Origin of the sequence: Micromonospora sp. AMSO31t, assembly GCF_008868175.1 — a bacterium.
In the GTDB taxonomy this organism is placed as follows: Bacteria; Actinomycetota; Actinomycetes; order Mycobacteriales; family Micromonosporaceae; genus Micromonospora.
Genome location: NZ_WBKT01000001.1, coordinates 1 through 57,671, shown reverse-complemented (window position 1 = coordinate 57,671; position 57,671 = coordinate 1). Strand labels below are relative to the sequence as shown.

The window sequence follows — 57,671 nt, the reverse complement described above, 5'->3', positions numbered from 1 at the left end:
CCACCACTGGCGGAAGGTCTCCGATGGCGGCTGCGGCAGGTCACGGCTGGCGGCCCAGCCGGACAGCGGTGGTGGCAGGCCGCGTCCGCGCGGGCCGGCGAGCCGGCTCAGCTTCGCGGCGCGCTGCGCGGCCGCGTACAGCGCCGGGTGGTCCATGGTGTACGCGGCCACGGCCATCGCCGCCGCCTCGGCGCGGGGGTGGGGGGCCTCGGCGCGCAGGTGGACCAGGATCGACGGGATGTCGATCATCACGGGGCAGGCGTCGTAGCAGGCGCCGCAGAGCGACGAGGCATACGGCAGGGAGGCGTTGTCGGCCACGCCGGTCAGTTGCGGGGAGAGCACCGCCCCGATCGGCCCCGGATAGACCGACCCGTACGCGTGCCCGCCGGTGCGTTCGTACACGGGGCAGACGTTCAGGCAGGCCGAGCAGCGGATACAGTGCAGCGCCTGCCGCCCCACCTCGTCGGCGAGCACCGCGCTGCGGCCGTTGTCCAGCAGCACCAGGTGGAACGTCTGCGGGCCGTCGCCCGGCGTGACGCCGGTCCACATCGAGGTGTAGGGGTTCATCCGCTCCCCGGTCGACGCCCGGGGCAGCAGTTGGAGGAAGACCTCCAGGTCCCGCCAGGTCGGGATGACCTTCTCGATGCCCATCACCGTGATCAGCGTGTCGGGCAGGGTGAGGCACATCCGCCCGTTGCCCTCCGACTCCACCACGGCCAGGGTGCCCGTCTCGGCGACGGCGAAGTTCGCCCCGGAGATCGCCACCTTCGTGCTGAGGAAGGTCCGCCGCAGATGCCGGCGGGCCGCCGCCGCCAGGGCCGCCGGCTCGTCGGTCAGCCCTGGATCGACGCCGGGCATCTCACGCAGGAAGATCTCCCGGATCTCGGCCCGGTTGCGGTGGATCGCCGGCACCAGGATGTGGCTGGGCTTGTCCCGCCCGAGCTGGACGATCAGCTCGGCCAGGTCGGTCTCCACCGGCTCGATCCCGGCCGCCTCCAGAGCCTCGTTCAGGCCGATCTCCTGCGTCGCCATCGACTTGACCTTCATCACCCGGTCGGCGCCGGCGGCCCGGACCAGGTCGGTGACGATCCGGTTCGCCTCGACCGCGTCGGCCGCCCAGTGCACCGTGCCGCCGGCCGCGGTGACCGCCGCCTCCAGCTGTTCGAGCAGCTCGGGCAGGCGGGCCATGGTGTCGGTCTTGATCGCCCGGCCGGCGGCCCGCAACTCCTGCCAGTCCGGCACCTCGCCGATCACCGCCCCCGACTTGCCGCGGATCGTCGTGGTGGCGTGCCGCAGGTTCCGGCGAAGCTGGGCGTCACCCAACGCCCGCCGGGCCGCGGCCGGGAACGGCTCGTCGCCACGCAGATGCCCCACCCCGCGCGGAGCAGGCGTCGGCATGCCCAGGAAGGTCCGGCTCACGGTCGCACCTCCAACCGGTCCCGCTCACCGGCCGTCGCCGACCGTTCCGTGCTGGCCAGGATCTCCGCCAGGTGCACCGTCCGCACCCCCGCCCGCAGGCGGGACAGCCCGCCGCCGATGTGCATCAGGCAGGAGGCGTCCCCGGCCGTGCACACGTCCGCCCTCGCAGCCAGCACGTTGCGCATCTTGTCCGCCAGCATGGCCGTCGAGGTGTCCGCGTTCTTCACCGCGAAGGTGCCGCCGAAGCCGCAGCACTGCTCCGCCTGCGGCAACTCCACCAGCTCCAGGCCCCGCACCTCGCGCAGCAGCCGCAGCGGCTTGTCCCCGACGCGGAGCATGCGCAGGGAGTGACAGGTCGGGTGGTACGTCACCCGGTGCGGAAAGTACGCTCCGACATCGGTCACCCCCAGCACGTCGACCAGCAGTTCCGACAGTTCATGCGTCCGCGCGGCCACCTCCTCCGCCCGGCTCGCCAGCCGCTCATCCCCCGCCCGGCGCGCCACCGTCGCGTGCTGATGCCGCACCGACCCGACGCACGAGCCGGACGGCGCCACCACCACGTCGTACGGGGCGAAGACCCGCACGTGCCGGCGCACCAGCCGCAGCGCCTCGTCCGGATAGCCGGTGTTGACGTGCATCTGCCCGCAGCAGGTCTGGTCCTCGGGGAAGACGACCTCGTGGCCGAGGCGTTCCAGCAGCCGTACCGTCGCTCTGGCCGCCTCCGGGAAGAGGGTGTCGGCGAGGCAGGTCACGAACAGGGCGATCCGCATCGTCAGCCACCCGTCCCGTCTTCGGCATGAGCGCGCCCGGGGTTCAGCACCTCGGCATCTGCCGGCGGGCCGGCACGCTCAGACAATGCGGCCCAGCCATTCCTCGACGCCGGCGATGTGGACCGTCGCCCACGATCGGGCCAGCTCGGGTTGCCGGGAGGCGATGGCCTCCAGGATCGCGGCGTGCTGTTCACGGGTCTTGTGGACGGCGCCCTCCTGCGTCAGTCCCCGCCAGATGCGGGCGCGGGTGGTCGGGCCGGAGAGGCTGTCGAGCAGCGAGCTGAGCAGTTTGTTGCCCGCGCAGGCCGCGATCTGCCGATGGAACTCCAGATCGTTGGCGACGAGTTCGTCGATGCTCGGATCCTCGCCGAGCGCGTCCAGCACGCTCCAGAGCTTGGCGAGTTCCTCATCACCGATCCGCTGCGCGGCGAGCGCGGTGGCGGCCGGCTCGAGAATGCGGCGTACCTCCAGGAACTGGAGGACGGTGTCGTCCCGGTGAAAGTCGACGACGAAGCTCAGCGCGTCGAGCAGCATCGCCGGGTCGAGGCTCGTCACGTATGTGCCGTCGCCCTGGCGCACGTCGAGCACCCGGATCAGCGACAGCGCTTTGACCGCCTCGCGCAGGGAGTTGCGGGACAGGCCGAGCCGCTCGGCGAGGTCGGGTTCGCGCGGCAGCCGATCACCGGGGCGCAGTTCGCCCGCGACGATCATCTGCTTGATCTTGCCGATCGCCTCGTCGGTGACCGCCATGCGTTCCTTCACCGTCCCTATCTACCACGAAAACCGGTACGTGCTCAGGGGCCGAGTCGGTAGGTTCGCGCCGCGGTGTCGCCGAACACCGCCGCCCGCTCCTGCGGCGACAGCGGCGGCAACGCCTCGGCCACCGCCGACAGCACCGCGCCGTAGTCGGCGGCCAGCCGGCAGACCGGCCAGTCCGAGCCGAACATCAGCCGTTCGGGGCCGAACAGCGCCACGGCCGCGCCGACGAACGGGCGCAGGTCGGCGACCCGCCACCGGTTCCAGTCCGCCTCGGTGACCAGCCCGGAGAGCTTGGCGGTGACGTTCGGCAGTGCCGCGAGTTCCGCGACCGGATCCGCCCATTCGGCCAGGCCGGCCGCGCCGTCGCGGATGCGGGGTTTGCCCAGGTGGTCGAGGACGAAGCCGAGCTCCGGCACGGCGCGGGCGGCCCGGGCCACCGCCCCGAGCTGGTCGACCCGGACCACGACGTCGAATGCCAGGCCGGCCCCGGCGACGGTACGAAGCCCGCGCCGGACCTGCGGGCGGTCGAGGTATTCCGGGTCCGCCTCGCCCTGCAGTTGCGGCCGGACGCCCACCAGCAACCCGCCCCCGGGCAGGTGGCGGTAGCGGGCGATGGTGTCCGCGAGCGCGGGGTCGGCCGGGTCGGCCCACGCGACCACCCCGCCGATCGCCGCGGTGCTGCTCCCGTACTCGAGCAGGACGGCCGCCTCCGCGGTGTCGCAGCGCCCGCCCTCCACCAGGATCGTCCGGTCGACGCCGGCGGCGGACAGCTCCGGCTGGAGATCGGCGGGCAGGAACGACCGGCGGATCGGGGCCAGGTCCGGCTCGTCGAGCCACCGGTAGCCGTCGTCGATCCGCCACAGGTGGTGGTGCGCGTCGACGATCATGGCCGGCCCGACGGACGGATCGGGACCGGGGCATCCGGGCGCAGCAGTCCTTCGACGACCAGCTCGGACCAGAATTCGGCCGGCGGTGGTGCGGCTGCCTGCAGCGCCGCGTTCCGCCGCACCTGCCGGGAGTCGTGCGCCCCGACCACCACCGCCGCCACCGCGGGGTGCGCGCCGGCGAAGGCGAGCGCCGCCGCCGGCAGCGAGGTCCCGTGCCGGGCGCAGACGGCGGCGATCGCCCGCACCCGGTCAACCATCGGGGCCGGCGCGTCGTGGTACTCGTAGGGCAGCCCGGCGTGTGGCCGGTCGACGGCGAGCAGACCGCTGTTGAAGACGCCCGCGTTGAGTACGGAGACGCCGCGGTGCGCGCACTCCGGCAGCAGCGTGTCCAGCGCGGGCTGCTCCAACAGCGTGTACCGGCCGGCGACCATGACGGCGTCGAGTTCGGTCTCGGTGACGAACCGGTGCAGCACCTGCCACCGCTTGGACCCGACCCCGATCGCGCCGACGACACCCTGCGCCCGCAGGTCGTGCAGGGCGGGATAGGCCTCCTCGAGCGCCTGAGTCTGGTGGTCCTCCGGATCGTGGATGAGCACCACGTCGATCCGGTCCAGGCCGAGCCGGACCAGGCTCGCCTCCAGCGAACGGTGCACCCCGTCGGCGCTGAAGTCCCACACCCGACGGTGGTCGGCCGGCACGTGGAAGCCCGCCGGGTCTGGTCGCGCCGCTCCGGCGGGGTCCGGCACGAGCAGGCGACCCACCTTGGTGCTGACCGAGTACGAGGGTCGGGGCAGGCTGCGCAGCGCGTCGCCGAGCCGGCGCTCGGAGAGCCCGAGACCGTAGTGGGGAGCGGTGTCGAAGTACCGGATGCCCGACTCCCAGGCCGCCGCCACGGTGTCCGCGGCCTCCGGGTCCTGCAGCGCCGTGTACAGATTGCCGAGTTGGGCGCAGCCGAGACCCTGCGGACTCACGGTCACCTCGGACCGCCCCAACCGGACAGCGGTCACGGCAGCTCCCAGACGAGGCGCAGCCCCGAGTCGGCCCCGGAGTAGTCGTCCTCGACCTCCAGCAACTCCGCCATCCGGGCCTGCCAGGGCACGTTCGCGGGATGATCCCGCAACTCGTGTCGCATCCGCTGGTAGTCCTCGACCTCGACCAGATGGAACAGGTCGCGCCCGTCCCGCCAGATTCGCCACGAGCGCACCCCGGCCGCGCGCAGCGCGCTGTCCAGCTCGGCGGGGATGACCCGGTGCACGGTGTCGTACTCGCCTTCCCTGCCCGGCTTGAGCCGGGTGTGCAGGGCGATCCGTTGCATGGGGCAGCTCCTTCCCTCAGTCAGGACGATCCGCGGCGGGGCGCGGCCGCAGCCCCTGCATGCCGCCGTCGACGGCGAGGACACTGCCGGTGGTCGACCCGGCGAGGGGGCTCGCGAGGTAGGCGATCGCCGCCGCCACCTCGTTCGCGCTGACCAACCGGCCGAGGGGCTGGCGGGCCTGCAACGCGGCCAGCTCCGCCGTCGGGTCCTCGGCCGCCTCCAGCAGCCGACGCACCCACGGCGTGTCCGCCGTGCCGGGGTTGACGCAGTTGACCCGGATCCCCTCCCGCAGGTGGTCGGCCGCCATCGCCAACGTCAGTGACTGCACAGCCCCCTTGCTGGCGCTGTAGAGCGCCCGGTCCGGCAGGCCGGCGGTCGCCGCGATGGAGCAGGTGTTGACGATCACCGCGTGGGGCGACGCGCGCAGGTGCGGCAGTGCGGCGCGGGTCACCCGGACGATCCCGACCACGTTCACGTCGAGCACCCGGTGCCACTCGTCGTCCGGGTTGCTCTCCACCGTGCCGCGAGCTCCGATGCCGGCGTTGTTGACCAGTACGTCGATGCCACCGAGCGCCTGGGCGGCGGCGGCCACGGCCTCGCGCACCGAGGGATCGTCGGCGACGTCCGCCGCGAAACCGAGCAGCGGCTCGGGCGCCGCGTCGGGGCGCAGGTCCAGACAGGCCACGCGGGCGCCACGCTCCGCCAGCAGGGTCGCCGTCGCCAGCCCGATGCCCGACGCCCCGCCGGTCACCAGGGCCTTCAACCGGGCGAACTCGCCTCCTTCACCCGTCACCGTTCCACCTCACCATCGGTCCGGTCGTCCTCGTCGCGGCGCCGCCCGCCGCCGCTCCCACTCACCGTCGGACCGGGCGCGCCCGCCGCGGACCAGGCCGGGCCGTGCGGGAAGACGTACTCGGCCAGCGTCTCCGGCCGCATGGTGGCGCTGAAGCCCGGTGCGGTCGGCGCGTGGTAGCGGCCGCGCGAGACCTCCACCGGATCGACGAAATGTTCGTGCAGGTGGTCGACATATTCGATGACCCGGTCCTGCATCGAGCCGGACACGGCGACGAAGTCGAACATCGACAGGTGCTGGACCAACTCGCAGAGGCCCACCCCGCCCGCGTGCGGGCACACGGGCACCCGGAACTTCGCCGCCAGCAGCAGGATCGCGAGAACCTCGTTGACCCCGGCGACCCGAGCCGCGTCGATCTGCACGTAGGAGATCGCCTCGAGCTGGAGCAACTGCTTGAAGACGACCCGGTTGGCGATGTGTTCGCCCGTCGCGACCCGGATGGGTGCCACCCCGCGGGCGATCGCGGCGTGCCCGACGACGTCGTCCGGGCTGGTCGGCTCCTCGATCCAGTACGGGTCGAACGGGGCCAGCTCGCGCATCCAGCTGATCGCCTCCGGCACGTCCCAGCGCTGGTTGGCGTCGACCGCGATGCGGACGTCCGGCCCGCAGGTCTGCCGGGCAATGTCCATCCGCCGGATGTCGTCGGCCAGAACCGCGCCGACCTTCAGCTTGATCTGGGTGAAGCCCTCCGCCACCGCTTCTTTGCACAGGCGGCGCAGTTTGTCGTCGTCGTAGCCCAGCCAGCCCGGCGACGTGGTGTAGGCCGGGAACCCCTCGCGCCGCAGCAACTCCTCCCGTTCGGCGCGTCCCGGTTGTGCGGTGCGCAGGATCCGCAGCGCCTCGTCGCGGGTCAGGGCGTCGGTGAGATAGCGGAAGTCGATCAGCTCGACGAGCTCCTCCGGGCTCAGCCGGCTCAGCAGCTGCCACAGCGGCAGCCCCGCCCGCTTGGCCCGCAGGTCCCACAGGGCGTTGATCACGGCGGAGATCGCCATGTGCATGACGCCCTTCTCCGGGCCGAGCCAGCGCAGCTGCGAGTCGTGGACGAGCTCGCGCCAGAAGCCGCCGAGGTCGGCCAGGACCGCCTCCACCGACCTGCCGAGCAGGTACGGCCGCAGCGAGGCGATCGCGGCCGCCTGCACCTCGTTGCCGCGCCCGATGGTGAACGCGAAGCCGTGCCCCTCGTGCCCGTCCACCTCGTCGGTGCGCACCACGAGGTAGGCGGCCGAGTAGTCGGGGTCGGGGTTCATGGCGTCGGAGCCGTCCAACTCGCGCGAGGTCGGGAAGCGGACGTCGAGGACCTCCAGCTCGGTGAAGTTCATGCCTGCCCCATCTCCTGGCGCTGCCGCCCCAGCCCGTCGATCTCCAGCTCGACGACGTCACCCGCGACCAGGTACGGCTTCGGCTCGGGTTGCCCCAGTGCCACTCCGGCCGGGGTGCCGGTGTTGATCACGTCGCCCGGGTGGAGGACCATGAACTGGCTCAGGTAGCGGATGATCTCCCCCACCGGAAAGACCATGTTGGCGGTGGTGCCGTCCTGCCGCAGGTCACCGTTGACCCACAGCCGCAGCCTCAGGGCCTGCGGGTCGGGCACCTCGTCGGCGGTGACCAGCCAGGGTCCGAGCGGGTTGAAGGTCTCACAGGACTTGCCCTTGTCCCACTGGCCGCCACGTTCGAGTTGGAACTCGCGCTCGGAGACGTCGTGGGCGACGGCATAGCCGGCGACGCAGTGCATCGCCTCGTCGACGCTGGACAGGTAGCGGGCGGTGCGTCCGATGACGACGGCGAGCTCGACCTCCCAGTCGGTCTTCGTGCTGCCGCGCGGTACGAGAACCGTGTCGTCGGGTCCCACCACGGTGTCCGGGGCCTTCAGGAAGACGACCGGCTCGCTCGGGATCGGGGCACCGGTCTCGGCGGCGTGGTCCCGGTAGTTCAGGCCGATGCAAACGATCTTGTTCGGCCGCAGCGGTGGTCCGATGCGCAGTCCTTCGGTGGTGAGCACCGGCAACTCGGCCGTCGGGACTTCTGTCAGCCGCCGGATGCCGTGGGTGGCGAGGAACGACGCGTCGAGGTCGTCGATCAACCCGCTGAGGTCGCGCAGTCGCCCGGCCTCGTCCAGCAGTGCCGGGCGTTCCTGTCCTGGTGCGCCCACCCTCAAGAGCCTCATGCGTCGCCCCCAGAATCCATGTCGCACATCCAATACGTCAGTTCTCACACAGCTCACGTCAATGCGCCGCGGCGCCCCGGCTATCCCTTGGTGGCGCCTCCGGTCAGGCCTTTGACGAACTGTCGTTGGAGAGCCAGGTAGAAGATCAGCACGGGCAGCGTGGCCAGGAACATCAGCGCGAAGAGGCTGCCGAAATCCGCCTGGTACTGCCCGATCGAGCGGTAGATGCCGGTGGTGATCGTGGTCCCCTGGCTCGGGCCGAGAATGATCAGCGGATTGATGAAGTCGTTCCAGATCCACACGCTGAGGAAGATGACGACGCTCGCGGTCGCGGGGCGCAGCAACGGGAAGACGACCCGCCAGAAGACCTGCATCCGACTCGCACCGTCGATGCGTGCCGCCTCTTCGAGTTCGACCGGTACGGCGCGGATGAAGCCCATGAAGACGAAGATGCCGAACGGTACGTAGTAGCCGACGTTGAACAGCACCAGACCCTGCAGTGTCGCCATCAGGTGGGTGAACCGCAGCACGTCGGTGATCGGTATGAGGATCACCTGCGGCGGGATCATGAGCCCGCACAGCAGGAGCAGGGTCAGTGCCCGCGTCCACCGATTGCGGGTGCGGGCGAGGTAGTGGCCGAGCATCGCGGAGAGCACGATGAGCACCAGCACCGACAGGAGGGTGACGACGATGCTGTTGGTGAGGCTGACCCAGAACAGGCGGTCCGGTCGGGTGAGCACCGCCTCGATGTTGGCCAGTGTGGGCGGCAGCGGAAGCTTGGCGGGTTGCTTGGCGATCAGGTCACCGGGTTTGAAGACGTTCGCCAGGACGAAGTACAGCGGCACGAAGAAGACCGCGGCGAGCGTGATCGCGACCCCGGGGCGCAGCCACGACGGTTTGCCATGTTTCACAGGTCCACCTCCCGGCGCTGCAGGAACCTCAGCGCGATCGCGGTCACGACCGCGACGATGAGCAACATCAGGATCGCCATGGCGGAGGCGTAGCCACCGTGGTTGGCGTCGAAGCCGGTCTGGAGCACGTTGAAGGCGATGGTGGCGGTGGTGCCGGATCCCGGCCCACCGTTGGTGATCACCTTGATGTAGTCGTATGCCTTGAACGCCGAGATCAGCAGGACGACGGTGTTGACGGTCAGGGCGGGCGCCAGCATCGGCCAGGTGACGGCGCGGAACCGGCGGACCGGGCCGGCGCCGTCGATGGCGGCGGCCTCCTGCAGCTCGACGGGCACACCCTGGAGGCCGGCGAGGTAGACCACGACGCAGAAGCCGAGCATCTGCCAGCTGATGATCGACGCCACCGAGTACAGGGCGACGGCCGGATCGGAGAGCCAGCCGGGGGGCTGGTCGACCCCGAGGGCCCTCAGCGCCTCGTTGAGCGGTCCTTCGCTGTCCAGCAGGCGCGACCAGATGACGCTCACGACCACGGAGCTCAGGATGACCGGGGTGAAGAAGACGCTGCGCAGGGCGTTGTAGAGCCATCCGTGCCGGTCGAGCAGCAGCGCGACCGCCAGCCCGAGCACGTTCGGCACGATCACCACGATCACGGTGAGGATGCTCGTCACCCGCAGCGCCGTGAGGAACTGGTCGTCGCGCAGCAACAGCTGGTAGTTGTCCAGTCCCACGTACCTCGTCGGCGGGTTGAACGGGTTGTAGTTGGTCAGGCTGTAGCCGAGGCTGACCAGGATCGGCGCCAGGACGAAGCAGGCGTAGATCAGCACCCCCGGCGCGGCGAACGATGCGAAGTGCCCGAGGGCCGGCCCCAGGGGCCGTCGTCGCCGGGTTCTTGTCGTCTCCTCCGGTGCGGGCCGTGTGGCAGGCCTAGCGACCTGGGCAACCATGGCGCCTACTCCTTCCGTTCCTACCGGTCGACCGTCGCCGGCCTCGGTGCGACCGCGGGGGTGTGGAGAGCGAGGCGCTCTCCACACCCGGTCGTACGCGTCGCCGGATCAGCCGGCCTTCGACCATTCCGTGTCGAGGAAGGCGGCCGCCTGGGCGGGCGTCCTGCGTCCGGTGATCAGGTCCTGTGCGGCCGCGTCGACCTTGTCGGCCATTCCGGGCAGCAGTCCGTCGTCGGCCGTCTCCCAGCGGAATGCGTGCACGACGGCCTCCTGGGCCTGCGCCTGCTGGTAGAGCTCGTATCCCGCCTTGAACACCGGACCCACGTCGGAGGGCAGTGTGTAGCCCTTGATCGCGGGGAAGAGTCCGTCGGCCTTGACGGACGCGTCGAGCTGCTCCTTGTCGAGCTGGAACGCCAGCGCGAACTTCTTGGCCGCGTCGAGGTTTTTGGCCTTCGCGCTGACGATCATGCCGCCGCCGGTGTAGGCGGGCGCCACGACCGTGCCGTCCTCGGTCGGGACGTTGAACACGCCGATCTCGAAGCCGGGCTTCTTGGTGTCGGCGTTCGCCGCGAACCAGTTTCCCATCGGATACATCGCGCCCTTGCCGTCCAGGAACGCCTGTTCTGTGGCCGCGTAGTCCCGGGAGACCGCCGACTTGTCGAGGTAGCCCTTGGCGGCCAGGTCGGCGAACTTGCCCAGGGCCTTCTCGAAGTCGGGGTCGGCGAACTTCGCCTGGTTCGACCGTCGCTTGGTCAGCCAGTCCGGCGTCTTCGCGTACAGGTCGACACTCACGAGGCCGGACAGGATCATCGACGAGGCGAAGCCGTCCTTGCCACCGCCGATGACGAACGGCGTCATCCCCTTCGCCTTCAGCTTCGCCGACGCGTCGAGCAGCTCGGCCCAGGTCTTCGGGGTCGCGGTGACGCCGGCGTCGGCGAACATCTTCTTGTTGTAGTAGATCGGCGGGATGGTCTGGGTGTTGGCCGGGAGCTGGTAGTACTTCCCGTTGATCGGGTTCGCCGTCGGATAGAGGAAGTCCTTCAGCTCGTCCGGCTGCCACGCGTAGAGATTTCCGGCCTCGGCGAACCCGGCCGGGGACACCGCGATCATGACGTCCGGGAACTGGCCCGACTGCAGCAGCTGCTTGGCGTACGCCGTCCGACCGTCCGCGGTCGGGGCCACCAGCTTCTTGACGGTGATGTCCGGATTCTTGGCGGTCACCCGCTTGATCGCGGCATCCCAGTACCCGGGGGTGAGGTTCGGCGTCTCGAAGGTCAGGAAGGTGACCTCCTGCTTGCCGTCCACGGTGGACGAGTTGTCACCGACCGTGCAGGCGCTGAGGGCTACGACGGCCGCGAGTGCGGCCGCCACCCGGAATGCTCGGGGCTTGTTCCGCATTGAGCCACCTCTCGTGTGGTCGGACAGTGGTGGGAGTGGCGAGGGGGCAACGCCGGAGCGCAGTACATCCGATCTTTGGGCGGAGTGTCAACGCCCGAAGCCGGAAAAGGCGTCATCCCTCCCCGGATCGATCGGATGACTGCCCGGTTCGCGGCATTCCTTGGATTCGAGCGACTTCGCCCGTTTGGACCGGTGCCGAATGCCCATGCCCGCGGCACCGAGCCATCGACCGCCGGGTCGTACGCTTCGCGGATGCCTGGAGTTGAGTTCGACGCCGCGACCCGGACCTGGCTGCTCTCCACCCCCGGTACCGGGTACGCGTTGCGCCTGGGTGATGACGGTGTGTTGCGCCACCTCTACTGGGGACCGCGGCTGACGCTGGCCCAGGCGAGCACCGTGCCGGCGCCGCGTCCCGCCACGTTGACCCAGTTCGAGGGCCGGGTGTACGACATCGAGGAGTTCCCGGTCGAGGGTGGGGCCCGGTTCGGTGTGCCCGCGCTCCAGGTACGGTTCGCCGACGGCACGCGGGGCCTGGAGCTCGCCTTCGCCGGCCAGGAACGCAACGCCGACACGCTGTCGATCCGGCTGGTCGACCGGCACTACCCGTTCGAGGTCAGCCTCCACTACCGCGTGTATCCGGACAGCGACGTCGTCGAGCGGTGGACGTCGCTGGCGAATACCGGCGACGTGCCGGTCGAGGTGCTGCGGGCCGACTCGGCGACCTGGCCGGTCCCAGCCCGCGCGGGCTACGTCGTACGCCATGTGACCGGCCACTGGGGCGGGGAGAGCCAGGTGGAACGGGTCGACCTCGCCCGCGGCGAGACGGTGCTGACAAGCCGGCGCGGGACCACCGGCCACCACGCCAACCCCTGGTTCACCATCGACGCCGGCGACGCGAGCGAGGAACACGGTGAGGTCTTCAGCGGCGCCCTGGCGTGGAGCGGCACGTGGCGGATCACCCTGAGCCGTACCCCGACCGATGTCGTCTGCGTGACCGGTGGGGCCGGCCATGAGGGCGTCTCCTGGCGGCTGGCGCCGGGCGAGCGGCGGGAGACGCCAGTGTTCGCCGGTCTCTACGGCGTCGGCGGTTACGGGGCGACCAGCCGGGTCTGGCATCGCTACGTGCGTGGGCACGTTCTGCCGCACCCACAGGAGTTACGACCGGTGACCTACAACTCCTGGGAGGCGACCGGGTTCACGGTCGACGAGCCCGGTCAGCGGCGGCTCGCCGCCCAGGCGGCCGAGCTGGGAGCGGAGTTGTTCGTGATGGACGACGGCTGGTTCGGCGCCCGGGTCGACGACCGCGCCGGTCTGGGCGACTGGACGGTGAACCGGGACCGATTCCCGAACGGGCTGGCCCCGCTGGCGGCCGAGGTGCACCGGCTGGGCATGAGGTTCGGCATCTGGGTCGAGCCGGAGATGGTGAACCCGGACAGCGATCTGCACCGGGCGCGCCCGGACTGGGTCCTGCACATGCGCAACCGGCACCGTACCGAGCTGCGCCACCAGCTGGTGCTCAACTTCGCCAGGCCGGATGTGGCGGAGTGGGCGCACGGCTGGCTGGACGAACTCGTCGGCGGCAACGACGTCGACTTCCTGAAGTGGGACATGAACCGACCGTTCACCGAGGCCGGCTGGCCGGACGGCGGTGACGATCCGGACCGGCTCTGGGTGCGCTACGTCGAGAACCTGTACGGGGTCCTGGACCGCCTTCGCGCCGATCACCCGCACCTGCGGATCCAGACGTGTTCGGGCGGCGGCGGCCGGGTCGACCTGGGCATCCTTCGCCGCACGGACGAGGTCTGGCCGTCGGACAACACCGACGCCCGGGACCGGTTGTCGGTCCAGCACGGCTATGGCCAGATCTATCCCACGGTCACCATGGCCGCCTGGGTGACTGACGTACCGAACTTCTTGACCGGGCGGACCGTGCCGCTGCGGTTCCGCTTCCACGTGGCCATGGCCGGCGTGCTGGCCATCGGCGGCAACCTGCCGGAGTGGGCCGACGAGGAGCTGGCGGAGGCTCGGCTCCTGGTGGCGCAGTACAAGCGGATCCGACCGGTGGTGCAGCACGGGGACGTCTATCGGCTGCTGCCGCCGTCCGACGGCCTGTCCGCGACCCAGTACGTCGCGGTTGACGGCACCGAATCCGTCGTCTTCTTCTGGCTCCCCGCGCCGTGCTTCGGCCGCGAGGCGGCGCCCGTGCGGCTGCGGGGGCTGGACCCGGCCGCCCGTTACCGTGACGAGGCGACCGGCGAGGTGCAGCACGGCGCCGTGCTGCTGGGCCACGGACTGCGCCCGCAGTTGCCGTCCGGGGACTACGCCAGCGCGGTCGTCCACCTCGTCCGCGTCGACTAGGCAGCCGGCTTCCACCAGCGCGACCAGCGCTGGTCATCCGATGAATGACGGTCCGGCCGGCAGTGCTCGGATGACTCGTCATCGCACCAGCCCGATGCCGGAACAGCCTGGCCACGCCCCTCATCGTCCGGGGCTATTTGCCCGCGACGATGGTCGTCGCGCCGTCCGGCGGACCAACCGAGGTCTTGACCATCGCCGATGGCAGTTGCAATCATCGGATGTCTTCATTCGAAACCTCGATGTAACCCCTGACCACACAGACCATCGAGAGGCGATGTCCCCATGAGACTTCGACCGCACGGCGGTACCCGACCACGATCCGAGCGGGCGTGGAGCAGGTGGCGCCTGCTGGGCGCCGCGCTCGTCCTCGTCCTGACCGCGGGGCTCATCGGCGCCCCCGCCGCCCACGCGGAGGTCCAGCATCCGCGACAACAGTGGATGCGTGAATCCACGGCCGGCCTGTTCCTGCACTGGGGAATGTTCACCGCCCCGGCCCACCGCGACTGCGCGGAGTGGGAGGACGACGTCACCGAGGGCGGCTGGACCCCGGACTACTGGGTGGACGAGGCCCGCAAGCTCGGTGCCTCCTACATCGTCCTGGCCACCTTCCACAGCCGGCTCGGCTACGCCCGCCCCTGGCCGTCGAAGATCCCCGGCAGCTGCGCCACCGAGCGCGACATCCTCGGCGAGCTCATCGAGGCCGGCAAGGCCAAGGGGGTCCGGGTCATCCTCTACATGACCGACGACCCCCAGTGGCACAACGAGCTCGGCGTCGAGACGCTGGACTCGGCGGCCTACTCGGCGTACAAGGGCCAGCAGGTCGACCTGACCACCCGCGACGGTTTCGGCATGTTCAGCTACGACCTGTTCTTCGAGGTGATGGAGAAGTACACCGACCTGGGCGGGTTCTGGATCGACAACGACAACGCCTACTGGGAGCGGAACCACCTCTACGAACAGATCCGGGAGAAGCGCCCGTCCTGGTTGTTGAGCAACAACAACGAGGACACGCCGATCATGGACACCGTCAGCAATGAGCAGAAGACCGGCATGACGCCGGCCTACGACTATCCGCAGGCCGCCTTCACCCCCATGCCACGCCTCAGCGAGGCGGACTACAAGCTGCCGACGACCGGCTCCTGGTGGTACGACGGCGGCGACCACGCCGTCGACGTCCGGCTCAGCACCGGTCGCTACATCACCAACGCCGGATCGTCCATGAAGTCGCTCATGGCGGAGACACCGATGGTGAACGGCAAGTTCCCCGCACAGCAGGAGTCGTTCAACAACTTCATGGCCGAGTGGGTGCCGCCGATCCGGTCCTCGCTGGTCGGCACCGAGGGCGGTGGCTACCTGTACGGCGGCATGCAGCCCGGCTTCTGGAACGACGGGGCTCACGGTGTCATCACCGTGAAACCCGGTGCGACGACCCAGTACGTGCACGTGCTGACCCGGCCGCGGACGGACCAGGTGCGGTTGCGCGACAACGGCTACCGGGTGACCGGGGTGAATGACCTGAGGACCGGCGAGCGGATGCGGTTCAACCAGTCCGGCGGGTACCTGACGATCCTCGGCATCGACACCTGGGACACCTACGACACGGTGTTCCAGGTGAGCACGGCTGGCCAGCAGTTCTTCTACCCCCAGTCGATGATCAAGGCGTCCGCGTCCTCCTCCGGCGCTGGCCACCCCGCCGCCGCCCTGGTGGACGGAAGCTTCGAGAACTACTGGGACAGCAACGGGCAGCTGCCGGTCTCGCTGACGCTGGACCTCGGAGACACCCGCAAGGCGAGGTACCTCGCGGTGAACCAGCGGGAGTGGTCGCCGACGTACGCCCGGGAGTCGTTCGGCCGGCCGGAGGACTCGGCGCGGATCAAGGACTACCGCGTCTACGTCAGCAAGGACGGCGTGCGCTGGGGGCAGCCGGTGCGCAGCGGCGCGATGCCCAGCGCCCGTGGGGTCCAGTTCGTCGACATCGGCGACCAGCGCGCCCGATTCATCAAGCTGGAGGTCCTGAACACCTGGGGCGGCCCGCAGGCGCCGACGTTCTACCGCCAGCTGCGGATCGACGAGGTCAAGGTGGCCTACGACTATCCGGGGGCGGCGGGCACCCAACTGCCGCTGGAGGCGGAGTCGCGGAGCAACGCGCTCGACGGCAAGGCGAAGCCGGCGAAGTGCGTCGCCTGCTCCGGGTCGCACCAGGTCGTCGGGCTCGGAGGCGGCGCCCGCAACTCGGTCACCTACCAAGGCGTCGCCGCACCGGAGGCGGGTACCTACCGGCTGCAGGTCGACCACACCGCCGGCGGCGCCGACGCCTCGCTCACGGTGAGCGTCAACGGCGCGACCGGCGTGGACGTGCCGGTCGTCGCGGACAATCCGGAGGTGCCCGTCGCCTCGGCGGTCGCCGTGCCGCTGCGGGCCGGCGCCAACACCATCACCCTGTTCAGTTCGACTGCCCGGGGCCCGGGAATCGACCGGATCTCCGTCGGACCCCTGCCACCGGCGTCTTCCGTGCCGCGGACCACGATGACCGTGGAGCCCGCCGGTGTGCAGTGGGTCGGCCCGGGGCAGCAGTCGGTCACCGTCACGGCGCGGCTGCGGCTTGACGTCGACGACGCACTCGACCAGGTCAGCATGGCCCCGGTGGTTCCCGCCGGCTGGTCGGTCACCGGCGGCGCCGCGACGTCGAGGGAGATGCGCCTCGGACAGGTTCTGGAGGGCAGCTGGACCGTCACCTCGCCGGCCGGCCAGGACGTCAGCTCGGCGAAGATCCCGGTCGTGGCGTCGTTCGAGACGCTCGGCAGGCCGAACCAGGTCAGCCGCGACCTGCGGGTGCAACTGCGCCCGGCGGACCGGGTGTTCATGCGCGAGGCGGAGGACTCGGGCAACCAGCTCGGCAGTTCCGGCATCACGAGCTGCTCACCCTGCTCCGGCGGACAGAAGGTGCGCAACATCGGCGGCAGCTCGGACGCCTACGTGCTGTTCGAGAACGTCACCGTTGACACGGCTCGCCAGTACACCCTGTTCATCGACTTCACGGTCAACGGTGACCGGTCGTTCTTCGTGACCGTCAACGGCGGTACGCCCGTCGAGGTCAAGGTGAGCGGCGTCGGTAACAACACGCCCTACACGACCTCGGTCCCCGTCACCCTTCAGGCGGGCGCCAACACCCTCAAGATTCACAACGACGAGGATTCCGCACCGGACCTCGACCGGCTGTCGCTGGGCTGACCCTCCCCGCGGCACCCACCCGCCGTCGATGCCCTGCTCCGCCAGGTCGTGCGCGAGCAGGGCATCGACTGAGGCGCTCACCCGCGCCGACCACCGGTCTCCCCACCACATTCGAGGAGGAGTCACCTGTGCAGCACACACCAGATTGGTCGGCGCGGCGGGCTACCGCCGCCCGCCCGACCCCCCGGATCGCGGCCCTCGCGGTCGCCCTGATCGCCACGCTGCTCGCCGGAACTCTCACGGCGACACCCGCTCAGGCGGGCACCGCCCGATGGACCGTCGCGGCGGCCTCCGCGCCGGGCGCCCCGAGGGCGGAGGTCATTCACGACAAGGCGACGGGCAGCATCTCGTTGGCCGTGTCCCGCGGTGGGCGGACCGTACTGGCGCCCAGCACGCTGGGCATCCGCACCGAGGGCGCCGACCTGACCGGCGGACTACGGTTCCTCGGCCGCAGCGACCGCACCGACGTCGAGCGCTACACGACGACCGTCGGGAAGCAGGTGCGGCGGCTCGCGATCTTCCGGGAGGCACGGTTCCGGTTCGCCGGCGCGGCTGGCGCCCGGGTCGACCTTGTCGTCCGGGCCGCCCGCGACGGGATCGCCTACCGGTACGAACTGCCCGGCGACTACGGGTCGGTGCTCGGCGAGGCGTCCGCGTTCACGGTTCCCCCCGACAGCACGGCCTGGCTGGCGAACCACCGCCGGGACTACGAGAACCCGTACGTCCAGACCACCGCCGCCGCCGCGGACGACCGGGAGTATCTCGCCCCGGCGCTGTTCGACGTCGACGGCACCTACCTGATGATCGCCGAGTCCAACCTCGACGGCCGGTACTCCGGCGGCAGCCTGGTGCATGACGGCACCGGCACCTACCGGGTGAAGCTGTGGGACCAGAAAGTCCTGGTCGACGGGCCGTTGGCGACGCCGTGGCGGGTGATGGTCGTCGGCGATCTCGGCACGATCGCCACCTCGACGCTCGTCGACGACCTGGCGCCGCCGTCGCGGATCAGCGACACCTCGTGGATCCGCCCCGGCCAGGTTCTCTGGACCTGGCTCGCCGGCGGGCGGGCCGCCGGGCAGAGCCTCACCAAGCAGATGGGCTACGTCGACTATGCCGCCCAGCGGGGCTGGCCGTACGTCGCCGTCGACGCCGGTTGGTACTTCGATCCGCAGCAGTGGGACGTCACCGACCCGAACTGGCGCACCACGAGCTGGATGCCGGAACTCGTCCGCTACGCCCGGGAACGCAACGTCGGCATCGTCGTCTGGATCCACTACCGGGACCTCGACACCGCGCAGGAGCGGTCCGAGTGGCTGCCGACGCTGCATGCATGGGGCGTCAAGGGCGTCAAGATCGACTTCATGGACTCCGAGTCGCAGGAGCGGCTGCGGTGGTACGACGAGATCCTGCCCGCGACAGCCGCGAACCAGCTGCTGGTGAACTTCCACGGCTCGAACGTCCCGAAGGGCATCCACCGGGTCTGGCCCCACGTCATGACCATGGAAGGCGTCCACGGCGCCGAGAAGAGCAGCCTCACCACGAGCCACATCACCGCCCTCCCCTTCACCCGTAACGTGGTCGGGTCGATGGACTACACACCGATGGGGTTCCACCGGAACCGGCCGACCTCCGACGCCCACGAGTTGGGGCTCTCGGTCGTCTTCGAGTCCGGCCTGCAGGACCTCGCCGGCACGCCGGAGTCGTACGAGGCGCGGCCGGAGGCGGTGCGGTTCCTCGAACAGGTGCCGACCGTCTGGGACGAGACCAGGCTCCTCGCCGGCCGTCCCGCCGACAGCGCCGTCTTCGCGCGGCGCAGCGGAGAGCGCTGGTTCCTGGGCGGGAGTTCCGCCGGCGCCGCCCGGACCCTGGACGTACCGCTGAACCTGCCGGCCGGACGGTGGCTGGTGGAACTGATCACCGACGGGGACAGCGGGCTCGTACGCAGCCAGCGGGTCATGCGGGCCGGTGACACGCTGCCCGTCGACGTGGTCGCCGACGGCGGTTTCGCCGGCCTGGCCTGCCGGTGGCAACCGAAGATCACCACCTGCGACCGACCGTAGCCGTCCACGTCAGCGTGCGATGCCGGGCCCGCGCGGCCCGGCATCGCGCGCGCCTCGTTCGACCGTTCGAGCCAGTCCCCTTTCCGAGGAGGATGCGATGCGCACACCATCACCCGGCAGTCCGCCGTCGCGGCGGAGCACCATCGGCACGGCCGTCGCCGCGGTCGCGGCACTGCTGCTCGCGCCGCTCGCCACCTCGGCCCGCGCCGCGGCTCCGGACACCACGGCCGGGCTCGACCGGGGACCCATCACGGTCGCGAGTTCGTCGCCGCAGCTCACCGACGCCGTCAACTGGGCCATGTCGCGCGCACGGCAGCACGTGCAGACCGGCAAGCGCGGCCCGGTGAACGGAAACGGCAGCAACCCCGGCACCGGCGAGGCCGACTACATCCCGTCGTACTGGGCGGGCTACGCCCACCGCACCGCCTTCTACTCCCGGGACTTCGTCCACCAGGCCGCGGGCGGCCACCTACTCGGCCTCGAGGAGGAGAACAAGTCGATGCTCACCGCCTTCGCGGCGAGCGCGAACGAGGCGCGCAAGTGGTATCCGCTCTGGGCTTTGAACTTCGACGGCAGCCCCTACAACGTGGACTATCGCAGCGACACGAACTTCGTGCGCGAGGTGCCCGCGGTCTTCGAACTCGTGCAGGAGGCCGAGGAGCAGTACCGCTGGACCGGCGACGCCGACTACCTCGACGACCCCGTGCTCTGGCGGTACTACACCGAGGCGGTCACCGACTTCGTCTCGCTCCACGACACGCAGCTGCCCAACGGCATCGCCGAGGGCACCGGCCGGGGCATCTTCCAGGGCGCCGCGAGCTACAACGAACGTGGCGACCACGCCGTGATCGAAGCCGGCGACGGGCTCGCCTCCCAGTACCGGGCGTACCTCGCCTACGCGTACCTCGCCCGGGAGAAGGGCGATCTCGGAACGGCGGCGACCTTCGAGCAGAAGGCCGCGGCGCTCAAGCGGTACTTCGAGGACGAGTGGGGCGTCGTCCGGGGCAGCTGGGAGTACGTGCGGGGTCGCGGGCCGGCGAACGAGCCGTACGCCGGCTTCGGCCGCGAGAACTCCGTCTTCTACGCGGTCAAGGAGTTCATCGACGCCAACGACAAGCGCACGTGGGACTTCCTCGGGTACCTCGACCGCATGTACGTCGAGGACCGGCCGCCGAACATCGAGGCGACGACGTACGTGCCCGACGCGATGTTCAACTACGGCTTCGACGAGCAGGCGTGGACCTGGATGAAGGACATCATCGCCAAGCTCCACCTTCCGCACGAGGTGCCCACGCAGGGCACGAACGGCGACTACCCCGAGACGAGCTTCACGCTCGTGTCGCAGACCGTCGAGGGACTCGCCGGGGTCCGGCCCGACGCGCCCGAGCACGCGGTGTCGGTCCGCTCGCACCTGCCCGCGGAGATCGGATGGCTCGACCTCGACCACATCCGTGTGGGCGAGCACGACTTCGGCGTCCGCCACGACGGCACCACGAAGACGGTCGTCAACCACAACGCCGGACCGCAACCGCTCGAGGTCACCGTGCAGTTCCCCGGCGGCTGGCCGAAGCTGAAGGTCGACGGCAAACCCGTGAAGCCCGAGTACGTGCACGTGAACGGGCGGGCCCTCACCCAGGTCACGCTGACGGTTCCCGTCGGCGCGTCGATCACCGTCACCACGAGCGGTGACGTGAACCCGAACCGGCACGGCGACCTCATCCTCACCCACCCGCAGGACTACGCGCTGCTCTCGCCGGCCGACGGTGCGACGGGCGTGCCCGCCAAGGGTGTGACCTTCGCCTGGGAGCCCGCGGCCAACGCGCGGGAGTACCGTCTGCGGGTCGCTCGCGACGCCGCGATGACCGACGTCGTCGCCGAGGCCACGGTCACGAAGCCCACCGCGAGGATCGCCTCCCTCGATGCCGGGCGGACCTTCTACTGGGAGGTCACGGCCGTGAACCCGAAGACCGGACAGGAACTCGTGGTCCCCGGCGGGGAGTGGCGGTTCCGCACCGTGCCCGCCGCCGTGCCGGAAGCGCCGACCCCGGTGGCCGCGTACCGCGTCGGTGACGCCGTCGGCGTCACCTGGACGGCGGCCGAGGACGCGCTGACGTCGACGGTCTACCGCGCCCCGGCCGGGAGCGACGACTTCACGACCCTCGCGACCGGGCAGACCGGCAGTTCCTTCCTGGATCGCGAGGCGGCCGGCGGACCCTACCGGTACCGGGTGACCTCGACGAATGAGATCGGCGAGGGGCCGGGCACCATCGTCGAGGAGCAGGCGACGCCCGCCGACGGCCCGGCCGAACACCTCAGCGACCGTGACTGGGTCTCGGCGACGGCCGGGTGGCGCTCGGTGCTGAAGGACCGGGCCGTGTCGGGGAACCCGATCCGCCTCGCCGGCACCGAGTACGCCAAGGGCATCGGCACCCACGCGAACTCGGAGGTCGTCTATGACCTCGAACCGACGGACACGAGGTTCGTCGCGATCGTCGGCATCGACGACGTGCAGCGCACCTCGCCCAACGCCTCGGTCGTCTTCCAGGTGCTCGCCGACGGCAAGGTCGTGTACGACAGCGGCCTCATGCGCGCGCAGCCGTACTCGCCACCGCAGCGCGTCGAACTCGATGTCCTCGGTGTCGAGCGGCTCGTGCTGCGGGTCACGGACGCCGGCAACACGAACAACAGCGACCACGCGGACTGGGCCGACGCCAAGGTCCTCCGCCTGCCGGGGAGCTGACGCCCAGCAGAAGCCAGTCGAGCCGGAGCCGCGACGAGCCCGGGCGCCACGTGATCCGTGGCGCCCGGGCGGTCGGGCCTGCGGTCAGGGCACCATCCAGCTCAGGACCGGGGAGCCCTGGAGCGCGACCAGCACGCACATGAACAGCAGCAGCACGAGGCTCCAGCCGAACACCTTCCGGAAGATCTCCCCCTCCCGGCCGGCCATGCCGACAGCGGCGGCGGCGATCGCCAGGTTCTGCGGGCTGATCATCTTGCCGAGCACTCCGCCGGACGAGTTGGCGGCGGCCAGCAGCAGCGGGTCCAGCCCGGCCCGGGCCGCCGTCTGCACCTGCAGCGCGCCGAACAGGGCGTTGGCCGAGGTGTCCGAGCCGGTCACCGCGACGCCGATCCAGCCGAGGATCGCCGACAGGAACACGAACGCCCCGCCGGCCGCGGCGAGGAACGCGCCGAGGGTGTTGGTCTGGCCGGACTGGTTCATCACGTACGCCAGGGCGAGCACCGCCATCACCGTGAGGATCGCGTAGCGCAGCTCGACGTAGGTGCGGCCGTAGGCGCGCAGCGCCCGGCCCGCCGAGACCCGCAGCACCAGCGCGGTCAGGATGCCGGCGAGGATCATCAGGGTGCCGGCCGCGGGCAGCCAGTTGAAGGTGAACGTCAGCGAGGACAGCGGCTTGCCGTTGCCGCCCAGGAGGTCCAGCCCCGGCCAGGGGAACTTCACCGTCCACGGCTCCTCCGCCAGGGCCGTCTTCACCGCGCCGACGTTGGCGACGGAGAAGATCGCGATGATGATCAGGTAGGGCGCGTACGCCCGGGCGACCTCGGCCGGGGTGTCCGCGATCCGTCGACCGCCCGCCGTGGCGGCGCGCACCTGGTCGGTGGGCCGCGGCTCCAGGTCGTGGTCGCCGCGGTGCCGGCCGGCGGGAGCGGTCTCGTCGACGCGCGGATCACCCGGCGGGGTCTCCCCACCGGAACCGCCCAGTCCGGGGGCGGCTGTGCTGGTCGTATCGGAGCGGGCGCCCGCGGCGGCGCGGACCGTGCCGGGGCCGGCCAGTTCCGCGTCGGCTGCCCCGCGGGCGGCCGGCACGGCGGCGGCCTCCGGCTCGCGGCCGAGGTCGGCGGGGGTGACCGGCCGCCAGACGCGGACCAGCAGCACCACGGCGGCGGCCGAGACCAGCGCGGCGACGATGTCGGTCAGCGGCACCGAGATGTAGTTCGCCGCGACGAACTGCGCCAGGCCGAAGCTCACCCCGGCGACCAGCGCGGCCGGCCAGGTCTGGCGGACGCCGCGCCGCCCGTCGACCAGGGCCACCAGCATCAGCGGTACGACCACCGCGAGGATCGGGGTCTGCCGGCCGACCATCGCGCCGAGGGTGTCGACGGTGAGCCGCGGGTCGGGGTTGGCGCCACTGCTGACGCTGGCCAGCGTGACGATCGGGGTGGCGAGCGCGCCGAAGGCCACCGGCGCGGTGTTGGCCAGCAGCGACACCGAGGCGGCGTGGATGGGGCGGAACCCGAGCGCCATCAGCATCACCACGGTGATCGCCACCGGCGTGCCGAACCCCGCGAGGGCCTCCAGCAGCGCACCGAAGCAGAACGCGATGATGATCGCCTGGATACGCATGTCCGGGCTGACCCGTTCGAAGGAGCGGCGCAGCACGTCGAAGTGTCCGCTCTCGACGGTGAGGTTGTAGACCCAGATCGCGTTGATGACGATCCAGAGGATCGGGAAGAAGCCGAAGGCGGCGCCCTCGGTGGCGGAGAGCACGGCCTGCCCGATCGGCATGGCGTAGACGGCGATGGCCACGACCAGGGCGACCACGAGGGAGATCACGCCGGCCAGCCAGGCCCTGACCTTCAGGACGCCGAGCAGGACGAAGAGGGTGAGCAGGGGTAGGACCGCGAAGATGGCCGAGAGCGCGACGGAGTCGCCGACGGGATCGGTGACGACGGTGAACTGGTCGAACATGGGTCACCTCGACGCTGTGGGGGGACGGGGGTCAGCGGTGACGGTGGATCTCGCCGTCAGGACGGGGATCGGTGGTGCAGCAGCTCCTCAATCCCTCGTCCGCGGATCGAGGCGTCGAGGACCTGGGCGGTGTGTGCCAGCGCGATGTCGCCGCCGGCGCGGGTCACCGAGGCGGCGACCTGCATGAGGCAGCCGGGGTTGGCGGTGACGAGCAGCCGCGCCCCGGTGGCCAGTACGGTGCGGGCCTTGCGGTCGCCGAGTTCGGCGGCCGGCCCGGGTTGGAGGATGTTCCAGATGCCCGCCGAGCCGCAGCACATCTCCGGATCGGCGATCTCCCGCAGCTCCAGGGCGGGGATGTCGCGCAGCAGCCGCCGGGGTTGCGCGCGGACGCCCTGGGCGTGGGCCAGGTGGCAGGCGTCGTGGTAGGCGACCGTCACCGGCAGCGGGTGCCGGGTGGCGACCGGGCCGAGCTCGACGAGCACCTCGGAGAGGTCGCGGACCTTGCCGGCGAAGTCGGCGGCGAGCGCCGCGTACCGGGGGTCGTCGCGCAGCAGGTCCCCGTACTCCTTGAGGGTGGAGCCGCAGCCGGCCGCGTTGACGACGAAATAGTCGATGCCGGCGGCGGCGAACGTGTCCAGCATGCGGCGGGCGAAGCGGCGCGCCTCCTCCTCCCGTCCGTTGTGCACGCTCAGCGCCCCGCAGCAGCCCTGCCGGTCGGGCAGGATCACCACCTCGCAGCCCTCGGCGGCGAGCACTCGGGCGGTGGCGGCGTTCACCTCGGGAAAGAAGGCGCCCTGCACGCAGCCGGTGAGCATGCCGACCACGGCCCGCCGGGTGCCGACGGCGGCCACCCGTTGCGGCGGGCGGGCGGCCCGGCCCAGCCGGGGGGCCAGCGACTCCACCGCCGCCAGGGTGGGTGCCAGCCGGCGCAGCAGCCCGCTGCGACGGATCAGCCGGGGCAGGCCGGTGGCCTGGTAGGCCCGCAGTGGCCCGCGCAGCAGCCGCAGCCGCTTGCGGTACGGGAAGAGCGCGAAGATCGCCGCCCGCAGCGCCCGGTCCCGAGGGCCGCGACTGTGCCGGCGTTCGACCTGCTGGCGGGTGGCCCCGATGAGCCGGTCGTACTGGACGCCGGAGGGGCAGGCGGTGACGCAGGACATGCAGCCGAGGCAGCGGTCGAAGTGGGTCACCATGGAGTCGGTAAGCGGCTCGCCCTCCAACCCCTGCTTCATCAGGTAGATCCGTCCGCGCGGCGAGTCCATCTCCTCGCCCCAGAGCACGTAGGTCGGGCAGGTGGGCAGGCAGAAGCCGCAGTGCACGCAGTCGCCGACCAGCTCGGCGGACGGCGGGTGGTGCTCGTCGAAGGCGCCGGCGCCGGGCGGCTGGGCGGCCGCGCCGAGCACGTCCCGGGGACCGCTGGCCGGCCGGCTCCCGCCGGGTGAGGTGACCGGGGTCGGGCCGGGCTGCTGGGGGATGCTCATCAGATCCCTCCCACGAATCGGCCGGGCGCCAGCCGGGCGTCCGGATCAAAGCGCTGCTTGACCCGGCGCATCAGCTCCAGGCCGGGTACCGGTCCCCACAGGTCGACCCGGTCCCGCACGGGCGCGGGTGCGGTGAGCGCCACCGTGTGCCCGCCGACGGCGGCGGTCGTCGTCCGGAGCGCGTCCACCAGGCCGGCGACCCGCTCCGGGTCGGATGCGCCGGGCAGGCCGGCGTAGAGGACACCGACGCCGGCCGAGCCGCGCAGCGACAGCGGCAGGTCGTGCCGGTCGGCCGCCGCGCGGGCGTCGCTCAGCAACCGGGGTACGCCGGAGAGCGCGGCGGTCAGCTTCAGGCCGACGTCCCCGTCCCGCCACGGACAGCGTGCCCAGCCTTCGGGCGGCTGGTCGGCGGCGGTGGCGTCGGCGCCGAGCAGCCGGCGGGCCGCGGCGGCCCGGGCGGTCACCCCGGCCGGGGTGCCCTCAAGCAGCACGGTGACCGTCGCTCGCTCGCCGGCCGGCGCGTCCACCTCCAGCGCGGTGGGTACGAGCTGGGCCGCCCGCACCGTGCCGGCGAGGCGGCCGGCCTCGGCCGGGTCGTCCACGGCGCGGGAGACGTAGGCCACGGCGGCGGGCAGCGGGTGCAGCCGGAACGCGCACTGGGTGATCAGCCCCAGCGTGCCGTACGCGCCGGTGACCAGCTTGCCCAGGTCGTAGCCGGCGACGTTCTTGACCACCTTGCCGCCGGCGTGCGCCACCACCCCGTCCGCGCGCACCAGGGTGACCCCGATGAGCAGGTCGCGGACCGTTCCGTAGAGCATCCGGCGCGGTCCGCTGGTGTTGGTGGCGACGGCGCCGCCGACGGTGCCGCCGGGCAGCGGTGCGTCGAGGGCGAGCTGCTGCCCGGCGCCGGCCAGGGTGCCTGGCAGCTCGTCGAGGCGGGTGCCGGCCCGGACCACGGTGATCAGGTCGCCGGCGGCGTGCTCGACCACTCCGGTCAGGGCGGTGGTGTCGAGGATCAGGTCGAGTCGACGGGGTGGACTCCCCCAGTCCTGCCTGGTGCCGCCGCCGCGGAACGTGACGGCCAGGTCGAGTGCGGCTGCCGCACGCAGCAGGGAGGCGGCCTGGCCGGTGTCCCGGGGCGCGGCGACGTAGCGGGCCGCCACCCCGGCGACGGTGTCGTGCTCGCCGGCGGCGCGGACGACCTCGGCGGCGGCGCGGAGCTGGTCGAGGGTCCGGTCGGCGGGCATCAGAACGCCTCCGCCAGGCCGGCCTCCTGCGCCGGGTGGACCCCCTTGCGCCGGCCCGGCACCTCGCCGCAGAGGCGGGGCGTCGGGAAGACCTTGCCGGGGTTGGCCAGCCCGTCCGGGTCGAACGCGCAGCGCAGCAGCTGCATCGTGTCCAGGTCGTCGTCGGTGAACATGCGGGGCATGTACTTCGCCTTGTCCATGCCCACGCCGTGCTCACCGGTGATCGAGCCACCGTGGGTGACGCAGAGGTCGAGGATCGCGCCGGAGACCTCCTCGGCGCGGACGGTCTCGCCGTCGACGGCGGCGTCGAAGAGGACCAGCGGGTGCAGGTTGCCGTCGCCGGCGTGGAAGACGTTCGCCACCCGGATGCCGCGCTCGGCGGAGAGCTCGCCGATGCGGCGCAGCACCTCCGACAGGGCGGTCCGCGGGATCACCCCGTCCTGGACGATGTAGTCCGGGCTGATCCGCCCCACGGCGGCGAACGCGGACTTGCGCCCCTTCCAGAACAGCGCCCGCTCGGCGTCGTCGGCGGCGATCCGGATCTCGAACGCCCGGTTCTCCCGGCACAGGCTCTCCACCTGCGCGAACTGGGCGGCGACCTCCGGTTCCGGCCCGTCCAGCTCGACGATCAGCACGGCCCCGGCACCGGGCGGGTAGCCGCAGTGCACCGCCGCCTCGGCCGCCTCGATGGCCAGGGCGTCCATCATCTCCACCGCCGCCGGCACCACCCCGGCCGCGATGATCGCCGAGGTCGCCGCACCGGCCTGATCGGTCGTCTCGAACGCGGCGAGCAGGGTGCGCACCGACTCGGGCAGCCGGGTCAGCCGGACGGTCACCTCGGTGGCGATGCCGAGGGTGCCCTCCGAGCCGACGAACGCGCCGAGCAGGTCGTAGCCGGGGGCGTCGGGGGCGCGGCCGCCGAGGCGTACCCGGTCGCCGTCGGGGGCGACCAGCTCGACGCCGAGGACGTGGTTGGTGGTGAAGCCGTACTTCAGGCAGTGGGCGCCGCCCGAGTTCTCCGCCACGTTCCCGCCGATGGAGCAGATCTGCTGGCTGGACGGGTCCGGCGCGTAGTAGTAGCCGTACGGGGCGGCGGCCCGGGTGATCGCCAGGTTGATCACGCCGGGCTGCACCACCGCCCGCTCGTCGTCCGGCGCGATCTCCAGGATGTCCCGCATCTGCGAGGCGACCACGAGGACGCCGTCGGCGCGGGGCAGGGCGCCGCCGGAGAGCCCGGTGCCGGAGCCGCGGGCCACGAACGGCGTACCCGCGGCGACGCAGGCCCGCACGACGGCGGCGCACTGTTCCGCGTCCGCCGGGAGCGCCACCAGCGCGGGGATCACCTTGTACTGGGCGAGCCCGTCGCACTCGTAGGTGCGCAGCTGCTGCCGGTCGGTGATCACCCGGTCTGCGCCGATGGCGGCCCGCAGGGCGGCGGCGAGAGCGTCGAGGTCCGTCGTGGTCCTGCTCATGGCCACCTCCACGTCGCGTCGGTCGTCGGTCAGGGCATCCGTTCGTACGCGGGCACGGTCAGGAAGTCGGCGAACTCGTCGGCGACGGCGACCTCCAGGAACAGCGCCCGGGCGTCGGCGTAGTCACCGGCAGCGCCGGGCAGTTTCCCGATCTCCTCGTCGGCGAGCCGTTCGACCAGCTCCCGCGTGACCCGCTCACCGGTGTCGTCGAGGGTGACGTCGTTGTGCAGCCACTGCCACACCTGGCTGCGGGAGATCTCCGCGGTGGCCGCGTCCTCCATCAGGTTGTAGATGGCCACCGCGCCGGAGCCACGCAGCCAGGCGGCCAGGTACTGCACGCCGACGCTTACCGCGTTGCGCAGCCTGCCCTCGGTGTGCTGCCCCGGGGTGGACCGGACGTCGAGCAGCTCGGTGGCGGTCACCCGGACCTCGTCGCGGGTGCGGTCGAGCTGGTTCGGCCGGTCACCGAGGACCTGGTCGAAGACCTCCCGGCAGATCGGCACCAGGTCGGGGTGGGCGACCCAGGAGCCGTCGAACCCGTCGCCCGCCTCCCGCGTCTTGTCGTCCCGGACCTTCGCCAGCGCCGTCTCGTTGACCTGCGGGTCACGGCGGCTGGGAATGAAGGCGGCCATCCCGCCGATGGCGTGCGCCCCCCGCCGGTGGCAGGTCCGCACCAGCAGTTCGGTGTACGCGCGCATGAACGGCACCGTCATGGTCACCGAGTTCCGGTCGGGCAGCAGGAAGTCGTCGCCCCGGGTGCGGAACTTCTTGATCACGCTGAACATGTAGTCCCACCGGCCGGCGTTCAACCCGGCGGAGTGCTCGCGCAACTCGTAGAGGATCTCGTCCATCTCGAACGCGGCCGGGAACGTCTCGATCAGCACGGTGGCCCGGATGGTGCCGCGCGGGATGCCGAGGCGCTCCTGCGCGAGCAGGAAGACGTCGTTCCACAGTCGCGCCTCGAGGTGGCTCTCCATCTTGGGCAGGTAGAAGTAGGGTCCGGCGCCGCGGTCGAGCTGCCGGCGGGCGCAGTGGAAGAAGTAGAGGCCGAAGTCGACCAGGCTGCCGGAGGTGCGCTCGCCGTCGACCAGGAGGTGCTTCTCGGTGAGGTGCCAGCCGCGCGGCCGGACCACGATGGTGGCCAGCTCACCGTCGTGCAGGGCGTACTGCTTGCCGTCCGGCGAGGTGAAGTCGAGCTTACGGTCGATCGCGTCACGCAGGTTGAGCTGGCCTGCGATGACGTTCTCCCAGAGCGGGGTGTTGGCGTCCTCGTGGTCGGCCAGCCACACCTTCGCCCCGGAGTTGAGCGCGTTGATGGTCATCTTGGCGTCCGTCGGGCCGGTGATCTCCACCCGGCGGTCGACCAGGCCCGGCGCGGGTTCGGCGACCCGCCAGTCGGACTCGCGGATCTCCCGGGTCTCGGGGAGGAAGTCGAACAGCGCGCCTCCGGCGAGCTCGGCCTCGCGCCGCTTGCGCCGGTCGAGCAGGTCGCGACGGCGGGCGTCGAAGGCGCGGTGCAGGTCGGCGAGGAAGCTCAGCGCCTCGGGGGTGAGGATGTCGCCGTACCGGGGGTGCATCGGCCCGGTGACCTCGACGCCGGCAGGGTTGGCCATCGACTCGCTCCTCACCGTGATATCTGTCGCGATCTATCCGGTGGTGCTCCAGCCGACTGTAGTTCTCGCTGGTCATGGCCGCGAGCTGAGCGACGGCACAGTGGCCGGGAACGGTCGATCCACTGCGGCGAGCGGTGCCTGACCTGCGGCGAACGGTCGGGGCGGCGGCCACCGCCAGCCACCCTCTCGAGGCGCTCGCCGGGTCTGCGAAGCTGGCGGTGCTCGCACCCTTCGGAAGGAGAGCCGGCCATGACGACCGACCGACAGGACATCACGCATCTCCGGCGTTGCGTAGCGCTGGCCGCAGAAGCACTGGCAGCGGGCGACGACCCGTTCGGGTCGGTCCTGGTCGGCCCGGGCGGAGACGTGCTGGCGGAGGCCCGGAACCGGGAGACGTCCTCGGCGGACCCCACGGCGCATCCTGAGCTCGCCCTGGCGCAGTGGGCGGCCGCACACCTGCCACCGGCGACGCGAGCGACCGCGACCGTCTACACCTCAGGCGAGCACTGCCCGATGTGCGCGGCCGCCCATGCCTGGGTGGGACTCGGCCGCATCGTCTACGCCGCATCGAGCTCGCAGCTCGCCACCTGGCGAGCGGAGTGGGGCCTGCCGGCCGGGCCGGTGGCCGTGCTTCCCGTCACCGCCGTCGCGCCCGCTCTCCCGGTTTCCGGCCCGGTCGCTCCACTCGACGAGGAGATGCGGCTCCTGCACGAACGCGCCGCGCATCGGCGCGCCGCACAATAGCCACGCGCAGCCACGTCTCGGGCGGTCAGAGGCGAGGCTCACGGCTCCGCGCCGCGGGCCATGGTCTTCTCCAGCCCCACGGCGTCCCGGCTGCGGCCCAGTGCGTCGATGGTGCCCCAGCGGCCGGGAATGTCGAGGAGTTCGATGCGGCCCATCCCGGCCGGCACGTGTGGATCGATGATGAGGTGGCGGTCGTGCGGTCGCCGGCCGTTGAAGTGGCGCGCGGCGCCCTCGGGCTCAACCCCGTCTCGTAGCCGGGGCAGCCGGACCGGGAGGACCGGGCACCTCGGCCACGAGACGTGGCCGGAGGCTACGCCGCGCCGTTGAGCGAGGCCGCCAGGGCCTCGGCGAACCCGGTGTCGGCAGGCGCACCGCTCACGCCGATGCGCCACGTGCCGCCGGCGAGGTCGCCCACCGGCAGTGACCGCCCGCCTGGCTGCCACAGGGGCTGCCACGCGACCGAGCCGCTCGGCCGGTTGAACCAGCGGTTGTCCTCGCTCCAGGCCGACCCGTCCCGGTACGCGACCGCCAGCGTGGTCGTGTCGTCCGTGGCGAGCGCCCACGGGGTGAAGCCCGCCGCGTCCCCGTCGCGATCGGCGCCGGCCGGGTCCGCGAGCCGGGGCAGGGCCGAGTCGATGTTCCAGGCCGCCTCCCAGACCGGCGCGCTGGTCGGGCCGGTCACGTGCCAGGCGAGGTCGATGTCCACCGTGGTCCGTGCGAACCGGAAGCGCCAGTCGACGGTCACCGGCTCGTCGCCGAGCGGGATGCCGGCCAGGAGCACGCCCGTGCCGTCGGGCGACACCGTCACGTTCCGGGCGGCCCCCGCCGTGTCGGTGGGGCCGAAGGTGCCGACCGCGAGGTAGGGCGCCGTGGAGCGGAATGACGAGTCCGTCAGGGACCGGTACGCCCCTCGGCCGGTCGGGTCGGCCTCGTAGGAGACCAGCCGGGACTCGGGCGCGGTCTGCACGACGGCCCGGTAGTAGGGCGTGCTGACGAGCCGGCCCGTCGTCACCACCGGCGTACGCCAGTTCAGCGGCGCCAACCAGAGCCCGCTCTGACCCCAGCCGGCGCCCGTGACGTACCACTGGCCGGTGCCGGAGTCGTCCTTGACCACCTCGGCGGCGTGCGCCTCGATCCGGCCGGCGAGCTGGTCGACGGTGAAGTGGAAGGGGTCCTCGCTGCGGTACACGCGGGTGTCCTGGTAGCCGCTCTCACAGCAGACGAAGAGATACCACGAGCCGCCGCGGTGCACCACGAACGGCGACTCGGTCGGCCCGCCGAAGGTGCCGGTGGCCGGGTGCTCGAAGGCCGTCCGCCGGTCGCTCCAGTGCACGAGGTCACGGCTCGTGCGGTAGGCGACGATGTGGTGGCCACCGGCCGGGGTGCTGTTGGCGGTGTAGTACATGACCCACTGGTTGCCGACCCGGGTCACCATCGGGTCCCGGCCGTCGAAGCCGTCGGTGAACAGCGGGTTGCCCGGATGCCGCGTCCAGGTCGTCAGGTCCTTGGACGTGGCGAGGTGCATCCGGTACGCCTCGTGGTCGGCGGTGCCGCCCGCATAGAACATGTAGTAGGTGCCGCCGTGGAACAGCACGTACGGCGCCCAGATGTGCGTCTCCCCCGCGCTCGGGTCGGCCTCCAGGGCGAACGGCTGCTTCGTCCAGGGGCCCCGGGGTGACGGCGCCGTGGCATGGCCGAAGAACTTCTCGTCCAATGGGTTGGCCGGCTCGGCGTGGGTGATCGCGAAGACGTGCCACAGGCCCGTCGCGCGGTCACGCACCATCGTGTGGTCGTTGTAGTACCAGCGCTCGTCCTCGCCGACGCTGGGGTCGTACACGTTCACGAACTCGCCGGCGGTGACCTGGACGGACCGGTTCTCGTACGGCTGGTTGGTCAACCCTGCGGGGTCGGCGGCCCGGGCCGGCGCCGGGGCCACGATCAGTCCCAGGGCGAGGGCGAGCAGCGCGGACAGCCGACCGACGCGGGACGGTGGGCGGGGCATGCGTACCTCCAGAGCTCTACGGTGGCGAGGTGGTGCGCCGGTCCGCCGCCTGCTTCCGGCGGCGGACCGGCGCTCGGGGCCCTACTGCTTGCCGCCGAGCGTGGTGTAGACCTCCGCGGCGTTCTCCCTGGTGATCTGCTGGGTGCCGAGGGTGGTCGTCTTCGGGACGTCCTTGGCGCAGTCGACGAGGATCTTCTTGGCCAGGTCGATCGCCTCACGCCCGCCGGTCGGGTACTGGAACGTCGCCTGGAGGCGGCCCTGCTCGACGGCCTTGATGCCGCCCGAGGGGACGGGCAGCGCGTCGATCCCGGTGAACTTGATCGCGGTTTCCTTGCCGGCCGCCTTCGCCGCGAGGTACGCACCCTCCGCCATCGGGTCGTTGTGCGAGTACACCGCGTCGATGTCCGGGTTCGCCTTGAGCATCGCGTCCATGACGCTCTGCCCCTTCTCCCGCAGCCATTCGGCGGTCTGGCTCGCCACGATCTCGATCTTCGGGTTGCTCGCGATGCCCTCCCGGAAGCCCTGGGCGCGCTCGGCGGCCGGGGTGGAGCCGGGCAGGCCGGAGATCTCCACGACCTTGCCACCCTGCGGCAGCAGCGTCTTCGCGTAGTACTCGCCCGCCGCCTTGCCGATCGCGACGTTGTCACCACCGATGAAGGCCGTGTAGGCGTCACCCTCGACCTTGCGGTCCAGCACGATGACCGGGATCCCCTGGTCGTACGCCTTCTTGACCACCGCGGTCAGCGGCTTCGCCTCGTTCGGCGAAATGATCAGCAGGTTGATGCCCTGGGAGAGGAAGTTCTCCACGTCGGCCACCTGCTTGCTGTTGTCCTGGGCCGCGTCCGAGACGACCACCTTGAAACCGGGCACGGACTTCGCGGCGGTGCTCACGTCGTCGTTCATGACCTGCCGGTACGGCTCGGCGTTGTTGGCCTGGGACATGCCGATCAGGAAGTCCTTGCCGCTGCCGCACTTCGCCGAGGCGTCGGAGCTGCTGCTGCCGGGGTCGTCCTCGACGCTGCACGCCGAGGTGGCGACGAGCGCGGCCAGCGCCAGGATCGTGGCGGCTCTTCGGGCGTAACGCATGGTTTCCTCCATGGGGTGGTGGGTCAGGCGATGCGAGGACGTAGCTTCTGCAACGCGGCGGCAGCCACGATGACCAGGCCCTTGACGACCAGCTGCACGTTCGCGTCGATGTTGTTGAGAGCGAGGATGTTGTTGAGGATCCCGAGCAGCAGTGCGCCGGCGATGGTGCCGCCCATCGATCCACTGCCACCGGCAAGGCTCGTCCCGCCGATGACCACGGCCGCGATCGCGTCCAGTTCGTAGCCGGCGCCGTCGTTCGGGCTGCCCTGGTTGAGCTGCCCGGCGTGGATGATCCCGGCCAGCGCGGCGAGCAGGCCGGCGATCGCGAACACGGTGACGCGGACGCGGCGCACCGGCACGCCGGACAGCCGGGCGGCCTTCTCGTTGCCGCCGATCGCGTACACGTGCCGGGCGAAGGCCGTGCTGCGCAGCACCAGCAGCGCGCCGACGCCGATGGCGAGAAACAGCAGCGCCGGCACGGGGAGGATGCCGTTGATCGATCCGCTCAGCACCGAGAACGACTCCGGCGCCTCCTGCGGCCCGTCGCCGTAGGCGATGGGGATGCCCAGGCCGCCGGACCACATCCGGGCGATACCGCGGGCCGCCTGAAGGCCGGCGAGCGTGACGATGAACGACTGGATGCCGAGCCGGGCGACGATCGCACCCTGGGTGGCGCCGAACGCGGCGCCGATGAACAGCACGATCAGGACGGTCGGGAGTACGCCCATGCCGCTGTCGACCATCAGGGTGGCCGACCCGACCGCGGCGAGCCCGAGCACCGCCCCGACGGAGAGGTCGATCCCGCCGATCAGGATCACGAACGTCATCCCGACCGCGATGATGCCGATCTCCGAGACCGCCCGGACGATGTTGGCCAGGTTCCCGGAGCTGAGGAAGACGTTCTCGCCGTTGCGGACGGGCGACACGGCGATCGCGATGACGAAGACGGCGACCAGGCCGAACAGGCTCTGGAACCGGAAGAAGCTGTCGACGATCGCGTGCCGGTCCCGCGGCAGCCGGATCGGCCGGCGACGGGGCGGTGTCTCGGGCGGCGCTTCGGCGACGGCGGTGGGGCTGGGCGGGTTCATCGGGCCTCCTTGGCATCGTCCCCGTTGGCCGCGGCGAGGATCGCTTGTGGGGTGGCGGACGCGCGGGGAAGCGCGGCCACGGTCCGACCGCGGTGCAGGACGACCACCCGGTCACAGAGGCTGAGCAGCTCCGGCAGTTCGGACGAGGCGAGCAGGATCGCCATGCCGGTGTCGGCGAGTTGGTGCAGCAGCCGGTAGATCTCCGCCTTGGCCCCGATGTCGACGCCTCTGGTCGGCTCGTCGAGCAGCAGCAGCCGCGGTCGCGTCAGCAGTTGCTTGGCGAACACGACCTTCTGCTGGTTGCCGCCGGAGAGCGTGGCGGTGGCGACCGTGGGCGAGGCCGCCTTCACCGCCAGGGCCCGGAGCTGTCCGGCGACGGTCCGCTTCACCGCCTGCCGGCGTACCAGGCCGAGCGTCGTCAGCGACGACAGCGCGGAGAGCACGACGTTGTCGGTCACCGAGTGCTCGAGCATCAGTCCGGCGCCGCGCCGGTCCTCGGGGACGAACGCCACCCCGCGCGCCAGCGCGGTCCGTGGGCCGTGCGGGCGGTACGGGTGGCCGTCGATCGTCACCCGGCCGGCGCGGCGGCCGGAGCCCCCGGCACCGAAGAGGGTTTCGAGCAGTTCGGTGCGGCCCGCGCCCATCAGTCCGGCGAGTCCGACGATCTCGCCGGCGCGCACCGAGAGGTCGACACCGGCCGGCTCGGTGCGCCCGGGTGTCGGCCGGCGTGGCGTCACGGCGAGTTCACGGACGTCGAGCAGCACGTCCCCGGGCTCGTTGCGCCCCTCGCCGAACAGCGCGTCGACCGACCGGCCGACCATCAGCTGGATGATGTCGTCGCGGGAGGCGGCCTTCGGGTCGACGCTGCCCGCGACGCTGCCGTTGCGCAGCACGGTGACCCGGTCCGCGACGACCTCGATCTCCGCCATCCGGTGCGAGATGTAGACGATGCCCACGCCGGCCCGGCGCAGCTCCGCGATCGTCGCGAAGAGGCGCTCGACCTCGGCGTCCGCCAGTGCGGCGGTCGGCTCGTCCATGATCAGCACCCGCGCGTTCAGCGACAGCGCCCGGCCGATCTCGACCAGTTGCTGCTCGCCGACGCGCAACGACCCGACGAGCCGCCGTGGGTCGAGGTCGGCGCCGAGCGTACGCAGGTGGTCCGTGGCCTGCCGGCGCATCCGGCGGATGTCGACGGTGCCCACCCGGGTGCGCGGCTCGCGGCCGAGGAACATGTTCTCGGCGATGGACAGCCCGGCCACCAGGTCAAGCTCCTGGTGGATCGTGGCGATGCCGGCGCGTTGAGCACCGGCCGGGCCGGCGAAGCTCACGGGCCGCCCCTCGACCTCGATGGCGCCGTCGTACTCGGTGATCACGCCGGAGAGGATGTTGATCAGTGTGGACTTGCCGGCCCCGTTCTCACCGAGCAGCGCGTGCACCTCGCCCGCCCGAACGGTGAGGTCGATGTCGCGGCAGGCGTGCACACCGCCGAACCGCTTGCCGATGCCGGTCATCCGGACCAGCGGGCGTTCTGTCATGCGGCACCTCGTGGGTCGTCTGCGGGTCTGCTGCGGGTCGGGGCGGGAGCCGCCGGGCCCGGTGCGGACCCGGCGGCTCCGGTCGGTCAGGGGACGAGCCGCGCCTCGACGTAGTCGAGCCCGGCCAGGTAACCGACCGACGCGGCCGCCTTGCCGGTCACGGTGAGGGTGAGCGTGTGCCGGCCCGCCGTCAGCTCTCGCCGGCCGTAGTCGAGCGGGTCGCTCACGACCACCTCCGGCGAGTGGTACGCGTCGAAGGCCGGCCCGATCCGGGTGCCGTCGATCGCCACCGTGTTGGTGCCGTAGTCCCGGGCCAGCGTCTGCACGAGGCGCAGGTCGTAGGTCCCGGTGGTGGGCACGGTGACGTTGACGGTGACGCTCTGGTCCGGCCCGTTGGCGTGGAACCACAGCTGTGCGCCCTGCGACCAGTGGATGCCGCAGCAGTCGCCCTGCGGATCCGCCGGCGCGTCGGCCCTGACCGCGGGCAGGAGCGATTCGCCCTCGATCCGCAGTGTGTCGCCGGTGCTGGCCGAGGCGGTCGGCGAGTACGGCCCCGCGTTGCCGGCCGCATCCACCGCGCGCACCCGGTAGTACCAGGTCTCGCGCAGGCCCAGACCCGTGTGCTCGAAGCTCGGGCGGGTCGTGGTGCCGACCCGGTTGGCCGGTCCCGGCGTGAAGCCCGCCTGGCGGGAGGCGAACACCTCGTACCGCGGGCCGTAGACGTCGTCCCGGGCCGGCTGCCAGGCCACCGTCACGGCGTTGGTCGTGCCGCTGGTGGCGGTGAGCCCGCTGACCGCGCCCGGCCGCTTGTGGTCGGTGAACGGGGTGGCCAGGCTGAGCACCGCGTACCGGGCCGCCGACCAGGCCGGAGCGCCGGCGGCCGGCGTCAGGGTGACGGTCACCGCGTCCCTGCCCCGCGTGAGCGCGGCCGGTAGCCGGTACTCGTCCTCCAGCCACCGGTGCGACGCGTTGGCCAGTGGCTGCGTCCAGGTGCCGGCGTCGCGCCCGTCGACCTGGACCGCCACCGACTGGTACCCGGCCGACTGGTCGCCGACCCGGCGCAGGACGGCGCCCGCGTTGTCCTTGTCGAGGGCCACCCGGAACCGGATCGGGTCGGTGGAGGCGCGGACGTCGTCGGTCACCGGTCGGGGCGCGCCGTCGTCGCCCTCGAAGGTCGCCGTGAGCACCGTCCGGTCACCGCCGGAGGCGTACCGGTGGGCCGCCTCGCTGGCGGCGTCGCCCACGTCGACCGTGTCCGTCCAGCGCTGCCCGAGGGTGTCCTGGCCGTACCAGTAGGCGGTGGAGCCGTACCGGGCCGGGTCCTGGTCGCCCGGGCCGTGCTCGATGCCGAACCGCAGTCCGGTCGAGAACGCCACCGACTCCGCGAGCGTGAGCCGGTATGCCCCGGTGCAGTCGTACTGGCAGCCGTAGTCGGCGACCTCGTGGGCCGGGTTGCCGTTCATCGGCGCGGAGAAGGTGCCGTGGTTGAAGTACCAGCCGCTCTCGTAGAAGTCCTCGGTGCCGGTGCCGTGGATGCTCGGGCTCTGCGCACCGTCGACGTAGACGCGCTCGTCACCCTCCAGGTAGTTGCGCTGGTTGCCGGCGGGGATGTGCCCCTCCATGGTGTGGGTAACTCCCACGAACTTCCCCCGCCCGGCGACGTCGAGGAAGAGGTGGTCCGCTCCGGGTGTGGTGTCGGCGCTGGTCGCGGTCGCCCGGAAGTAGCCGGTGTCGCCGGTCGGCCGCAGGGCCGCCGCCCACTGGGCGGACCGGGCCGTGGTCACCGTGGCCACCGAGGGCTTGATCGCGACGTCGGACCCGTTGCGCAGCTCGATCGACCAGCGCGACCGGTAGGGCATCGGCCACCAGGCCGACAGCGTCGCGGTCGCCGGGTCGACGCCGAACATCAGGGACCGGACGGAGTGCAGTCCGAGGCCGGTGCCGAAGAACTCGCCGAGCGGGGCGTCCACCGTGGTCTTCCCGTCGAACGAGATGCGCAGCCGGGTGTCACGCAGCACCGCGTCGGACGCGGCGACGGCGGCCTTGCGCTCGTCGTCGGCCGGGTAGGACAGGGTGTTGCTGCCCTGCCAGGTCTGCGCGGTGATCCGGTAGCCGTGCGCTGCCTCGACGTCGGTGTGCGCCGGGCCCAGGTCGACCGTGTCGGTGCGCTTCGGGGTGCCGGAGACGAGGCTGTCGACCCAGTACGTGAACTCGTTGACGTCGAGGTCGGACGAGACGAACTCGTTGCGGATGGTCAGCTTCGTCTTGCCGGCCGTGGCGCTCGCCGGCAGCTCGACGGCCTGCTCCAGCCAGGTGCCGAACGGCACCGGGTCGTTGGCCAGCCACTCGGCGACCGGTGCGCCGTCGACCAGGATCCGCGCCCGCTGGTGCCCGATGTGCGGGTCGAGCCGGCGGGTGAGCCGTACGCCGGTGTTGGCCGGGTCGACGGCGACGGTGAACTCGCTGCCGCCACCGGCGCCGAAGGCGCGGCCGTCGTCGGCGACCGGCTGGGGCGCGCCGACGAGCTGCGGCATCTTCAGCTGGAGTGCGGTGATCGCGCCGGGGCCCACGCCACTGGCGAGGGTCGCCCGACCGCCCGCGGGGACGGCGAAGGTGCGCTCGGCCGTCGCGGCGCCCGGCTGGGCGGGCTTGGGGTCGCGGGTGCCGGCGGCCTTGAGCTGCGCGATGACGTCCTCGGCCCGGTCGGTGGGGTCGAACGTGCGGACGCCGTCCGGGGTGGTGAACTTCCGGTAGGAGACGTGGTGGAAGATCGGGTTCTTCTCGGTGGTGACCCGCATCGAACTGCGGTACGTCATGGGCGCCTTGATGTAGACGCCCCCGGAGCTCTGCGCCGCGTTGGCGACCACCGGGTAGACGAACGGAGCACCGAGCTTGCCGTCCACGACGTCCTGGAGCTTGGCGTCGAGCACGGTCTTTCCGTCGAGGACGACCGTGATGGTGCCCGTGGCGGAGACGTTGCCCTCGTCGCGGGTGAACCAGATGGAGTCGATCTCGCCGGCGCCGGTCGCCTCGGCGATGACGCAGCCCTCGGCGCTGGTGCGCAGGCATGAGTACCGGCCGGAGAAGCCGTCGTCGTTGCCGCCGCTGCGGTCGAAGCTGGAGAACTGGTAGGCCCGGGATCCGTCGGTGAGTTCCGGGAGCCGGTCGAGCCGGCGGTAGACGTCCCAGCCGACGGGGCCGTTCGAGGCCGATCGGGTGGCGGCCGAGGCCGGTGCGGTGAGACCGACGACGGCCGAGCCGGCGACGAGCGCCGCCGCGGCGGCGGCACCGAGCAGCCGCCGGGGCAGGGTACGTCGTACGCGGGTGGTGGGTGTCATGAATCGCCTTTCCACATCGGTGGGTGGGGCGGATCGTGAGGTGCGACAAGGAATCGATTTCTCGCTGCAGCTGCGATCAGGTTAGGCAGCCGTCGCACGGCGGTCAATCCTTGAATGTTCACGACGAGGTCGGCGGCCCTACGACGTTGACAGCCCCACCCGTCGCTCCTATGGTCCTGGAACAGAACTGAGCAAACGATTTCTCGTCCCGAGAGCGCACCCGCGCTCGCGCGGCGCGCGGGGAGGGGGCAGCCGTGCCCCGACCCGCCGTCCGCACCGGATTCCTCGGCGCGGGCACGGGCACCACCACTGGCCGGCCGAGGGGCACGCTGTCGGTGCGAGACTGGCCGTGCCGGGACGGGCGCCTGCTCGTTACCGTGGACACCGAGGTCGTGATCGGTCGATAGGAATCCACCGGATGGAGGCGAATGGCGACGATCTACGACGTGGCACGGCAGGCTCAGGTCTCGCCCGCGACGGTCTCGCGGGTGCTGAACGGCCGCACCACCGTCGATCCAGTCATGGCCGCACGCGTGCACCAGGCGATGCAGGACCTCGACTACCGTCCCAACGCGGTCGCCCGCAACCTGCGCCTGAGCCAGACCAGCCTCTGGGCGGTCATCATCTCCGACATCGGCAACCCCTTCTTCACCTCGATGGTGCGGGGGGTCGAGGACGTCGCGCAGAGCGCCGGCTACTCCGTGGTCCTGTGCAACACCGACGAGGACCCGGAGAAGGAGTCCCGGTACATCGCAGCGGTCCTCGCCGAACGGATGGCCGGCGTCATCATCTCCACGTCGGGCCGCTCGACGGTGATCAACCAGCTCCTGGAGGCCCGCATCCCGGTCGTGGCGATCGACCGTCAACTGCGCGGCGTCACCATCGACACGGTGCTCGTCGACAACGTGCACGGGGCCGGGCTGGCGACCACGCACCTGCTCGACAACGGCTACCAGCGGGTTGCCTGCATCACCGGCCCCCGCCGCATCTCCACGGCCGCCCAGCGGCTCCGGGGCTACCAGCGCGCGCTGCGGGAACGCGGGCGGGAGGCCACCGACGCCCTCGTGCGGTACGCGGACTTCCGCGAGGAGGGCGGCTACCGGGCCATGGCCTCGCTGCTCGACAGCGACAACCCGCCCGACAGCGTCTTCGCCACGAACAACCTGATGACGGTGGGTGCCGTCGAATGCCTCGTCGACCGCGGCATTCGGGTGCCCGACGAGGTCGGGGTCGTCGGATTCGACGACATTCCGTGGGCACACCTGGTCCGGCCGTCGCTGAGCACCGTCTCCCAGCCGACGTACGACCTCGGGCGTGCCGCCGCCGGGCTGCTCACCGAGCGGATCGCCAACCCGTCGCGGCTGCCGTCGACCGTCACGCTCAGCACCGGGCTCCAGGTGCGCGAGAGCTCCACCCGCCCGAGCTGACCGCTCGCCGGCACGAGGGCCCGGCGACCCGGCCGGCTTCCTGTCCGGCCGGGTCGCCGAGCGCGTACTCAGAGGTTGACGTCGCCGCAGAGGTGCACCTGGACGCCGAGTTCGGCGAACAGCGCAGCCTTCACCCGCAGCGCCCGGTCGGCGGCCTCCGCGTCCGGCGCGTAGGCGACGTTCACGTGGTTGGCCTTGTGGCGGGCCATCAGTTGATCGCGGCCGACCCCGTGCAGCACGGCATGCATGATCGGCCACTGCGGGTTCGTGGCCTCCAGCCGGCGCCGGGTCTCCTCCGCCGGCAGCTCGACGACGGTCGCGCGACCGAGGTCGACGTGCAGCCCGCCGTTCATGATGAACACCCGGGACCAGACGATCTCGCCCGGCTTGGAGACCCCGCTCAGCGTGCCGCCGCCGAGCGGGAAGAACATGGGCGGCTGCCGCATGCTGTACGACTTGTCGTACCCGCCGTGGTGGGACGCCGGCACCGAGCCGGAGATCTCGAACACCCAGACGAAGTCGCCGCCGTACGTCTCCCCCCACCGGATGTCGTGCAGAGTGGTGGCCGGGTCGAAGCCCATGGCGGTCCAGATGCGGTTGGTGACCAACGAGTCGACGGCCACGCCCTCGTCGACCTCGTTGAAGTGCGGCAGCGGCGCGCCCGCGTAGAGTTCCCGGCTGCCGTCACGGCTGCGTACCGGTGGCCGCTGGACGTTGTTCAGCAGCCCCTCGGCCAGGTCGCTGGCCGGCACGGTGTCCTTCAGCCCCTGCTGGTACTGGATGCCGACCGCGTCCAGGCCGAAGTCGTCGGCGATGCGCAGGGCGGCGATGTACATCTTGAACTGACTGGTCAGCTGCGCGTCGGTGAGCTCGGTCGCCTCGTCGGTGCCGGTGTGGAAGGTCAGCCCGGCCTCGTCCAGCCAGCGGCGGACGGCGTGGGCCTCCTCGTCGGTGACCCGCGCCATCTCGGCGACCAGCGCGCTCTGCGACAGCCGCTCCTTGTAGATGCCCAGCGGGTTGATCAGCTCGTCGTCGAAGATCGCGTTGTACATACCCATGCAGCCCTCGTCGAAGACGCCGATGATGGCCTTCTCGCGGGCCAGTTGCGCGGCCAGGGCGCGACCGAGCTGGACCTCCGCGTCGTCCGGCAGGGCGGGCAGATCGCGGACGTGACTGGTGTCGTGGCGCAGCTCGCCGGTGTCCAGCCAGGTGCGCAGCCCGTCGACCGCCCAGTCGTCGGTGAAGTCCCGGCTCCACAGTGCGGAGTGCCGCACATCCGCTTTCGTGAGGCTCGCGGTGAGGTTGAGCAGGCCGACCAGGCCCGGGAACTCGCCGCTCCAGTTGGCGACGATCAGGATCGGTCCCCGGTGGCTGCGCAGCCCGGCCAGGACGTGGTGGCTGTACTGCCAGACCGCCTCGACCACGATGAGCGGCGCGTCGACCGGGATGCGCTTGAAGACCTCGATCCCGGCCCGCTGGCTGTCGATGAAACCGTGGCCCTTGTCCGCGTCGAACGCGTGGCCGCGCTCGACCTTCCAGCCGAGCGCGTTGACCGCGGCCGCGAGGTCGGCCTCCAACTGCTGCTGGGTGGGCCAGCACGTGACGTTCGCGCTGGGCCGGAGATCGCCACTGGCCACCGTGTAGACGGTGCCGGGCGCCGCCGCGGGCGGATCGGCCAGCACGGGCAGCGGATAACTGGTCATGGGGCGACTCCTTCGGTGCGTGGGGTGCCGCTGGCCGGCGGCGGGCCGGCGGCCAGAAGACGGTCCTGACGTGCAGCGAGCGCGTGCGCGACCCGCTTGGAACTCGTGTACAGCTCGCGGTACAGCTCGTAGAGCTCGTCGTAGTCGGCGGCCAGCTCCGCCCGGGGCTGCCGGATCTCCTTGGCGGGGTTCCACGCCTCGATCGAGACGGGCCACCCGGTCCGCGCGGCGAGGAACGCCGCCCCGTAGCTCGCGCCGATGGTCTGCGACGGGATGACCTGGGCACGCCCGGTGACGTCCGAGACGATCTGCGTCCACAGCCCGCCCTGGGTCCCGCCACCGACCGCCACGACCCGCTGGATGTCACCACCGCTCGCCTCGATCGTCTCGATGTTGTGGCGTACGCCCAGAGCGGTGGCCTCGAGCGCGGCCCGGTACAGGTCACCGCGGGTGTGCGAGACGGTGAGGCCGGCGACGACGCCACGGGCCCGCGGATCCAGGATGGGCGTGCGCTCGCCCGCGAAGTACGGCAGCATGAGCAGCCCCCTCGCGCCCGGACCGGAGGTCTCGGCCAGCCGGAGCAGCTCGGGAAAGTCCGGCGCGCCGAACAGCTCGCGCAGCCACGCCGTGATCGCGCCCGAGGTGGCCAGCCCACCGGCGAGGTTCCGCGTCCCGGGCAGGGCGCCAACCGTGCCCCACAGCGACGGGTTCGTGAGGCGGCCGGTCACCGTGTGGACGAGGAACATCGTGGTGCCGTACATCAGCATCAGGTCGCCCACACCGTGGGCGCCCACGCTGATCGCCTCCGACCAGGCGTCGATGGTGCCGGTGACGACCGGGACACCCGCCGGCAGGCCGGCCTCCGCCGCCGCGCGCGACGTCACCGTCCCGGCCACCTCGTCGGGCCAGCGCAGGGGCGGCAGGATCAGGTCGGGTGCGAGCTCCGTCGCCCACGGCGCGTACCAGTCCCGGCCCTCGGTGTCGTAGAGCGGTGTGCACTGGCTCGCGGAGTGCTGGTCGAGCACGTAGTGGTCGGTGAGCTTCCACGCGAGCCACGAATGGGGCATGAAGAGCCGGCGGGCCCGGGCGAAGAGTTCCGGTTCGTTGTCGGCCACCCAGGCCACCTTGGCGCCCGCCGCCTGGCTGGACAGCGCCGAGCCGCACCGGCGGAGGATCTCCTCCGCACCGAACCGCTCCGTGAGGCGCGCGATCTGCCGGGTCGAGCGGGTGTCGACGCCGTAGAGGATGGCCGGGCGCAGCGGGGCGTTCGCGGCGTCCGTGAGCAGCACACACGGCCCCATGCCGCTCACTCCGACGGCGACGACCTCGGCATCGCCGGGTGCGAGGAGCTCACGGCTGAGCGCGACGAACTCCTGCCACCAGACGTCCGCGTCCATCTCCACCCAGCCCGGTCGGGGGCGGCTCACCTCGTGCGACCGGGTCGCCGAGCGGAGGACCCGGCCGTCGGCGTCGACGAGGACACCCTTGCTGCTCGATGTGCCGATGTCGACGCCCAGGGCAGCCGCAACCTTCATGGCGTCACTGTTTCAGCAATCGATTTCCGAATCAAGACCGATCCGTCGACGTCTTTCCCTACCCGATCGGAGCAGGCGCGCTGGCCTGCTGCCGTATCTCCTGATGAGTGCGGGTGTCGCCACGGCCGGAGGGAGTTCGGACAGACGGGAAATCGTTAACTCAGTTCGGCTCCGACCGTCCGCGATGGCGGTCGGATCACCAGCGGGTACGGATGTGCCAGCGGGTGCGGTACACCGGACGCCGCAGGTGCGGGATGAACGCGATCGCCGTCATTCCGACGGTCATGACGGCGGCGACCGTGAGCGGTGCCAGCCCTTGCATCATCGGCGCCGCCAGCGCCAGGACGGCCACGCCGATGGGCAGCGCCACAGGAACGCCCGGAACACCACCAGCGCGTACACCGCCCGCCCGGCGAGGAACACCACCGGACCGGCGGCCACGATGGCCAGCTCGGTGCCGTCAATCTCGCCGACGGGGTCCCTGGCGACCAGGTCACCACCGGCGGCGACCACCAGCCGGATCGGGCTCGGCAGGAACGCACCGACCAGCCAGAGCACGCCGGTCAGGCAGAACCAGATCAACACCCGCATCGGCCGCCTCTGCAGGGCGTGACCGCGCAGGGCGGTGATGAGGATGAGCCCGCGCCAGAGGTGCAGGCCCACGTACGCCCCGGCGAAGGCGATCCCGTTGGCCCCCTCGAACGCGCTGCTGACGGCGAGTGACATCAGCAGTCCGCCGAGCAGCACGCCGAGGACGATCAACTGGACTATCGGCAGCTTGGGGTCGTACCAGTCGGTGGTGTACGCGGTGACCGTCCACACCCACCAGATCGCGGCGAGCAGGACCACCGTTTCCAGCGCGTGATTCCAGCCGAGGTTGCCGGTCAGCCGGTCGGTCAGCCGCAGGAGTGCGACGATGAGGCCCAGGTCGAAGAGAAGCTCCAGGTAGGAGATCCGGCGGGGAGTCTCCTGATCGCGCAGGATCCACCCCGACCGTGCCCGCGCCACCGCCCCCGCTTCTCCGGACAATCCTGCCAAATTCGTACCACGTCCGGAGCAGCGGGTGGGGCGTTGCCGCACAATCCGGGCCGAGCCCGCGGTGCGAGGTGAGAGCTACCCGTGCAGGGCGGGCCGGTAGATGAGCTCCTGGGTGCGACCGTCGAGTGTCCGGCTCTCCAGCAGCTCCAGGTCGAAGTCGGCCGCCCCCTGGAAAACGGGTTCCGTCCCGGTCCGACCGCTGATCACCGGGAAGAGCGTCACCTGGACGCGGTCGACCAGACCGGCGGCCATCAGCGACCGGTTCAACGACAGGCTGCCGTGCGAACGCAGGGGCACCTCGGACTCCCGCTTGAGCCGGGCGACGACGTCGACGGCGTCGCCGCCCACGACTGTCGCGTCCGGCCAGTCGAGGGGACCGTGCAGGGTGCTCGACACCACCGTCGCCGGGAGGCTCCGCATCCGCGTGACCCAGGCGTCCCGGACCTCGGACTCCTCGGTGCTCGCGGCCAGCATCCGCGCGAACACCCGGTACGTGCGGGCCCCGAAGACCATGCGCTGCTCCTTGCCGTACACGGCGAGGCGGTGCCCGAGCAACTCGGGGCCCTGCTTGTCCCAGTAGCCGCCCCAGCTGCCACTGTTCGTGCCAAAGCCGTCGAGGCTGGAAAAGACGTCGAAGGTGTAGGTAGCGGTCATGATGCTCCCCTTGGGCGGGTGAGTTCCGTACGACGGGCCTGCAGGTGGGAACGCTCGGTCTCGTTGGTGGCCAGCGCCATGGCCTGGTCGTAGGCGGCTCGGGCCTCCGCGTCACGCCCGAGCCGGGCCAGCAGTTCGGCGCGGGTGGCGGGCAGCCGGTGGTAGCCCGGGAGGTCGACGTCCTCCAACGCGGCGAGGGCCACCGCCGGTCCGTGCACCTCGGCGACGGCGACCGCACGGTTGAGCGCGACGACCGGGGTCGGCGCGAGCGCGAGGAGCTGGTCGTAGAGTGCCAGGACCTGCCGCCAGTCGGTGGCGGCGCCGTCGGTGTGCACCGCGCTGATCGCGGCCTGGATCTGGTACGGACCCGGCCGGCTACGTCGCAGGCAACGGCGGACCAGGTCGTGGCCCTCGGCGATGAGTGTCCGGTTCCACAATGACCGGTCCTGATCGGTCAGGAGGACCAGTTCGCCGGTCGGGTCGAGCCGGGCCGGGCGGCGCGCCTCGGTCAGCAGCAGCAGGGCGAGCAGGCCGAGGACCTCGGGCTCGTCGGGCATCAACGCGGCGAGCTCGCGGGCGAGCCGGATCGCCTCGGTGCACAGGTCCGTTCTGATCAGCGGTCCGGCGGTGGAGGAGTAGCCCTCGTTGAACATCAGGTAGAGCACGGTGAGCACGGGCGGCAGCCGGTCCGGCAGCTCGTGTTCGGCGGGAACCCGGTAAGGGATGCCGGCGTCGCGGATCTTCTTCTTGGCGCGCACGATCCGTTGGGCGACGGTCGCCTTCTGGATCAGGTACGCCCGGGCGATCTCCGGTACTTCGAGGCCGCCGAGCAGGCGGAGCGTGAGGGCGGTACGCGCGTCCGGAGCGAGGGCCGGGTGGCAGCAGGTGAAGATGAGTCGCAGCTGGTCGTCTTTCACCGGTCCCACCTCCTGGGGCTCGTCCGGTTGGTGCAGCAGCAGGGCCTGGGCGTGCCGGGCCTCGCGGGTCGACTCCCGGCGGAGCCGGTCGAGGGCCCGGTTGCGTGCGGTGGTCACGATCCAGGCGCCCGGGTTCGCCGGCGGGGTCTGCCACTTCTGCAGCGCCGTGGTGAAGGCGTCCTGGACCGCCTCCTCGGCCAGGTTGATGTCACCGAGGAGGCGGGCCAGCGTGGCGACGCAACGGCCGTACTCCGCGCGGTAGATGCTCGCCAGGTCCATGTCGGGTGACCGGCTCCTGCTCAGGCTTGGGACAGGTCGTCGAAGGGGCGCACCTCAACCGGGCCGCAGGCAGCCGCGCACTTCTCGGCCCAGGCCAGCGCCTGGTCCAGGTCCGCGCACCTGATGACCCAGAACCCGGCGATGTGCTCCTTCGTCTCGGCGAACGGCCCGTCGCTCATGGTGGCGACGCCGTTCTCGACCCGGACGACGGTGGCGCTGTCCGGCGACCGGAGCCCGCCGCCGAAAACCCAGGCGCCCGTGGCCTGCATCTCGTCGTTGATCCGGCCGGTCTCCCTGAACATGGTCTGCATCTCCTCGTCAGACGGTGCCGGCGCACCCTCGACGAAGTGCACGGAAAGCAGGTACTGCCTCATGACGCGATCCTCCGGTAGCTCGACGGTCGGACGGTGACAGGTCAGGCGGCCAGCCGGCGCGCGACAGCGGGGATCACGATCACGGCCGCGACCAGGTGGGTGAGCATCAGCAGTGCCTTGGTCGCCACCCCGGCGTCGGCGATCACGTCCGGCACCAGCGACAGGACCGTCAGCACCACCGTCGTGCGGACGAACGTCCGCCGCGGACGCCGGGCGAAACGGGACAGCAGCGCGGCGATGACCACGCCGACCAGCGAGAAAACAGCGGTCAGCACGCCGAACCCCGCCACCGGGATCGGGGCGCCGCCCAGATCGAGGCTGACCCCCGCCGCGTGGCCCGCGGCGGCGACGGCCATGGTGGCGGCGCTCGCGGCAACCGTGGCGACGACGCCGGTCCGGACAATCGCGCCGAAGGTCGACGTGGTGGCGTGGGTCGTGTTCGCAGTGGTGGTCATCGTGCCCTCCAGTGGGTGTACGGACCGGCTCGGTTACCGGGCTCTCACCAGGACGACGAAGAGGAACAGCCCCAATCGACAAGCGAACCAAAATCTTTTCGACGACATTCGCCTCGGCTGCGTCCGACGATAGGCCGCCGGCCCTCCCGGCATCGATGAGCCGCGCGGAGCGCTCCCCTCCAACCCCACACCACCGGGGCCGTTCACGGTCTGCCCTCCCCCGGTGGAGGGAGCGCGTCCCCCGCTGCCGGGAGGACAGCCCGCCCGTCGCCACAGAGCATTGCTCCATGACCATCGAGCCTCGTCCTGTCGGTTCCAGGGGGCACGGCAACGGCCCGAAGCGCATGCGGGTCCCGGATCACTCGACCACCGGTCCGGCACGTCGTCGGGACGCTCCGCAGGGGGTTGGCAGGTCCGGTCGCTCAGCGCGTTCCGCCCCGTCAGCTGCCGCTCCTCGCGTCCGCCGGTGGGCGGTGGCCTGTGGGGTGTTCGTCGTCGCCGAGGTGATTCTGCGGGCGTACTGGCTCGCGGGAGGCCGGTGGGCGTACACCGCCTGCGACCGCACCAACCTGGTCGACCCGACGGGCGGCTGCGGCGCGAACCGGGTCGAGACACTGCCGTTCTGGGCGGGGTGGGGAGCGGTGGGAGTCGGTGCCGCCCTCGCGGTGCTGGTCGTGTGCGCGGGCCGGCTCCCCGGCCGCTACCCGGCCGCCGGCAGTTGGGCGGCGGCGGCACTGCTCCTGGTCCTCGCGTTCCCGCTGCATCTGCTCTTTGAGATCCCCGCGGCGTTGGCGGGACGCCCCTCGGACTGGCGCGACCTCGGCGCACGGCTCGCGCTGGGGACCGGCGGCCTCCTGTTCATCGGGCTCGCCAACGCCAGCGCTCCCCGGCGCGGAACGCGGGAGGCCGGATACCGGCCGGTGCCGCGGTGGACCCGCCGCTGGGCGTACGTGGCGGTCGCCCTGCCGGTGGTCGGTTGGGCCGTGCCGCACGGGCTGTGGGTGCTCGGCGTTCCGTTCGGCATTCCCCAGCGGCAACTGGAGGACACCCACCGGGACCTCTCGACCTGGACCGGCGCGGCGATCACCCTCGTTCCGCCGCTCGCCGGCCTGCTCGTCCTCGGGTTGACACAGCGCTGGGGGCAGCAGTTCCCGCGCTGGGTGCCGGGACTGCGGGGACGACCGGTCCCCCGGCTCCTGGCGGTGATCCCCGCCGGGGTCGTGGCGCTCACGCTGGTCACCTACGGCGTCCTGAGCAGCGCGGTGCTCGTGCGGCAGGTGCTCGCCGGCCACACGCACTGGTCGGATTTGCGCGAGGGGTGGGCGGTGACCGCCACCCTGCTGGTGTTCCTCTGCTGGGGAGTGGCACTGGGCATCACCACCGCCGGCTACGCCAGCACCACCCGGCCCCGCTCGGGAGCGGGCCACGGACACGCGCTTTCGCGGTCCAGGAGGCCCGACCTCACCCCAGTCTCCGCAAGAAAAATCGGCGCCAAGGCGGAGCCTGACGCTGATCACTGAGGGGATAACCACTGGTGTCCGAGGGGTGACACGAACCATTGCCCCACCGCCGATGACGATCGGCAAGACTCTGAGACTCACAGGGCCAACTGCTTCGTGACCTCTTCGGGAAAGCCGAAGAAGTCACCGAGCAGGAAGCCTTGGCCAGAGCGCGGCCAGTGAGATCGGGAGCCGTCAGCCCGAGGCGGGCGCTGGCAGCCCGTACCGTTCGGCCGCGCGCGCCTTGGCCTTCGCGGCCTCCACCTCGCGGTCACGGGGAGGCGCCTTTGTCACGAGGCTGTCCAATAGGTTCCGGGTGGCCACCGTGACAGCGCGGATGGCCTCGCCGAACGCCTCCTCGTTGGCCGCGGACGGCCGTGTCGTGCCGCTGACCTTGCGCACATATTGGGTGGCGGCGGCCTCGATCTCATCGTCGGTCGCAGGCGGTTCAAAGTTGTGGAGCACGCGAATGTTCCTGCACATGCCTATACGATGCCAGGCCGAGCCGACACCGGCAGATAGGTTACCAACGAAGCCCGCAGTCGGGCAGTTTCCGTCGGACGTTGTTCCAGCAGTGTGAGCTGTTGTTCTACGGGTGCACCGCCGACGCGGCGGCCGGGACCGCCACCGCTGGCCCGGCGCCGGACACCCCGAAACCCTGACCCGCCGCGACCGGCTGCTGCTCACCCTGGCCTGGCTCCGCCTGGCCCTGCCGTATAGCGTGGACCGCTCCACCGTCTCCAACGCGATACGCCAGGTCCGGCCACTGCCGGCCGGCCGAGGCTTCGCCACCCCGCTGGGGCAACGACTGCACACTCTGGCCGACGTCCTCGCCCACGCCGCCGCCGAAGGACTCACCATCCGCCTGGACGGCACCGAGATTCAGGTCCGCCCAGGGGCATCGAGCAGGTTTCCCGATACGTTCGATTGCTGGAAAGCAAGCCGTGGTTACCCCGGCTGCTCCCACTCAGTTGCCGAGCAACAGGCGCCCGTGGCAGTACATCTGGTCAGCAAGTTTGCGGTCGGTTCGGGCACCTGAAGCCGACGGGCGAGGCGCAGTTCCACCTCGGCCAGGTATTCGTCGACCCGCTGTGGGTGATCTTTCGGTCAGCGACGGCCGGTCTGGGCCGACTCGTTGTTAGCCCGACGCCGTGCGGTGTCCGAGCCCGGTCGTGGGTCCGTTTCGTCCCGCCGGTGCTGTTGCCGTCGGGATGCTGATCGTTGCCCGGGGGGCCGTTCCACGGTGTCGGCGGGCGAGGTGGTGCGGCTCGCCGCGGTGTCTACCAGGTCCGGCAGGTCCCGCCCGCCCACCAGAGGTAGCTCTCGCGTGACTGGCGCGACCGGCCCGGGCTCGCCCGCCGGGTCGGTGACTCGGGTCGTGCGCGCCCGGCCCGTGGCGGTTCGCGCCATCGGCGCCGGGCTGCGGGTCGTTTCCGACGCCGCGGGGCTAGCCTGCTCCGCGACGAAGCCCGGCGCGTCCGTGGTAGACGATGCGTCCCCGCGGCTGGTGGCCGACCGGCCCACCGCGTTGCGCGGCGTCCGGCGCGGCGCGGTTGCCGGCAGGAGCGGGGCGAGTTCCGCGTGCAGCGCCGCCCAGTCAGAGGCGCGAGACGGATCGGGTTGATCGGCGGTCGACGTGAGCCCGTCGCGATCGGACCGCTCCATCTGCAGGTCGGTACGATCGGGCGTCACCGCCTCAGACCGCTCCGATCCCGGCCGCTCGGCACTGTCTGCCGTCTGCTCGGTGGCACTCACGTGCTGAACGTCGTCCCCGGCCGACCCTGGCCCCGCTGAGCCGCCCGAGCCCGCGCCCGCTGCCGGAGAGATAGGGACCGTGGCCTGCGCGGGGGCTGCGTCCGGCGCAGGGGCCACGGTCTGCTGCGCGGAGGCGTGGACGAGGCCCGCCGGGGTGTCGGCGAGCAGCCGCGCCGCCGAGGCGAGTGCGACGGGGTCGGGCTGACCGGCCCGACGCCACCACCGGCGGCGGCCCGCCGGCAGGTTCCCGGCCAGCACGCGCTCAGGTGCCAGATCGGCCGCGATGAGGGCGGTGAGCCCGTCGTAGTCCGCCCGCTTGCCCAGCCGCCGGGCGATCTCGTCGAGGTCATACACCGCCAGAGCGATGTCGGCGGTGGTGGCGTCCAGTGCTCGACGGATCTTGCGGTGCAAGACCTTGCTGAGCGCCGCCTGCCGCCGCTCGGCCCGAATCTGCGCGTGCGCCGCGTCGAGCGAGTCGTACAGCCCGAGGCCGGGGTCGGCCTTGGCCAACGAACGGGCCCGGCGAGTCAGCCACGGATGCCGCAACCAGTGCCCGACCGGTTCGTACGCGGGCGTGGTGGGTGGTAGCTGCTGCCTGGCGCGCAGCCGGTCCCGCCGCTGGTTCTCGGTGTTCATCAGCCACACCAGATACCCGAGCAGGGACATGCCCGCGTAGAAGCCGCCTTCGAGGTGGTTGGCGTGAGCCAGCCAGTTGAAAACGACCGCCCCGGCGGCGATGCCGGCCGACAGCACGCGGGACAGGACCGCACTTTCACCGAGTCGACGGCGTACGTCGGCGTTCGCCAGCACCACGACACCGCCCAACTCCAACGCCCCAACGGCGGGAAGGGCCACGTACCACGGCATGCCGAGCCGCTCCATCGCCCCGGACACCTGGCCGCCGAGCGCGACCAGCAGCACGACCACGTAGAACCCGGTACGCAGCACCGCGACCTGTCGCACCGCCTTGGCCAGCTCCGCGTCCCACGCCGCCGGCGGGTCGACGCCTTGCGCCCCGCCGGCGGCGCCGTGCATCCCACCAGTTGAATCTCCGCCGGTCATCCGGGTCCGGTCCGGTTCCTCGAACACGCCGAGCAGGTTCCTCTCTCACTCCGGCCCCGGCCTGACGGCGCCGCGGCCGCCCGACCCGGCGGTGCCGCCCGCCGAGTCGCACCGGAGCCATGCTTCGGCTGCCGCCCGTCGTCCGCCGCATGCTACCGGGTCGCCGGCCGAATAGGAGATCTCAGACACCACACCCGGGGGCCGTCGTGGCCCCCTCCCGAGTCACGCCACCTCCAGTCACTGGTGCTGACCCGCCCCGTGGCATACCTCGCACCCAGGCCTCGCGGTGACCATCGGTCCCGGTTCCACCGGCCGATCGATGGTGTTCGTGAAACGATGGAAGACGTGGGAACTGCGAAGACTGCTACGCCTGCCATCTCGCCGCTTGCTGGCGAGCCCATCAAGCGTGCCGATGCTGAGCGGCTCGCGGGAGTGCTGAAGGCATTCGCCGACCCCGCCCGGCTGCGACTACTCAGTCTCATCCAGTCCGCTCCCGAGGGTGAGGCGTCCGTCAGTGACCTCACCGCGCCGCTGGGGCTCTCCCAACCGACCGTGAGTCATCACCTTCGGATCCTCACCGAGGCCGGTCTGCTCGAGCGCGAGCAGCGCGGTGTCTGGGCGTACTACCGCCTAATGCCGTCCGCGATTGCAGCGGTCGCCGAGCTGCTGACGCCGCCCCGCAAGCGGGCGACGAAGAAGGCCCGCTAGAACGCAGACGACCAGCAGGCCGTGCGGCTATTGGAGCGCGGTGTCGCCCTGGGACTGGTCGGCGACGCATCCGCTCAGCCTTGGCTGACCTTCAAGACCGGGACCCTGGGACGACTCGGCCGACCATGCGTTGGCACGATTTCCGGGTGGGTCGAGCCCGAAGGTGCACCTGGCCGGGGGCGATCGTGAGCCGGTCGGCTTACAGTGTGGGAATGTGGGAGTCTGTCGCCGCGTCGGTGGCGGGCATCATGGGCGCCGTGGCCGCGGCTGCGCCGACGCCGCCACCGACCCCTGCCGTGGACGCCACGCCGGTGCTGACGTCGACACCGTTCGGCGCGCTGCCCGCGCAGGGCGTGACCCACACCGTCACGATCGCCGGTAGGGGCACCCTCACGGCCACGCGAGTCACCTTCACCACCACGGCTGATCTCGACGGTGTCATCGCCCGAGCCGAACCGGGTCGGTGTGCGGCATCCCCTCGTATCGTCGTTTGCGACCTCGGCGACCTGCTGCTGGGTGCCGCCGCAGCGGTGCCGCGGATCACGATCACCGGGCGGATCGGCACGGGTGTGCCGCCGGGCACGCTGGTCCGCAACCGGGTCAGTGTCACTTCGGTGGAGTCCACCGCGACGGATCCCCGAATCGCCAGCAACGCCTATCTGCTCCCGGGCTCGGCGGCCACGGCCACTGCCACGGCCACAGATCCAGCGTTGGAGTCGCCGGCCGTGGCAAGTGAGGTCCGGCCGCCCGGACGGTCGCTGCGGGTGCCGGCCGTTGCGGCGGTGGTGGTCGGCGCGGTCGCGGCGGGCACCCTGCTGACGCGTCGACGGCTGCGGCGGCGTCACGGCCTGCCGCCCCCGGCCGGCTGTAACGACTAGGCACCGGGATTCGATGTAGCAGAGGGACGGGATCGGGGTCGACGGCGGGAGTACGTCATGGGTGAACGGTGGTGGAGGCAGGCCACGCTGGCGACCGTCGCCGGGGCGACGCTGATGGTGGCATCCTTCTGCCTGGACGCCGGGGCTGCGACCGCCGGGGCACAAACCTCATCGGCGCAGGGGCCCCTGCCGACTCTGCCGACCTTGCCGAACCCGTCGCTGACCGTGTCGCTGCCACCGGTGAAGCCGCCGAAGGTGACGCTGCCGCCGATCAAGCCGCCGACGGTGAAGCCGCCGCCCGTCCCGTCGGCCACTGCGTCGACCCGACCGCCTGCGCCACCCGCGACTACTCCGCCCACCGCCGGCAAGCTACCGCGGGTGGGCGTCTCGGCCCCGGCCAGCAACGACGGGCCGATGGTGAGCCCCGGATCGGCCCCTGCGCTCACCGCTGGCGACCCGGGCGCCGACCTGTATCCGCAGCCGCCGGTGGACGCCGCCGTCACCCCACAGGCCCGTCAGGTCGCCGCGCTGAGCGACGTCCAGCACCGGATCCAGTACCTGGAGAACATTCTTGCTCGGACCCGCGATGACCTCGCCAGGGTGCAGCGCGGGCCGGACCCGGTGCTGCAACTGCTGACGTCTCTGACCGCCGGCGGGGATGCGGACGCGTCGCCCTTCGCCGTGGCGGACTCCGCGGATGTGGTGGACACCCCCACCGGTCGCGCTGTCGCCCTGTCCGGCGCGATCACCTCCGGCCAGGCCGAACTCGTCCGCCGCCGGACGGAGGAGGCGCGGCTGCGGCAGGAGATCAGCCGTCGCGTCCGCGCGGTGCCCGCCGTGGCGGCACCGGCCCGCACCGTCGCCACGGTCGGTGGGGGCCTGCTCGGGCGTCCATTGTCGGGCCGGCTCACCAGCAAGTACGGCACCCGTTTTGACCCGTACTACCACGTGTGGCAGTTGCACCCGGGAGTGGACCTCGCCGCCCCGATTGGTACCCCGATCCTCGCGGCGGCGGACGGCCGCGTGTCGCGCGCCGGCTGGTACGGCGGCTATGGCAACTACACCTGCATCGATCACGGCAGGGCTGACGGGCAGCGGCTGTCCACGTGCTACGGCCATCAGTCCAAATTGATGGTGTCGCCCGGTCAGCGCATCCGCGCTGGCCAGGTCATCGGGCTGGTCGGATCGACCGGTGCCTCCACGGGTCCCCACCTGCACTTCGAGGTACGTCTCGGCGGCCGTCCAGTCGATCCTCTACCTTGGATCTAACCCCAACCATCCTCTGGAGCGGGACGAGACGTCGTCGGCCGGGGCCAGGGCCACCGAAGGAACCGTCGAGGGTCTGGCGCGGCGCCGGCCGAGCCAGTGTGCAGTCCTGACGCGCTCGGCCGTTCCGACGAGCGCGAAGGCCACCGCGTCTTCAGGAACACCGACTTGCCGGCGCCGGACGGACCCACCAGCACCGAGACCTCACCAGCCGGCGGGGCAATGCTGTCGTCCGACCAAACCGCTTGGCCACCGAAGGACTTAGTCGGCCCCTGCACGGCGAATTCGGCGCCACCGACCCCTCCTCTCACCTGATTGCTACCTGACGTCGCGGCGGCACGCCCTCATGCAACAGCCCTTTTGGGTCTCGTCCGGTGACGCAAGGTGGGCTAGGCAAACTGGCTGACGTCTCGATAGCGTGCGGTTAACCGGCCGGTAACAAAGGTGGCTCACATCCCATGACCAGAGCGATCGAGCCAGAGCTCGTGCGCCGGGCCGCCGCGGGCGACCGGGCCGCGGCGGCGGCCCTGCTCGCCGACCTGCGGCCACGGCTCGTCCGCTACTGCCGGGCCCGGCTGGGCCGCATCGGCGGGGCGCACACCACGGCCGACGACGTCGCGCAGGAGGTGTGCCTGGCGGTGCTGAAGGCCCTTCCCCGCTACCGGGAGCAGGGAAAGCCGTTCTCGGCGTTCGTCTTCGCTGTCGCCGCGCACAAGGTCGCCGACGCCCAACGAGCGGCGGTGCGCGGCTCCACCGCCGCCATCACCGACACCTCACTGGAGCGACCGGACGCCGCGCCGGGGCCGGAGGAACAGGCTGTCGCGACGGATCTGGCCCGTCGACTATTTGTGCTGCTGCACCGCCTCCCGAACGTGCAACGGGAGATCATCACGCTGCGGGTGGCGGTCGGTCTCACCGCTGAGGAGGTCGGCACCATCCTCGGCATGTCGGCACCGGCCGTACGGGTGGCCCAGTCCCGAGCCCTCGCCCGACTCCGTGCCCTTGCCCGCGACGGACTCGGCGAGGTGGCGGCATGAGTGAGCGCTGGCCCGACGGTGGCGAGGACCCGGACCTCACCACCGTCGCCCACGACGACCTGCTCCTCGACGTGCTCGGAGGCGGCGGCGGATGGGAGGCCGACGTCGACGGCCTGACCGCGATGCTGGCCGCCTGGCGCGCCGACCTCACCGCCGACGAGGAGAACGCCGACATGACGGGCACCCATGGCCTACACAGCCGGACGGACGTCCACTATCCGGTCGACCGTGTTGGGGCCGATACCGCCTCCGGGCACTTCCCCGCCTCGGCCCCGTCGCGACCGTTCATGCGGCGAGCCCTGCGGCTGGCCGCCGCTGTGGCCGCAGCCCTCGTGCTGGTGACTGCGCTGGGGGTCGGCAGTCGCAACGCCGGGCCGAACAGTCCCCTCTGGCCGCTGACCAAGGTCCTGCACCCCGAGCGAGCGGACGTACGCGATGCCGAGCGCACCATTGCCCGCGCCCGCGCCGCCGTTGAGGCGCGACGGTTCGAGGAAGCCCGGCAGTTAATCGGTCAGGCCCAACAGGATCTGACCCGGATCACCGACGTGGCCGAGGCCGCCCGTCTGCGCGCCGACATCGACGCCGTCCTGGACCACCTGACCGCTCAGGCCAGTTGCCCCACCTTGCCCCAGTGCGCGTCCATCCCGACGCCGTCGCCAGTCACCTCGACCGCCAGCCCCCAAGCAACCCGCGGCCAGGCGCCGGGAACGACCACCTCGGCGCCGCGTCCGGCCGCACCCACCCCCTCATCCAACTCCCGCTCCAGACCCTTGCCGCCGACACCGGAACTTCCCCTGCCGCCGACGCCGACCCCATCTGTACTGCTGCCGCTTCCCACCGGAGATCTGGTGGAGTCCTGAGATCCGCGGCGGACTTCTACGCCCTCTCGGGGCGCCCGTTCGAGGACGGCTGCAGCCTCGGCTCGCTCGCGAGCGAGATCGTCAAGACCGATCTCGACGTACACGACCGGCTCGCGGAGGTGTTCGCGCAGTGGCGCGAGATCTTCCGCGTCGGGCTCGATCGCATGCGACAACTCGGCCGCATCGACGCGTCCGCCGACCCCGCGCGGCTCGCCGACATGTTCCTCGCGGCGTACCAAGGCGGCATGCTCCTCTCTCAGGTCGCCCGGGACATCGGCCCCCTGCAGGACGCGCTCTCTGCGGCGGTTGACCATCTGCGAACGTTCGTGACGTCTGACGACCAGCACATAGAGTGATGGGAGTCGTATAGAAGGGCAGGGGCCTTGTCGGAACGCTGGCTGTTAGCTCAGGTCAAGACATCGCAGGGCGTACCGGCATACTTGCCTGATGTCGAGGACCGCGCCCACCGACGGGCCACTGCGGCGCTAGTCGAACTGCTTTAGGGCCGTCACTCCAGTCGTACCGGATGGACGGCCTGACCGCGCTGGTTCAGCGGAGGGTGAGGGCTCGCGAGGCGGGACAACCGGCGGGGACCGCGGTCTGGACGCCGGTGACCGTGGCGGACTGCCCGGCGGGCAGGTCGGCGGCGTTGCCGCCGAGCAGGGCCCAGGTGGTGTCGCCGGTCCGCAGCAGCGTCCAGCCGTCGCGGTGCTCGACCGTGCCACGCAGGGCACGGTGGCCGCGTACCAGGTCGGTGGGCATGTCGGGATCGCCTCCGCGGGTGCGCGGCGCGGTCCGGTCAGCGGCTGCTGAGGACGCGTCGCCGTCGGAGGAGGGGCTGACG

Annotated in this window: 47 protein-coding genes (1 of these 47 running past the window's edge); 14 read left to right on the top strand and 33 right to left on the bottom strand. The window is 71.5% G+C overall.

Features of this window, described 5'->3' with window-relative positions; translation table 11 throughout:
• From F8274_RS00230 to F8274_RS00175, 12 genes are all read right to left on the bottom strand, one after another.
• Positions 1 to 1,398, bottom strand: partial view of a lactate utilization protein B gene (locus tag F8274_RS00230; protein WP_151460271.1) — the 5' portion only. It extends 12 nt beyond the left edge of the window; only the first 1,398 of its 1,410 coding nucleotides appear in the window; it begins with the start codon at positions 1,396 to 1,398; the stop codon falls past the left edge of the window.
• A 17-nt stretch (positions 1,399 to 1,415) separates the two neighbouring features.
• Positions 1,416 to 2,189 (bottom strand): (Fe-S)-binding protein, encoded by a 774-nt coding sequence (locus F8274_RS00225; RefSeq protein ID WP_151460218.1) that lies wholly within the window; start codon positions 2,187 to 2,189, stop codon positions 1,416 to 1,418.
• 78 nt (positions 2,190 to 2,267) lie between these two features.
• Positions 2,268 to 2,939: a FadR/GntR family transcriptional regulator gene (locus tag F8274_RS00220; protein ID WP_151460217.1), complete on the bottom strand. Its 672-nt coding sequence runs from the start codon at positions 2,937 to 2,939 to the stop codon at positions 2,268 to 2,270.
• 44 nt (positions 2,940 to 2,983) lie between these two features.
• A complete protein-coding gene (locus F8274_RS00215; RefSeq protein WP_151460216.1) occupies positions 2,984 to 3,835 on the bottom strand; it encodes an amidohydrolase in 852 nt (283 codons plus the stop codon).
• On the bottom strand, positions 3,832 to 4,806 hold the full coding sequence (locus tag F8274_RS00210) for an aldo/keto reductase (protein ID WP_225853485.1): 975 nt from the start codon (positions 4,804 to 4,806) through the stop codon (positions 3,832 to 3,834). Before F8274_RS00210 ends, F8274_RS00215 begins: the two co-directional genes overlap by 4 nt.
• A 32-nt stretch (positions 4,807 to 4,838) precedes the next feature.
• Complete coding sequence (locus F8274_RS00205; RefSeq protein ID WP_151460214.1) at positions 4,839 to 5,150, bottom strand: L-rhamnose mutarotase; 312 nt, start codon at positions 5,148 to 5,150, stop codon at positions 4,839 to 4,841.
• A 16-nt stretch (positions 5,151 to 5,166) separates the two neighbouring features.
• Entirely contained in the window at positions 5,167 to 5,943 is a 777-nt protein-coding gene (locus tag F8274_RS00200; protein WP_151460213.1) for an SDR family NAD(P)-dependent oxidoreductase, read from the bottom strand.
• Positions 5,940 to 7,322: an L-fuconate dehydratase gene (locus F8274_RS00195; RefSeq protein WP_151460212.1), complete on the bottom strand. Its 1,383-nt coding sequence runs from the start codon at positions 7,320 to 7,322 to the stop codon at positions 5,940 to 5,942. Before F8274_RS00195 ends, F8274_RS00200 begins: the two co-directional genes overlap by 4 nt.
• Positions 7,319 to 8,167 carry a fumarylacetoacetate hydrolase family protein gene (locus F8274_RS00190; protein WP_151460211.1) on the bottom strand — a complete coding sequence of 283 codons (849 nt, stop codon included), beginning with the start codon at positions 8,165 to 8,167 and terminating at the stop codon, positions 7,319 to 7,321. Before F8274_RS00190 ends, F8274_RS00195 begins: the two co-directional genes overlap by 4 nt.
• Positions 8,168 to 8,247: 80 nt before the next feature.
• On the bottom strand, positions 8,248 to 9,078 hold the full coding sequence (locus F8274_RS00185; protein ID WP_151460210.1) for a carbohydrate ABC transporter permease: 831 nt from the start codon (positions 9,076 to 9,078) through the stop codon (positions 8,248 to 8,250).
• Complete coding sequence (locus tag F8274_RS00180) at positions 9,075 to 9,902, bottom strand: carbohydrate ABC transporter permease (RefSeq protein ID WP_225853484.1); 828 nt, start codon at positions 9,900 to 9,902, stop codon at positions 9,075 to 9,077. Before F8274_RS00180 ends, F8274_RS00185 begins: the two co-directional genes overlap by 4 nt.
• Before the next feature lie 228 nt (positions 9,903 to 10,130).
• Positions 10,131 to 11,420 carry an ABC transporter substrate-binding protein gene (locus F8274_RS00175; protein ID WP_151460208.1) on the bottom strand — a complete coding sequence of 430 codons (1,290 nt, stop codon included), beginning with the start codon at positions 11,418 to 11,420 and terminating at the stop codon, positions 10,131 to 10,133.
• A 252-nt stretch (positions 11,421 to 11,672) separates the two neighbouring features.
• Here F8274_RS00175 and F8274_RS00170 point away from each other — a divergent pair, with 252 nt between their 5' ends.
• The 4 genes from F8274_RS00170 (at position 11,673) to F8274_RS00155 (ending at position 21,809) form a co-directional block, all read left to right on the top strand.
• Positions 11,673 to 13,778, top strand: a complete 2,106-nt coding sequence (locus tag F8274_RS00170) for an alpha-galactosidase (RefSeq protein WP_151460207.1) — start codon at positions 11,673 to 11,675, stop codon at positions 13,776 to 13,778.
• Positions 13,779 to 14,216: 438 nt separating this feature from the next.
• Entirely contained in the window at positions 14,217 to 17,009 is a 2,793-nt protein-coding gene (locus F8274_RS00165; RefSeq protein WP_225853483.1) for a CBM35 domain-containing protein, read from the top strand.
• Positions 17,010 to 17,137: 128 nt separating this feature from the next.
• Entirely contained in the window at positions 17,138 to 19,069 is a 1,932-nt protein-coding gene (locus F8274_RS00160) for a glycoside hydrolase family 97 protein (protein ID WP_225853482.1), read from the top strand.
• A gap of 97 nt (positions 19,070 to 19,166) precedes the next feature.
• Positions 19,167 to 21,809, top strand: a complete 2,643-nt coding sequence (locus tag F8274_RS00155; protein ID WP_151460205.1) for an NPCBM/NEW2 domain-containing protein — start codon at positions 19,167 to 19,169, stop codon at positions 21,807 to 21,809.
• Positions 21,810 to 21,893: 84 nt separating this feature from the next.
• On the opposite strand, the gene F8274_RS00150 is transcribed toward F8274_RS00155, so the two are convergent.
• The 5 genes from F8274_RS00150 to aceB are packed head-to-tail and all read right to left on the bottom strand — an operon-like array spanning position 21,894 to position 29,587.
• The gene (locus F8274_RS00150; RefSeq protein ID WP_151460204.1) at positions 21,894 to 23,777 is read right to left on the bottom strand and encodes an L-lactate permease; all 1,884 of its coding nucleotides are present in this window, start codon (positions 23,775 to 23,777) and stop codon (positions 21,894 to 21,896) included.
• 56 nt (positions 23,778 to 23,833) lie between these two features.
• A complete protein-coding gene (locus F8274_RS00145; protein WP_151460203.1) occupies positions 23,834 to 25,255 on the bottom strand; it encodes a (Fe-S)-binding protein in 1,422 nt (473 codons plus the stop codon).
• A complete protein-coding gene (locus F8274_RS00140) occupies positions 25,255 to 26,502 on the bottom strand; it encodes an FAD-binding oxidoreductase (protein WP_151460202.1) in 1,248 nt (415 codons plus the stop codon). Before F8274_RS00140 ends, F8274_RS00145 begins: the two co-directional genes overlap by 1 nt.
• Positions 26,502 to 27,974, bottom strand: a complete 1,473-nt coding sequence (locus F8274_RS00135; protein ID WP_151460201.1) for an FAD-linked oxidase C-terminal domain-containing protein — start codon at positions 27,972 to 27,974, stop codon at positions 26,502 to 26,504. Before F8274_RS00135 ends, F8274_RS00140 begins: the two co-directional genes overlap by 1 nt.
• Positions 27,975 to 28,003: 29 nt before the next feature.
• Positions 28,004 to 29,587: a malate synthase A gene (gene aceB / locus F8274_RS00130; protein WP_151460200.1), complete on the bottom strand. Its 1,584-nt coding sequence runs from the start codon at positions 29,585 to 29,587 to the stop codon at positions 28,004 to 28,006.
• Between the two features lie 249 nt (positions 29,588 to 29,836).
• On the opposite strand from aceB, the gene F8274_RS00125 reads away from it, so the two are divergent.
• Positions 29,837 to 30,331 carry a nucleoside deaminase gene (locus tag F8274_RS00125; RefSeq protein ID WP_151460199.1) on the top strand — a complete coding sequence of 165 codons (495 nt, stop codon included), beginning with the start codon at positions 29,837 to 29,839 and terminating at the stop codon, positions 30,329 to 30,331.
• A gap of 38 nt (positions 30,332 to 30,369) precedes the next feature.
• On the opposite strand, the gene F8274_RS32220 is transcribed toward F8274_RS00125, so the two are convergent.
• The 6 genes from F8274_RS32220 to F8274_RS00095 all read right to left on the bottom strand — a co-directional run bounded on the left by F8274_RS32220 (position 30,370) and on the right by F8274_RS00095 (position 39,380).
• Positions 30,370 to 30,498, bottom strand: a complete 129-nt coding sequence (locus F8274_RS32220) for a hypothetical protein (protein ID WP_255474533.1) — start codon at positions 30,496 to 30,498, stop codon at positions 30,370 to 30,372.
• A gap of 143 nt (positions 30,499 to 30,641) precedes the next feature.
• Positions 30,642 to 32,333 (bottom strand): family 43 glycosylhydrolase, encoded by a 1,692-nt coding sequence (locus F8274_RS00115; protein ID WP_151460198.1) that lies wholly within the window; start codon positions 32,331 to 32,333, stop codon positions 30,642 to 30,644.
• Between the two features lie 81 nt (positions 32,334 to 32,414).
• On the bottom strand, positions 32,415 to 33,419 hold the full coding sequence (locus F8274_RS00110; protein WP_192579625.1) for a substrate-binding domain-containing protein: 1,005 nt from the start codon (positions 33,417 to 33,419) through the stop codon (positions 32,415 to 32,417).
• A gap of 23 nt (positions 33,420 to 33,442) precedes the next feature.
• Positions 33,443 to 34,507 (bottom strand): ABC transporter permease, encoded by a 1,065-nt coding sequence (locus F8274_RS00105; RefSeq protein ID WP_151460196.1) that lies wholly within the window; start codon positions 34,505 to 34,507, stop codon positions 33,443 to 33,445.
• On the bottom strand, positions 34,504 to 36,042 hold the full coding sequence (locus F8274_RS00100; protein ID WP_151460195.1) for a sugar ABC transporter ATP-binding protein: 1,539 nt from the start codon (positions 36,040 to 36,042) through the stop codon (positions 34,504 to 34,506). Before F8274_RS00100 ends, F8274_RS00105 begins: the two co-directional genes overlap by 4 nt.
• Positions 36,043 to 36,128: 86 nt before the next feature.
• On the bottom strand, positions 36,129 to 39,380 hold the full coding sequence (locus tag F8274_RS00095) for a glycoside hydrolase family 172 protein (RefSeq protein ID WP_151460194.1): 3,252 nt from the start codon (positions 39,378 to 39,380) through the stop codon (positions 36,129 to 36,131).
• Between the two features lie 428 nt (positions 39,381 to 39,808).
• Here F8274_RS00095 and F8274_RS00090 point away from each other — a divergent pair, with 428 nt between their 5' ends.
• Positions 39,809 to 40,807 (top strand): LacI family DNA-binding transcriptional regulator, encoded by a 999-nt coding sequence (locus tag F8274_RS00090; RefSeq protein WP_151460193.1) that lies wholly within the window; start codon positions 39,809 to 39,811, stop codon positions 40,805 to 40,807.
• A gap of 68 nt (positions 40,808 to 40,875) precedes the next feature.
• Here F8274_RS00090 and F8274_RS00085 read toward each other — a convergent pair whose 3' ends face one another.
• From F8274_RS00085 to F8274_RS00055, 7 genes are all read right to left on the bottom strand, one after another.
• Positions 40,876 to 42,510, bottom strand: a complete 1,635-nt coding sequence (locus F8274_RS00085; protein ID WP_151460192.1) for a fucose isomerase — start codon at positions 42,508 to 42,510, stop codon at positions 40,876 to 40,878.
• Positions 42,507 to 44,045 carry an FGGY-family carbohydrate kinase gene (locus F8274_RS00080; protein WP_151460191.1) on the bottom strand — a complete coding sequence of 513 codons (1,539 nt, stop codon included), beginning with the start codon at positions 44,043 to 44,045 and terminating at the stop codon, positions 42,507 to 42,509. The genes F8274_RS00085 and F8274_RS00080 overlap by 4 nt, the downstream gene beginning before the upstream one ends.
• Positions 44,046 to 44,366: 321 nt before the next feature.
• Complete coding sequence (locus tag F8274_RS00075; RefSeq protein WP_192579624.1) at positions 44,367 to 45,053, bottom strand: low temperature requirement protein A; 687 nt, start codon at positions 45,051 to 45,053, stop codon at positions 44,367 to 44,369.
• A 105-nt stretch (positions 45,054 to 45,158) separates the two neighbouring features.
• A complete protein-coding gene (locus tag F8274_RS00070) occupies positions 45,159 to 45,737 on the bottom strand; it encodes a dihydrofolate reductase family protein (RefSeq protein ID WP_151460189.1) in 579 nt (192 codons plus the stop codon).
• Positions 45,734 to 46,933, bottom strand: a complete 1,200-nt coding sequence (locus F8274_RS00065) for an RNA polymerase sigma factor (RefSeq protein WP_151460188.1) — start codon at positions 46,931 to 46,933, stop codon at positions 45,734 to 45,736. Before F8274_RS00065 ends, F8274_RS00070 begins: the two co-directional genes overlap by 4 nt.
• A gap of 20 nt (positions 46,934 to 46,953) precedes the next feature.
• Complete coding sequence (locus F8274_RS00060; protein WP_151460187.1) at positions 46,954 to 47,307, bottom strand: YciI family protein; 354 nt, start codon at positions 47,305 to 47,307, stop codon at positions 46,954 to 46,956.
• Positions 47,308 to 47,348: 41 nt separating this feature from the next.
• The gene (locus F8274_RS00055) at positions 47,349 to 47,762 is read right to left on the bottom strand and encodes a DUF6069 family protein (RefSeq protein ID WP_151460186.1); all 414 of its coding nucleotides are present in this window, start codon (positions 47,760 to 47,762) and stop codon (positions 47,349 to 47,351) included.
• A 485-nt stretch (positions 47,763 to 48,247) separates the two neighbouring features.
• Between F8274_RS00055 and F8274_RS00050 the strand changes: the two genes are divergently transcribed.
• On the top strand, positions 48,248 to 49,282 hold the full coding sequence (locus tag F8274_RS00050; protein WP_192579623.1) for a hypothetical protein: 1,035 nt from the start codon (positions 48,248 to 48,250) through the stop codon (positions 49,280 to 49,282).
• A 174-nt stretch (positions 49,283 to 49,456) separates the two neighbouring features.
• On the opposite strand, the gene F8274_RS00045 is transcribed toward F8274_RS00050, so the two are convergent.
• Entirely contained in the window at positions 49,457 to 49,744 is a 288-nt protein-coding gene (locus tag F8274_RS00045; RefSeq protein ID WP_151460184.1) for a DUF2277 domain-containing protein, read from the bottom strand.
• Positions 49,745 to 49,856: 112 nt separating this feature from the next.
• Between F8274_RS00045 and F8274_RS00040 the strand changes: the two genes are divergently transcribed.
• On the top strand, positions 49,857 to 50,300 hold the full coding sequence (locus F8274_RS00040) for a hypothetical protein (protein ID WP_151460183.1): 444 nt from the start codon (positions 49,857 to 49,859) through the stop codon (positions 50,298 to 50,300).
• Between the two features lie 68 nt (positions 50,301 to 50,368).
• Here F8274_RS00040 and F8274_RS00035 read toward each other — a convergent pair whose 3' ends face one another.
• The gene (locus tag F8274_RS00035) at positions 50,369 to 52,105 is read right to left on the bottom strand and encodes a hypothetical protein (RefSeq protein ID WP_151460182.1); all 1,737 of its coding nucleotides are present in this window, start codon (positions 52,103 to 52,105) and stop codon (positions 50,369 to 50,371) included.
• 309 nt (positions 52,106 to 52,414) lie between these two features.
• Here F8274_RS00035 and F8274_RS00030 point away from each other — a divergent pair, with 309 nt between their 5' ends.
• From F8274_RS00030 to F8274_RS00010, 6 genes are all read left to right on the top strand, one after another.
• Positions 52,415 to 52,786, top strand: coding sequence for a helix-turn-helix transcriptional regulator (locus F8274_RS00030; RefSeq protein ID WP_151460181.1), 372 nt, complete (start codon positions 52,415 to 52,417; stop codon positions 52,784 to 52,786).
• 212 nt (positions 52,787 to 52,998) lie between these two features.
• Entirely contained in the window at positions 52,999 to 53,664 is a 666-nt protein-coding gene (locus tag F8274_RS00025) for a hypothetical protein (RefSeq protein ID WP_192579622.1), read from the top strand.
• Between the two features lie 57 nt (positions 53,665 to 53,721).
• Positions 53,722 to 54,933, top strand: coding sequence for a M23 family metallopeptidase (locus tag F8274_RS31570; RefSeq protein WP_225853481.1), 1,212 nt, complete (start codon positions 53,722 to 53,724; stop codon positions 54,931 to 54,933).
• Positions 54,934 to 55,388: 455 nt separating this feature from the next.
• Positions 55,389 to 55,967: an RNA polymerase sigma factor ShbA gene (shbA, locus tag F8274_RS00015; protein WP_151460179.1), complete on the top strand. Its 579-nt coding sequence runs from the start codon at positions 55,389 to 55,391 to the stop codon at positions 55,965 to 55,967.
• Positions 55,964 to 56,827 (top strand): hypothetical protein, encoded by an 864-nt coding sequence (locus tag F8274_RS31560; protein WP_225853501.1) that lies wholly within the window; start codon positions 55,964 to 55,966, stop codon positions 56,825 to 56,827. Before shbA ends, F8274_RS31560 begins: the two co-directional genes overlap by 4 nt.
• Positions 56,716 to 57,183, top strand: a complete 468-nt coding sequence (locus tag F8274_RS00010; protein WP_225853498.1) for a TetR family transcriptional regulator C-terminal domain-containing protein — start codon at positions 56,716 to 56,718, stop codon at positions 57,181 to 57,183. The genes F8274_RS31560 and F8274_RS00010 overlap by 112 nt, the downstream gene beginning before the upstream one ends.
• Before the next feature lie 193 nt (positions 57,184 to 57,376).
• On the opposite strand, the gene F8274_RS00005 is transcribed toward F8274_RS00010, so the two are convergent.
• A partial coding sequence (locus F8274_RS00005) for a hypothetical protein (protein WP_225853480.1) occupies positions 57,377 to 57,671 on the bottom strand: 295 nt, incomplete at its 5' end.

What these genes read in the sequence shown, in the direction of transcription:
- F8274_RS00145 (WP_151460203.1), bottom strand. Translation starts at nt 25,255, where the DNA reads ATGAGCATCCCCCAGCAGCCCGGCCCGACCCCGGTCACCTCACCCGGC.
- F8274_RS00030 (WP_151460181.1), top strand. Translation starts at nt 52,415, where the DNA reads ATGGAAGACGTGGGAACTGCGAAGACTGCTACGCCTGCCATCTCGCCG.
- F8274_RS00095 (WP_151460194.1), bottom strand. Translation starts at nt 39,380, where the DNA reads ATGACACCCACCACCCGCGTACGACGTACCCTGCCCCGGCGGCTGCTC.
- F8274_RS00225 (WP_151460218.1), bottom strand. Translation starts at nt 2,189, where the DNA reads ATGCGGATCGCCCTGTTCGTGACCTGCCTCGCCGACACCCTCTTCCCG.
- F8274_RS00215 (WP_151460216.1), bottom strand. Translation starts at nt 3,835, where the DNA reads ATGATCGTCGACGCGCACCACCACCTGTGGCGGATCGACGACGGCTAC.
- F8274_RS00205 (WP_151460214.1), bottom strand. Translation starts at nt 5,150, where the DNA reads ATGCAACGGATCGCCCTGCACACCCGGCTCAAGCCGGGCAGGGAAGGC.
- F8274_RS00025 (WP_192579622.1), top strand. Translation starts at nt 52,999, where the DNA reads ATGTGGGAGTCTGTCGCCGCGTCGGTGGCGGGCATCATGGGCGCCGTG.
- F8274_RS00115 (WP_151460198.1), bottom strand. Translation starts at nt 32,333, where the DNA reads ATGCCCCGCCCACCGTCCCGCGTCGGTCGGCTGTCCGCGCTGCTCGCC.
- F8274_RS00055 (WP_151460186.1), bottom strand. Translation starts at nt 47,762, where the DNA reads ATGACCACCACTGCGAACACGACCCACGCCACCACGTCGACCTTCGGC.
- aceB (WP_151460200.1), bottom strand. Translation starts at nt 29,587, where the DNA reads ATGGCCAACCCTGCCGGCGTCGAGGTCACCGGGCCGATGCACCCCCGG.
- F8274_RS00140 (WP_151460202.1), bottom strand. Translation starts at nt 26,502, where the DNA reads ATGCCCGCCGACCGGACCCTCGACCAGCTCCGCGCCGCCGCCGAGGTC.
- F8274_RS00105 (WP_151460196.1), bottom strand. Translation starts at nt 34,507, where the DNA reads ATGAACCCGCCCAGCCCCACCGCCGTCGCCGAAGCGCCGCCCGAGACA.
- F8274_RS00060 (WP_151460187.1), bottom strand. Translation starts at nt 47,307, where the DNA reads ATGAGGCAGTACCTGCTTTCCGTGCACTTCGTCGAGGGTGCGCCGGCA.
- F8274_RS00125 (WP_151460199.1), top strand. Translation starts at nt 29,837, where the DNA reads ATGACGACCGACCGACAGGACATCACGCATCTCCGGCGTTGCGTAGCG.
- F8274_RS00090 (WP_151460193.1), top strand. Translation starts at nt 39,809, where the DNA reads ATGGCGACGATCTACGACGTGGCACGGCAGGCTCAGGTCTCGCCCGCG.
- F8274_RS00100 (WP_151460195.1), bottom strand. Translation starts at nt 36,042, where the DNA reads ATGACAGAACGCCCGCTGGTCCGGATGACCGGCATCGGCAAGCGGTTC.
- F8274_RS00190 (WP_151460211.1), bottom strand. Translation starts at nt 8,167, where the DNA reads ATGAGGCTCTTGAGGGTGGGCGCACCAGGACAGGAACGCCCGGCACTG.
- F8274_RS00110 (WP_192579625.1), bottom strand. Translation starts at nt 33,419, where the DNA reads ATGCGTTACGCCCGAAGAGCCGCCACGATCCTGGCGCTGGCCGCGCTC.
- F8274_RS00135 (WP_151460201.1), bottom strand. Translation starts at nt 27,974, where the DNA reads ATGAGCAGGACCACGACGGACCTCGACGCTCTCGCCGCCGCCCTGCGG.
- F8274_RS31570 (WP_225853481.1), top strand. Translation starts at nt 53,722, where the DNA reads ATGGGTGAACGGTGGTGGAGGCAGGCCACGCTGGCGACCGTCGCCGGG.
- F8274_RS00195 (WP_151460212.1), bottom strand. Translation starts at nt 7,322, where the DNA reads ATGAACTTCACCGAGCTGGAGGTCCTCGACGTCCGCTTCCCGACCTCG.
- F8274_RS00155 (WP_151460205.1), top strand. Translation starts at nt 19,167, where the DNA reads ATGCGCACACCATCACCCGGCAGTCCGCCGTCGCGGCGGAGCACCATC.
- F8274_RS00170 (WP_151460207.1), top strand. Translation starts at nt 11,673, where the DNA reads ATGCCTGGAGTTGAGTTCGACGCCGCGACCCGGACCTGGCTGCTCTCC.
- F8274_RS00065 (WP_151460188.1), bottom strand. Translation starts at nt 46,933, where the DNA reads ATGGACCTGGCGAGCATCTACCGCGCGGAGTACGGCCGTTGCGTCGCC.
- shbA (WP_151460179.1), top strand. Translation starts at nt 55,389, where the DNA reads ATGACCAGAGCGATCGAGCCAGAGCTCGTGCGCCGGGCCGCCGCGGGC.
- F8274_RS00220 (WP_151460217.1), bottom strand. Translation starts at nt 2,939, where the DNA reads ATGGCGGTCACCGACGAGGCGATCGGCAAGATCAAGCAGATGATCGTC.
- F8274_RS00045 (WP_151460184.1), bottom strand. Translation starts at nt 49,744, where the DNA reads ATGTGCAGGAACATTCGCGTGCTCCACAACTTTGAACCGCCTGCGACC.
- F8274_RS00165 (WP_225853483.1), top strand. Translation starts at nt 14,217, where the DNA reads ATGCGTGAATCCACGGCCGGCCTGTTCCTGCACTGGGGAATGTTCACC.
- F8274_RS00085 (WP_151460192.1), bottom strand. Translation starts at nt 42,510, where the DNA reads ATGACCAGTTATCCGCTGCCCGTGCTGGCCGATCCGCCCGCGGCGGCG.
- F8274_RS00070 (WP_151460189.1), bottom strand. Translation starts at nt 45,737, where the DNA reads ATGACCGCTACCTACACCTTCGACGTCTTTTCCAGCCTCGACGGCTTT.
- F8274_RS00150 (WP_151460204.1), bottom strand. Translation starts at nt 23,777, where the DNA reads ATGTTCGACCAGTTCACCGTCGTCACCGATCCCGTCGGCGACTCCGTC.
- F8274_RS31560 (WP_225853501.1), top strand. Translation starts at nt 55,964, where the DNA reads ATGAGTGAGCGCTGGCCCGACGGTGGCGAGGACCCGGACCTCACCACC.
- F8274_RS00175 (WP_151460208.1), bottom strand. Translation starts at nt 11,420, where the DNA reads ATGCGGAACAAGCCCCGAGCATTCCGGGTGGCGGCCGCACTCGCGGCC.
- F8274_RS00080 (WP_151460191.1), bottom strand. Translation starts at nt 44,045, where the DNA reads ATGAAGGTTGCGGCTGCCCTGGGCGTCGACATCGGCACATCGAGCAGC.